We start from the raw sequence: 55,792 nt of genomic DNA, 5'->3' as shown, positions 1-55,792 counted from the left end.
AGACGCTGCTGCCCTTGGCGGAGAAGTTGATGACGTCGGCCGACAGGCGCTTGGCGGCCAGCTCGAAGGAGATCCGGGTGCGGGTGGAGTCCTCGTAGAAGAGGTTGACCACCGTCCGTCCGCGCAGCGTGGGCAGCTTCTTGACCTCGCGGCCGGCCAGCGCGGCGTCGATCTGCGCGGCGGTGTCGAGCACCAGCGTCGCGTCGCCGCGGTCCAGGTCGGCGGCCTCCAGCAGGTGGCGCTTCACGCTCTGCTCCCCTGCTCGGCTCCGCGGTCGCTCCGCTCCGCGCTCGCAGGGCTCGCTGCGATGCCCGCTCCCCGTCGCCTCACTGCTCCCCCTCCGTCACGACGACCTCGTCCACGCCGTCGACCTCGGCCAGCCGGACCCGCACCGACTGGCTGCGCGAGGTCGGCAGGTTCTTGCCCACGTAGTCGGCGCGGATGGGCAACTCGCGGTGGCCGCGGTCGACCAGCACCGCGAGCTGCACCGCGCGCGGGCGGCCGAGGTCGCGCAGCGCGTCCAGCGCCGCCCGCACGGACCGGCCGGAGTACAGGACGTCGTCCACCAGGACGACGAGGCGGCCGTCGATGCCGCCCTCGGGGAGCACGGTCTCCTCCAGCGCGCGGACGCCGCGCATCCGCAGGTCGTCGCGGTAGAGCGTGATGTCGACGGTGCCGACGTCGACCGGGAACCCGGAGAACGCCTCCACACGGGCGGCCAGCCGGCGGGCCAGCGGGGCGCCGCGGGTGGGGATGCCGACGAGGACGACGTCGGCGCGGCCGTCGTCCCCCGCGCACTTCTCGATGAGCTGGTGGGCCATCCGGTCGACCACGCGGGTCACGTCGGCGGCGGAGAGCACTGCGGACGGCGACGGTGCACCGCCGTGGGCATGCTCGGTCGTGCGGGCCATCAGGCCTCCTTCCCCGCCTCACGGGACGGGTCGTTAAAGGAGTGGTCGGACCGGCATCGACCGTACTGCACGCGGCGATGTGACCCGCGACGCGCCGGGCGCGGGCATGATCGGGCCCCTTCTGACCCGGAGGAGTGTCCCGGTGTCGGTGGACCCGCTCGACCAGTACGCTCCGTGACGACAACCCGCCCCCGACGACGGACAGTGAGCAGGAAGCGATGAGCACCGACTACTCACGGGCCCTCGGTGCCCGGCTCCGCGCCATCCGCAACCAGCAAGGCCTCTCGCTCCAGGGAGTCGAGGACAAGTCGCACGGCCGCTGGAAGGCGGTGGTCGTGGGCTCCTACGAGCGCGGCGACCGTGCGGTGACCGTGCAGCGGCTCTCGGAGCTGGCGGTCTTCTACGGGGTCCCGGTCTCCGAGCTGTTGCCCGACCCGCGGCCCAGCTCGGCGGTCACCTCGACGACGAAGATCGTGCTGAACCTCGAGTCGCTGGGCTCGTTGCCCGCGGACGAGGCCGGCCCGCTGGCCCGGTACGCCTCGACCATCCAGGCGCAGCGCCACGACTACAACGGCAAGGTCCTCTCGATCCGCGCCGAGGACCTCAAGTCGCTGGCGATCATCTACGACATGAGCCCCGACGAGCTGACCAGCCGGCTCATCGAGTGGGGCGTCCTCTCCCCCGGCATGGAGAGCGTCGTCGGCTTCGGCGGCGACGAGGACGAGGACGAGGTCAACCCGAACTGGGAGCGCCGCCGCACCCCGCGCTGACGGAGGACCCGTCTCCTCACCGCTCGCCCCTCGCGGCGAGCCTCGGGACGGGGCAGGACGCCGAGGGCCCACTCCGACGTCGGGGTGGGCCCTCGGCGTCCGGGGCTGCTGCCCATCCCACACCCCGGGGACGCCGCACCACCCGCTGCGGGCCCTCGTCCGGCGGGCGTCACCCCCACCGGAGGACGACGGGCGCCGCCGGGTCGGTGTCGTCGACGACGACGTCCGCCGTGGGGGCCGGGTCGACCTCCCTGCGGCAGAGCGCCTGGCCGGGCAGGTGGCGGTGCCGGCGCTCGATCTCCGCACCCATCAGTGCGCGGTCGCGGACCGCCGCCCGATGCAGCGTCTCCGCCGCGGGCACGTGCAGGTGGACCGAGAGGTGCCAGCGACTCTGCAGCTCGGGGCGGTGCAGGAAGACGCCGTCGGCAACCAGGACGGCCTGCTCCGGCACCGGCAGGCCCCGAGGGACGCCGCACCGGGAACGAAGGGCCGCAGCCGGTCGGCCACGAACGCCACCAGGTCGGAGGAGTCCTGGTAGCAGCCCTCCGGCGAGAGCTCTCCCCGCGCGTACCGGACGTCGCGCGCAGCCGGGAAGTCGTCGATCGACACCCGGAGGACCGGACCGGACCGGGCAGGCGTGCGGCGAGACGATCGGCCGGCGTGGTCCTCCCCGCGGCGTCCGGGCCGTCGATGCCGACGAGCACGCGGGCCGCGCCCCGTCCCGAGGCTCGCCGCGAGCATGCGAGCGGTGAGGAGGACGGGGTCCTCTCAGCTGGTCGGGACCTCGGCGTCGAGGATCGCGCCCAGGACGCCGTTGACGTAGGGCGGCGAGTCGTCGGTCGACAGCGTCCGGGCCAGCTCGACGGCCTCGTCGATGACGACGGGGTCGGGCACGTCGTCGACCCACAGCAGCTCGAAGACCGCCATGCGCAGGATCGCGCGGTCGACGTCGGGCAGCCGGTCGATCGACCAGCCGTGCGCGTGCCGGTCGATCAGCTCGTCGATGCGGTCGGCGTGCTCGGCCACCCCCTCGACCAGCCGGACGGCGTGGTCGGGGATGGGCGGCGAGGCGAGCGCCACCCGCTCGCGGAGCAGCTCCAGCGGGTCGCTGCCTCGGACGTCGGCCTCGTAGAGGACGTCGACGGCACGCTTGCGCGCCTTGCTGCGGGCAGCCATGTGAGCGGCGTCAGTTGGCCCGGCCGAGGTACCGGCCGTCGCGGGTGTCGACCTTGAGCCTGTCGCCGGTGTTGACGAACAGCGGGACCTGGATCTGCGCGCCGGTCTCCAGGGTGGCCGGCTTGGTGCCGCCGGTGGAGCGATCGCCCTGCAGGCCCGGGTCGGTGTGCTGCACGACCAGCTCCAGGGTCACCGGGAGCTCGACGTAGAGCGGGGTGCCCTCGTGGACGGCGACGACGACCTCGGTGTTCTCCAGCAGGTAGTCCGCGCCGCCGCCGACGGTCTCGGCCGGGACGTGGATCTGGTCGTACGTCTCGCCGTCCATGAAGACGAAGTCGGTGCCGTCCTTGTACAGGTACGTCATGCTCCGCTTGTCGACGGTGGCGGTGTCGACCTTGGTGCCGGCGTTGAAGGTCCTGTCGACGACCTTGCCCGAGAGCACGTTCTTCAGCGTGGTGCGGACGAACGCGCCGCCCTTGCCCGGCTTGACGTGCTGGAACTCGGTGACGGTCCAGAGCTGGCCGTCGAGGTTGAGGACCATGCCGTTCTTGAGGTCGTTGGTGGTAGCCATCTAGAGGACCAGCAGTTCCTTGCTCGTGAGGGTCAACAACTCGGGCTCGTCGTCCGTGACGATCAGCGTGTCCTCGATCCGGACACCGCCGTGGCCGGGCAGGTAGACCCCCGGCTCCACGGTGACGGCCATGCCGGCGGCCAGCCTACCCGCGCCCAGCTGGCCGATGCCCGGTGCCTCGTGGATCTCCAGCCCCACCCCGTGGCCCAGGCCGTGGGTGAAGTGCTCGGCGTGGCCGGCGGCGGCGATGACGTCGCGGGCGGCGGAGTCGACGGCCACCACGTCGGCGCCCACGGCCAGCGCGGCCCGGCCCGCCGCCTGCGCGGCCGCGACGAGCTCGTAGACCTCGCGCTGCCAGTCGGCTACCTCCCCGAGCACCACCGTGCGGGTCATGTCGGAGTGGTACCCGTCGACGGTCGCGCCGAAGTCCAGCTTGAGGAAGTCGCCCGGCCGCAGCTCGGTGCTGTCGGGCCGGTGGTGCGGGATGGCGGAGTTCGCGCCGGTGGCCACGATCGTCTCGAAGGACGGCGCCTCGGCGCCCATCGACAGCATGCGGGCGTCGAGCTCGCGGCCGACCTGCCGCTCGGTGCGCCCGGGCCGCAGCGCGCCTTCGGCGGCCAGCTCGGCCAGCGCCGCGTCGGCGACCGCGCAGGCCCGGCGCAGCGCGTCGACCTCGTCGTCGTCCTTGACGGCGCGCAACGCCTCCACGGCGCGCCGCACGCTGGCCAGCTCCGGCACCGTGCCGCCGGCGGCGGCGTCGGCGAGCACCGACTCCAGCGCGCGCAGCCCGTCGACGGTCAGGTGGTGGCTCTCGTAGCCGATGCGCCGGGCGGGCGGGCCACCTGATCGAGGCAGCACGGCCTCACGGGCGAGGGCGGAGACGGTGGCGCGGTCGACCAGCAGCTCGACGTCGGGCACCTGGGTGCCGGCCTGGGTCGTGTAGCGACCGTCGGTGCCGAAGACGTCGGCGCCGTCGGTGCGCAGCAGCAGCGCGCCGTTCGAGCCGGTGAAGCCGGTCAGGTACCGCACGTTGAGCAGCTCGGTCACCAGGACGGCGTCCAGCCCGCGCTCGGCCGCCGTCGCCCGCAGCCGCTCCCTCCGCTCGGCGTACCTCACGACGTCCCCCGTTCGCCTCCGCGGTCGCTCCGCTCCTCGCTCAACAGCACCGGTCGCCTCCGCGGTCGCTCCGCTCCTCGCTCGCAGAGCTCGCTGCGATGCTCACTCCCTGTCGGCTCCGTGACCTCGCTGCGATGCTCACTCCCTGTCGGCTCCGTGACCTCGCTGCGGTGCTCACTCCCTGTCGTCTCACGCGACCCCCTGCGCGGCCAGCCAGCGCAGCGCCAGGACGTAGCCCTGCACGCCCAGCCCGGCGATCACCCCGTCGGCGACCGCCGAGACGTAGGAGTGGTGCCGGAACTCCTCGCGCTTGTGGATGTTGCTGATGTGCACCTCGACCAGCGGGGCGGTCAGCATCGCCAGCGCGTCGCGCAGCACCACCGAGGTGTGCGACCACCCGCCCGGGTTGAGCACCACCGGGTCCCCGGCGTCGGCCGCGGCGTGCACCCAGCGCAGCAGCTCGCCCTCGTCGTCGGTCTGCCGGACCCGCACCTCCAGGCCCAGCTCGTCGCCCGTGGCCGCGATCAGCTCGACCAGCTCCGCGTGGGTCGTCGTCCCGTACTTCTCCGGCTCGCGCGTGCCGAGACGGCCGATGTTGGCGCCGTTGAACACCTGGATCGTCACGTCGTCTCCTCGCTGGCGCTCATCGCCGCCGTGCCGAAACGTGCTCCGTCCCTGCGTGACCTCGCGAGCTCGGTCACGTGGGCACTCCTCCACCGACGGCCGCCCACGCGGCGTCGAGCCAGGCCTGGTCGGGGTCGGCGAGGATGCGCGGGTTGCCGATGCCGTCCAGGACGACGAACCGCAGCGAGGTGCCGCGGGCCTTCTTGTCCACGCGCATGACCGACTGGATGCGCTCCCAGTCCCCGGCGTAACGGGTGGGCAGCCCCATCGCGGCGACCAGCCGGGCGTGCCGGTCGACCTCGGCGCGGGTCAGCAGCCCCGCCTGGCCGGCCAGCTCGGCGGCGAAGACCAGCCCGACGGCGACCGCCTCGCCGTGCCGCCAGCCGAAGTCCTCCACCCGCTCGATGGCGTGGGCCAGCGTGTGCCCGTAGTTGAGGAACTCGCGCACGCCGGTGTCGTAGAGGTCCTCCCCCACCGCGTCGGCCTTGACCCGCACCGCGCGCTCGATGAGCTCCGCGGTGTCGCGGCGGCCGGTCGGGTCGGCCTCGAGCAGGTCGAGGAGGGCGGGATCGGCGATGAAGCCGCACTTGACCACCTCTGCCATCCCGGCGCGGAACTCCGCCTCGGGCAGTCCCGCGAGGACGTCGGTGTCAGCGAGCACGGCCACCGGCGGGTGGAACGCGCCGACGAGGTTCTTGCCCGCGCCGGTGTTGATGCCGGTCTTGCCGCCGAGCGCGGCGTCCACCATGCCGAGCACGCTGGTGGGCACCTGGACGACGCGCACGCCGCGGGTCCAGGTCGCGGCCACGAACCCGGCGAGGTCGGTGACCGCACCCCCGCCCACGCCGACGACGGCGTCGGACCGGGTCAGGCCCAGCCGGCCGAGCTCCTCCCACACGCCCGCGGCGACCGTGGCGGTCTTTGCCGCCTCCCCGTCGGGGACGACGACGGCCTCCGCGGCCACCCCGGCGGTCTGCAGCGTCTCGATCAGCCCGCCGGCCAGCCCGGCCAGCGGCGGCGCGTGGACGACGGCGGCGCGGGCGGTGCCGTCGAGCACCAGCCCCAGCTCGTGCTGGGCGCCGGGCCCGATGACCACGTCGTAGGGCCGCTCGCCCGGGACCGTCACCCGCCTGCGCGTCGCCGGTCCGCTCCCGCTCACGGTGTGGCCCGCACGGGGACCGCGGCCGCCACCTCGTCGACGACCTCACCGGGCGCGCGCCCGCCGGTGGCCACGGTGACGGTGGCGACCTCGGCGTACAGCGGCGCCCGCGCGGCGAGCAGGGTGCGCAGCGTGGCCCGCGGGTTGAGGCCGAGCACCGGGCGGGTGCGGCCCAGCCCCACCCGCTGGGCGGCCGAGGCCAGGTCGACGTCGAGCCAGACGACGGTGCCGCCGGCGCGGGTGTAGCCGGTCAGCCGCTCGCGCGTGACCGCGCTGAGCACCGCACCGCCACCGAGCGCCAGGATCCCGTCGTGCTCCTCGAGCGCGACCGCGACGGCCTGCTCCTCCAGCGCTCGGAAGTGCGCCTCGCCGAGGTCGACGAACAGGTCGGCGACCCGCTGGCCGGTGCCGGCCTCGACGTCGGCATCGGTGTCGCGGAAGGCGATCCCGAGCCGGTCGGCCAGCGCGGTGCCGACGGTGGTCTTGCCCGACGACGGCGGCCCGACCAGGACCAGCAGCGGACGGCGCACCCCGCCCGGTGGACCCCCGGTGCTCATCGGGTGGGCGGGGGTCCCGGGCCCGGCGGGGGTCATCGGATCGTCAGCGCGTCGAGGTAGGCGCGCGCGTTCCGGCGGGTCTCGGTCAGCGAGTCGCCGCCGAACTTCTCCAGCGCGGCGTCGGCCAGCACCAGCGCCACCATGGCCTCCATCACGACGGCGCCGCGGGGCACCGCACAGGCGTCGCTGCGCTGGTTGATGGCCACGGCCGGCTCACCGGTGGCGACGTCGACGGTGGCCAGTGCCCGCGGCACCGTCGAGATCGGCTTCATCGCGGCGCGCACCCGCAGCACCTCGCCGTTGGTCATGCCGCCCTCGATGCCGCCGGCGCGGTCCGACAGCCGCCGGATGCGGGCCGCGCCGTCGCCACCAGGGGCCAGCACGATCTCGTCGTGGGCCACCGAGCCGCGGCGGCGCGCGGTCTCCAGCCCGTCACCGACCTCGACGGCCTTGACCGACTGCACGCCCATGAGCGCGGCGGCCAGCCGGGAGTCCAGCCGGCGGTCCCAGTGCACGTGGCTGCCCAGACCCGGCGGCAGGCCGTGCACGACCACCTCGACGACCCCGCCGAGGGTGTCGCCGTTCTTCCGGGCGTCGTCGACCTCGGCGACCATGAGCGCGCTGGTCCCCGGGTCGGCGCAGCGCACCGGGTCCTCGTCGACGCGGGGGTTGTCGTGGGGACCGGGCACCACGCCGTCGGGGACGACGACCGGACCGATGCCGACCACGTGGCTGACCACCTCGACGTCGAGGGCCTGGCGCAGGAAGGCCCGCGCGATCGCGCCGAGGGCGACCCGGGCCGCGGTCTCCCGCGCGCTGGCCCGCTCGAGCACCGGCCGGGCGTCGTCGAAGCCGTACTTCTGCATGCCGGCCAGGTCGGCGTGACCCGGGCGCGGACGGGTGAGCGGTGCGTTGCGGGCCTGGCCGGCGAGCTCCTCGGGGTCGACCGGGTCGGCGGACATGACCGTCTGCCACTTCGGCCACTCGGTGTTGCCCACCTGGACGGCGATCGGCCCGCCCAGCGTCAGCCCGTGCCGGATCCCGCCGGTCAGCGAGACGACGTCCTGCTCGAAGGACATCCGGGCGCCGCGGCCGTGGCCGAGGCGGCGGCGGGCGAGGTCGAGGTCCAGGTCCGGCGTCGTGACCCGGACGCCGGCGGGCAGGCCCTCGAGGATGGCGGTGAGCTGCTGGCCGTGCGACTCACCGGCGGTCAGCCAGCGCAACATGACCGTGATTGTGCCAGTCGGCCGGCCCCGTCCCGGGTCCCACCCTGGGCCTGCGAAGGGTGGGGAGGACGGGGTCCTCTCTCAAGTCGGCAGCGCCTGACCCTGCAGCGCCAGGGCGAGTGCTGCGCCCACCAGCAGCGGCGGGCCGAACGGCAGCGCGGTGCGCCAGCCGGCCCGCCCGGCGGCGACCAGGGTCACCGACGCCGCGGCGCCGGCGACCAGGCCGAGGAGGACCCCGGCCAGCAGCGCACCCCAGCCCACCCAGCCCAGCACCAGGCCGAGCAGGCCCAGCAGCTTGACGTCGCCGAAGCCGAGCCCCCGCGGGGAGAGGACGGCGGCGCAGGCGGCCAGCCCGAACGCGGCCGCGCCGGCCAGCACGGCGCGCAGCAGCGCCGTCCAGGTGCCGAGCGCGAGGGCGTCGACCAGCAGCGCCGTGGCCACCGCCGCGTACGCCGGGACGGTCACCCGGTCCGGCAGCCGGTGGACGGCGAGGTCGACCTGCGCGAGCACCACCCCGGCTCCCCCGGCCCAGGCCAGCGCGACGGTGCCCGGCCGCACACCGGCGGCCAGCAGCGCGCCGGCCAGCGTCAGCGCGACCAGGACGACGGTCAGCGCGGTGCGCAGCGGCCCGGTCGGCGCCGCGTCGTCCTGCCCGGCCAGCCGGACCGACACCCGGGCCAGCCACGGTCCCAGGGTCAGCCCGCCGGCGAGGGCCAGGGCGGCGATCGTGCCGAGCGGGAGGTCCGCGGCGGGCACGCCGGTCAGCGGGAGCCGACGGCGGCGTCGAGCGCGCCGCGCATCGCCACGAGCGGCGCCGGCTGCCCGGTCATCAGCTCCACCTGGGCGGTGGCCTGCCAGAACAGCACCTCGAGGCCGCCCACGACGGTGCCGCCGGCCTCGCTGACCGCGGTCGCCAGCGGCGTCGGCCAGGGGTCGTAGAGGACGTCGAGGACGATCTGCTCCGCCGTCCAGGGCAGCCCCGCGACCGCCGGCTGGCCGCCGACCGGCACGGTGCTGACCACGACCTCGGCGTCGACGACGGCGGAGGCCAGCGAGACCACCGTCGTCGGGACGCCGAGGGTGGCGAGCACCCGCAGCAGGTCCCCGGCGCGACCCGGCTCGCGGACGACGACGTCGACGTGCGTGGCGCCCAGCGAGGCCAGCGCCACCGCCGCGGCCGCCGCCGTCCCCCCGGCGCCGACGATCGCGGCACGGTCCACCGAGGTGACCCCGGCCTGCTGCAGGGTGGTGCCGACGCCGAGGACGTCGGTGTTCTCCGCCCGCCAGCCCGCCTCGGTGCGCACCAGCGTGTTGGCCGCGTGCAGCAGGCGCGGCAGCGGCTCGACCACGTCGGCGACATCGGCCGCGGCCTGCTTGCACGGCATCGTCACCGAGAAGCCGCGCCACTCCTCGCCGAGCCCGGCCAGCAGCACCGGCAGGTCCTCCGCGCCGACGTCCAGGGCGTCGTAGCTCCAGTCGTCGAGGCCCAGCGCCGCGTAGGCGGCCCGGTGCAGCAGCGGGGACAGCGAGTGCCCCACCGGGCGGCCGAGGACGGCCGCCCGCCTGGATCCCGCAGCGGCCGCGTCAGCCACCGCAGCCGAGGCCCGCGGCGGCGCACCGTGCCCGCGCCGCCTGGAACTCCGCGTAGTCGGCGGTGAAGAAGTGACCGCCGTCGGCGTTGTCCAGCACGTAGTACAGGAGGTTCCCGGCGCTCGGCGCGAGCGCCGCCTCGAGGCTGGCCTCACCAGGGGAGCTGATCGGCGTCGGCGGCAGCCCGGCCCGGGTGCGGGTGTTGTACGGGCTGTCGGTCTGCAGGTCGGTGACGGTGAGGTCGTTGCCGTTCTTGCCCAGCCCGTAGGCCAGGGCGGCGTCGATGCCGAGCGGGATGCCCTGCCCGAGCCGGTTGTAGACGACCTGGGCGACGTCGGCCCGCTCCTCGTCCAGCCGAGTCTCCGACTGCACCATGGAGGCCACGGTGACGATCTCGGCCGGCGTCCGCCCGGCCGCGGCGGCGCGCTGCTCGAGCTGCAGCCGCTGGGCGGTCGAGGTGAACTGGCCGACCATCTGGCGCAGCATGTCGACCGGGGTGTCGTCGGGCTCGAACTCGTAGGTGGCCGGGAAGAGATAGCCCTCCAGCCGGCCGCCGGCGTACGCCGGGAGGCCCAGTGCGGCCGGGTCGGCGACCGCGGCCTCGAGCTCGGCGACCGGCCTGCCGGTCGCCTCGGCCAGCCGGTCGAGGACCGCCCGCACGGTGAAGCCCTCGGGGATCGTCACCCGCGAGACCATCCGGGAGGCCGGGTCCAGGAGCAGGTCCAGTGCGGCCGCGCCGCTCATCTGGGAGCGCAGCGCGTAGACGCCGGGCTGGATGCCGGTGGCGGCGGGCTCGGTCTCGGCGGCGTCGACGAAGGGGCCGGCCGAGGCGATGACGCCCTCGGCCACCAGGGTGCGGGCGATGTCGCTGAGGGTGTCGCCGGAGGAGACGCGCACCTCGACGGTGCCGCTGCCCTGCCCGGTGTAGTCCTCACCGCCCGGGTTGACCAGGCCGATCAGCGCCTTGCCGCCGTAGAAGATGCCGCCCACGAGGCCGGCGAGGACCAGCAGTGACAGGACGACGGCCAGCGGGTTGCGCCGGCGACGCGGGCGGCCCGAGCCACGCCCGCCGCCGGGCGGCTCGTCGGCGTGGTACTCGCCGGAGTCGTACTCGTCGGCGTGGTGCTCCCGCTCGGCGCGCCGGCCGCGGCGCCGGCGGCCGACGTCGTGGGTGCCGGAGGCGCCGAGCACCTCCAGCCCGCCGGTGGAGTCCGCGTCGTCCCACTCGGAGGGCTCGGCGGGGTGCACCGCGGTGTCGTCGGCGTCCGCGCCGGGGACGGCGGGAAAGGCACCCAGCCCGACCGTGGCGTCGTCGGTGGCGCCGTCGGGACGGCGGGAGAGCCGGGACCAGGCGCCCGCGGGCATCGGCGGCAGGTCGGGCAGCGGCTCGGAGGGGTGCGGGGGCCGCGGGTACTGCTGGTCGCCGGCGTGTGCGACCGGGCCGGGCAGCGGGCCGGTGCTGCGGTCCTCGACCCGGCGGCGGCGCGGAGCGGGGCCGGCGTGGTGGCCCTCGTCCCCGACCGGCGGCCGGCTGGGCATCGACGCCAGCCAGGCCGACGCGGCCACGCCGCTCGGGGACTCGGGAGAGGCGTGCCGACCCCGCCGCCCCAGCGGGGTCGGGTCGCTCACGAGCGCTCCCGCTGCGCGTCCAGATAGGCCTGGAGGATGACCACAGCCGCGGCCTGGTCGATCACCGGACGCTGGCGACGGCTGTCGAGACCGTTCGCCCGGAGGGAACTGGCTGCGGTCACGGTGGAGAGCCTTTCGTCGACGAGGTGCACGGGCACGGAGCCGATGCGCCCGGCGAGTGCCCGAGAGTAGGCACGCGCCTCCTTCGCCGACGCGCCCGACGCACCCGAGAGGTGCCTCGGCTCCCCCACGATCACCTCTGTCACCTCGTGTTCCGCGACGAGCGCGGCGATGCGGTCGAGGTCGGACTCGTCCCGCGCCCGCTGCACCGTCTCCAGCGGGCTGGCCAGCGTGCCGGTGGGGTCGGAGATCGCCACGCCGACGCGCACGCTGCCGACGTCGATGCCCAGCCGACGGCCCTGCCGCCGCTGCCGCGGCGGGATGGGCAGGCCGCCGGGCAGCCCGCCGGAGAGGTCGATCTGCGCCGTCTCGTGCCGCACCGGCGGGAAACCGGCGCGCAGGTCGATCTGCTCGGTCGCGTGGTGCACCGGCTCCTGCGGCCGGGCGGGTGGGGTGGCGCGCGGCCGCGACGGAGGGACGGCGGGCCGCCCCTGCATCGGGCGCTCGCCCGCCGGACCGGTCTGGTCGGGGTGCTGACTGGGCACTCCGCTCACCTCCCTGCGGCGGTCGCGACCGCCTGTTCGCCGGCCTGCAGGGCCGCTGGGATGCCCGCGGGGTCCGTACCGCCCCCCTGGGCCACGTCTGGCTTGCCCCCGCCACGTCCGCCGACCGGGGCCGCTGCCGCCCGCAGCACGTCGCTGGCGCTGAGCCCGCGCTCCTGAGCGGCCGGGTTGAGGGCCGCCACGAGAGCCACCTTGCCCCCCGACTCGGACGCGAGCAAGACCACCGCGGGACGGTCGGCGGGCAGCCGACCCCGGACGTCGAGGGCCAGTGTGCGCAGGTCGCCGCCGCCCAGTCCGCCCGGCGCGCCGGTGACCACCGAGACACCGCCGACGTCGCGCGCACCGGCGGCCAGCTCCCCGGCCGCGGCCAGGGTCCGCTGGGCCCGCAGCTCGGCGAGCTCCTTGTCGACGTCGCGCAGCCGGGCCAGCATGCCGCTGACCCGCTCGAGCACGTCGTCGGTCGGGGTCTTCAACAGCTCGCCGAGCTGCCGGACCAGGTCGCGCTCGCGGGCCAGGTAGCGGAAGCCCTCGAGGCCGACGACGGCCTCCACCCGGCGGGAGCCGGAGCCGACCGACGACTCGCCGGTCAGCGCCAGCGTGCCGATCTGGGCGCTGCCCTGCACGTGGGTGCCACCGCACAGCTCCCGGGACCACGGGCCGCCGATCTCCACGACGCGCACCTGCTCGCCGTAGGTCTCGCCGAACAGCGCCAGCGCACCGATGGCCTGGGCCTCGGGCAGCGTCATGTAGCTGGCCCTCACCCGGTGGTCGGCCCGGACGGCGGCGTTGGCGACGTCCTCGATGTCGTGCCGCTGCTGCGCCGACAGCGCGCCCTGCCAGGCGAAGTCCAGCCGCAGGTAGCCCGGGCGGTTGTAGGAGCCCGACTGCAGCGCCTGCGGACCGAGCACCTGGCGCAGCGCGGCGTGCACCACGTGGGTGCCCGAGTGCGCCTGGCAGGCCGACAGCCGCCACTCGCGGTCGACCTCGGCGGTCAGCTCGGCGCCCTCCCGGAGCTCGCCCTCGAGCACCCGCACCTGGTGGGCGACCAGGCCCTTGACCGGGCGCTGCACGTCGAGCACCTCGGCGCGGCCGCCGTCCCAGGTCAGGACGCCGGCGTCGGCGACCTGGCCGCCGGACTCGGCGTAGAACGGCGTGCGGTCGAGCACCACGCGGGTGATCCCGCCCGGACCGGCAGGGGTGCTCGGCGCGTCCTCCTCGGCGGCGAGCTCGGCGACCAGGCCCAGCACGCGGGAGTCGGTGCGCAGCGTCTCGTAGGCCCGCCAGTCCGTGGGGCCGTGCTCGGCCAGCAGCCGGCGGTAGGCCAGGACGTCGACCGAGCCGGTCTTCTTGGCGCGGGCGTCGGCGCGGGCCCGGTCGCGCTGCTGCTGCATGAGCGCGCGGAAGCCGGCCTCGTCGACGGTCACGCCCTGCTCGGCGGCCATCTCGAGGGTGACGTCGATCGGGAAGCCGTACGTGTCGTGCAGGGAGAACGCCTGCTCGCCGGAGAGAGCCGGCGTCCCCGCGGCCTTGGCCTCGCGGACGGCGGTGTCGAACAGCGCCGTCCCGGAGGCCAGCGTGCGGCGGAACGCCTCCTCCTCGGCGTAGGCGACGGCGGCGATGCGGGCGAAGTCGGCCTCGAGCTCCGGGTAGCTGGCCTTCATGGCGTCCCTCGACACCGGCAGCAGCTCGGGCAGGGTGGCCTCGTCGACGCCGAGCAGCTTCATCGAGCGGACCGCGCGGCGCAGCAGCCGGCGCAGGATGTAGCCGCGGCCCTCGTTGCCGGGGGTGACGCCGTCGCCGATGAGCATCAGGCTGCTGCGCACGTGGTCGGCCACGACCCGCAGCCGGACGTCGTCGTCGTGGCCTTCCCGCCCACCCGCGCCGTAGCGCACCCCGGCGATCTCGGCGGCCCGGTGCAGCACCGGGGCGACCTCGTCGATCTCGTAGAGGTTGTCGACGCCCTGCAGCAGGTAGGCCACCCGCTCCAGGCCCATGCCGGTGTCGATGTTCTTCTTCGGCAGCTCGCCGACGATCCGGAAGTCCTCCTTGCTCCGGACGTCGGTGAGCTCGTACTGCATGAAGACGAGGTTCCAGATCTCCAGGAACCGGTCACCGGCCGTGTCGACCAGCGGGCCGCCGTCGGGGCCGAACTGCGGGCCCCGGTCGAAGTAGATCTCGCTGCACGGGCCGCCCGGGCCGGGCTGGCCGGTGTGCCAGTAGTTGTCCTTCTTGCCCAGCCGCTGGATCCGCTCGACCGGCAGACCCGCGATCCGGTGCCACGCCTCGGCGGCCTCGTCGTCGTCCAGGTAGACGGTGACCCAGATCCGCTCCGGGTCGAAACCGAGCCCGCCGTCGTCGACCGAGCCGGTGACGAGGTCCCAGGCGTGCTGGATCGCCCCCTCCTTGAAGTAGTCACCGAAGGAGAAGTTGCCGTTCATCTGGAAGAACGTGCCGTGACGGGTGGTCTTGCCCACCTCCTCGATGTCGAGGGTGCGCACGCACTTCTGCACGCTGGTCGCCCGCGGGTAGGGCGCCGGCTCCCGGCCGGTCAGGTACGGGATGAACGGCACCATGCCGGCCACGGTGAACAGCAGGGACGGGTCCGGGGAGACCAGCGAGGCACTGGGGACGACGGTGTGCCCGCGGCTGGCGAAGTGCTCCAGGAAACGGCGGCGGATCTCGGCGGTCTGCATGTCCTACTCGGTCTGGGAGGCGCGGTCGGCCGGGGTGCGGCGGCCCGCGGGGAGGAGGTGGCTCAGCGGTCGGTGGCGTGCCGGCCGGGCAGCTGGGCCTGACCGGCCTCGGGCAGCGGCGCGTCCAGGCCGGTGCCGGCCCGCAGCTCGTGCTCCCGCTCGGCCATCGCCGCGCGCACGTCGGCACCGAAGTCGCCGATGGCGTCGGCCAGGTCGCGCAGGCCCTCGGCCACCGAGGCGCCGATGCCGGCCGGCGTCATCCGCTCGGCCGCGCGGGAGACCTTGCGGACGACGAGGGCGCCGATGGTGATGCCCATGGCGAGCCAGAACAGCCGGCGCATCAGGCGGCCCGCCGGGCGGCACGGCGCGCGCGGCGCTCGGCCTTGTCACGGGCGGCCGCGTCGGCGATCGCCTGGCCCTCGCGCTTCTTGCGGGCGGCGCTGCGCACCCCGTAGCTGAACGCGGCCACCTTGATCAGCGGGCTGCCCAGGGTGGCGGCGACGACGCTGCTGAGGGCGGCGACGTTGCTCGAGACGTTGGCGGCGTTGCCGGTGATGTCGTCGACCCGCTCGAGGTTGCTGTTGACGTGGGCGACCGTCGTCGACGCCTGGCTCAGGATCGGGCCGCTCTGCTCCCGCGTCTGCCGGATGGTCAGCGTCGCCTCGTCCAGCGTGCGACCCAGCTTGAGGATCGGGACGGCGAGCAGCACCACCAGCAGCACCAGCGCGAGCGCTGCGATCAGTCCGGCCCACTCTCCTGCGGACACCCGGTCCTCCTGGTTGTCGACGTCGTGCTCGGCGATGTGGTTGCTCGGCGTCCGGGCTCGCTCCGCCGGCGCCGCCGGCGGGCGTCGGCCCGGCGTGGTCACAGTAGTCGGGGGTCCCGACGCCCGTCCGTGCACCGCCGGTCGGTCAGCGGCCGCGCCGCACGATGGCCTCGGTCAGGCTCCGCGCCCCGGTCCGCTCCTCGCTCGTTCCTCGCTGCGATGCTCCCGGGGCTGTCGCCTGACGATCGCGCGCAGCTTGGCCAGCCGCGCCCCGATCGTCGCCTCGGCACCGCGGTTCGTGGGCCGGTAGTAGTCCTTGCCCACCAGGGCGTCCGGCGGGTACTGCTGCGGCACCACGCCGTCGGGGTGGGCGTGCGGGTAGACGTAGGTCCCCCCGTGGCCGAGCTTCTTCGCGCCCGCGTAGTGGGCGTCGCGCAGTCCCGGCGGCACCGGTCCGGCCAGCCCCGCGCGCACGTCGGCGACCGACTCGCCCATCGCCACGGTGACCGCGTTCGACTTGGGCGCCGTGGCCAGGTGGACGACGGCCTGCGCCAGCGGGAAGTGGCCCTCCGGCATGCCGATGAAGGCCACCGCGTCGGCGGCGGCGACGGCGGTCTGCAGCGCCGTCGGGTCGGCCATGCCGATGTCCTCGCTGGCGGAGATGACCAGCCGGCGCGCGATGAAGCGCGGGTCCTCCCCCGCCTCCACCATGCGCGCCAGGTAGTGCAGCGCCGCGTCGACGTCGCTGCCGCGGATGGACTTGATGAGCGCGCTGGCGACGTCGTAGTGCTGGTCGCCCTGCCGGTCGTAGCGCACCGCGGCCTGCGCCACCGCCGTCTCCAGGGTGGCGAGGTCGATCTCGGCGAGCCCGGCCGCCTGGGCCGCGCCGGCGCCGGACTCCAGGGCGGTGAGCGCCTTGCGCCCGTCACCGCCGGCGATGCGGACCAGGTGCTCCTCGGCCTCCGCGTGCAGCGTCACCGCGCCGTCGAGCCCGCGGTCGCTGGTGAGGGCGCGGCGCAGCAGCCTGCGGACGTCGTCGTCCGACAGCGGCTGCAGGGCCAGCACCAGGCTGCGCGACAGCAGCGGGCTGACCACGGAGAAGAACGGGTTCTCGGTGGTGGCCGCGATGAGGCTGACGATCCGGTCCTCGACCGCCGACAGCAGGCTGTCCTGCTGGGTCTTGGAGAAGCGGTGCACCTCGTCGATGAACAGCACGGTGCGCCGGCCGGCGTAGGTCAGCTCGCGCTTGGCGCCCGCGATGACCGCGCGGACCTCCTTGACGCCCGCGTCGAGGGCCGACAGCTGCACGAACTGCCGCTTGGTGGCCAGCGAGATGACGTGCGCGAGCGTCGTCTTGCCGGTGCCCGGCGGGCCGTAGAGGACCAGCGACATCGGCTCGTCGGCCTCGACCAGCCGGCGCAGCGGCGCGCGCGGGCCGAGCAGGTGGGACTGGCCGACGACCTCGTCCAGCGACCGCGGCCGCATGCGGACGGCGAGCGGGGCGCCCGGGTCGACGCCGGAGACCTCCGGCGCCGGGTCGTCGAACAGCGAACTCACGGGTGAGAACGCTACCCGCGGGGCACGACAGCCCCGTGCAGCAGCGACGCATCGGGAACCAGACCGTCAGTGCCATCGGGCTCGGCGCGATGCCCCTGTCCACCAGGACCGACCGGCCCTCCCGCGAGGACGCCGTCGCCACGGTCCACGCCGCGCTGGACGCCGGCGTGACCCTGATCGACACCGCCGACGCCTACGCCGCCGACGAGTCGGAGTTCGGCCACAACGAGTCCCTCGTGGCCGAGGCGCTGGCCTCCTACGGCGGCGACACCTCGTCGGTGCTCGTCGCCACCAAGGGCGGGCACACCCGGCGCGGCGCCGACTGGGAGCTCGACGGGTCGCCGGCGTACCTGCGCCGCGCCTGCGAGGACTCGCTGCGCCGGCTGGGCGTCGACGCCATCGGGCTCTACCAGTTCCACCGGCCCGACCCGGACACGCCGTGGGAGGAGTCGATGGCCGGGCTGCGGCAGCTGGTCGACGACGGGCTGGTGCGCCTGGCCGGCATCTCCAACGCCGACATCGCGCAGATCGACGTCGCCCGCTCGATCGTGGGCCCGGCGCTGGCCAGCGTGCAGAACCAGTTCTCGCCCGGCTGGCGGTTCTCCGCCGACGAGCTGGCCCACTGCGAGGCGCACGAGCTGGCCTTCATCCCGTGGAGCCCCTTCGGCGGGGTGTCCGCGGCCGGCTCGCTGCAGTCCACCGCGCCGGCGTTCGCGGAGGTCGCCGGGGAGCTGGGCGTGTCGGTGTACCGCGTGACGCTGGCCTGGCACCTGGCCCAGTCCGAGGTCGTCGTCCCGATCCCCGGGGCCTCGCGGCCGGCGTCCATCCAGGACTCCGCGGCGGCCGCCGACCTGCAGCTGACCCCCGAGCAGCTCGCCCGCCTCGACGCGGTCTGAGCCCCCCGCGCTCGTCGCGCGCGCCGAGTGAGCCTGCCGTGATCATCGACAGGTGGCTGTCCTTGCCGGCGAGTCGGGCAGCCACTCGTCGATGATCACGGCGGCGGACCTGCTGTCCACAGGGCCGACAGGTCTCCACAGTCCTCCGGTCAGGTCTCACTGGACGGGTGCTGTCACAGCAGTGTCGGCCGTGTGCCCCTGCCTCGGACCTACACCGCCGCCTCCGCCCGTGCTGCCGGACTGACCCGGGCGCAGCTGCGCAGCTCGCGGTTCGTCCGGCTGGCCCACGACTTCGTCATGTGCCCGGACGACGCCATCGACCAACCGGAACGCCTCGCACTCCTGGCCGGTCTGCTCCCCGCGGACGCCGCTTACAGCCACCGCACCGCGGCAGCGCTCCTCGGGACGCACGTCGACATGCCGGTCCGCGCCCACGTCGCGATGACCCCGCGCCGGGTGCTCCCCCAACGTGCCGAGTTCGTCGTCCACACGCGCCGCCTCGCCGAGGAGGACGTCGTCGTGCACCACAGCCTGCGGACGACGTCCGGACCGCAGACCTGGCTCGATCTCGCCGAGCGACTGCCGCCGCACGAGCTGGTCGCGGTCGGCGACGCGCTGATGCGCGGCGGCCACCTGCCGGCCGAGGCGCTCGCCCGACGTCTGGAGCGCGCGACGCGGGTCCGCGGTGTGGTGCGCGCCCGGCGGTCTGCACCTCTCCTCACGCCGCTGTCGATGTCACGTCCGGAGAGCCTGGTGCGGTACTGGCTGGTGACCAGCGACCTGCCGGCCCCGCAGCCGCAGGTCGAGGTCCGGGACCGCTGGGGTCGGGCCGTGGCCCACGGCGACCTCGGCTACGAGGACTGGAAGGTGCTCCTCGAGTACGAGGGCCGGCAACACGCGGAACCGGAGCAGTTCGGCAAGGACGTCGACCGCTACTCGTTGATGGCCGCGGACGGCTGGTCGGTGCTCCGCTTCGCCGCACGGCACGCGGAGTTCCCGACGGTGGTCGTCGACCGCACGCGTCGAGCCCTGATGAGCCGCGGCTGGCGTCCGTGATCATCGTCAGGTGGCTGCCCGACACGCCGGGCGGGACGGCCACCCGCCGATGATCAACGGGGTCGAGGGAAGTCGCGAGACGTCACTTCGTCGGGTCCGAGGGCCCCGGGGCGCCCGGCTCGCCGGGGAGGGCGGGCTCCTCGGGCTGGGCGTCGATGCCGGCCTCCTTGCGCTGCGCCTCGGTGATCGGCGTCGGCGCACCGGTCAGCGGGTCGTACCCGGCGCCGGTCTTCGGGAAGGCGATGACCTCGCGGATGGAGTCCACCCCGGCCAGCAGCGCGCAGGTGCGGTCCCAGCCGATGGCCGCACCGGCGTGCGGCGGCGGACCGTAGGCGAAGGCCTCCAGGAAGAACCCGAACCGCTCGCGCGCCTCCTCCTGCGACATCCCGAGGGTCTCGAACACCCGCTCCTGCAGCTCGGCGTCGTGGATCCGGACCGAGCCGCTGGCCAGCTCGTTGCCGTTGCACACCAGGTCGTAGGCGTCCGACAGCGCAGCACCCTTGTCCTCCGCGAACCGGTCCCGCCAGTCGGGCGTCGGCGAGGTGAAGGGGTGGTGCGTGAACGTCCAGGAGCCGTCCTCGGTCTCCTCGAACATCGGGAAGTCGACGACGAACAGGAACGACCACGTGCCCGGCTCGATCAGCTCGAGCCGGCGGGCGATCTCGTTGCGCGCGGCACCGAGCAGCTCCTGGGCCTGTCGGCGTGGGCCGGCGGCGAAGAAGACGCAGTCACCGGGCTGCGCGCCGACGGCGGCGACGAGGCCCTCGCGCTCGGTGTCGGAGATGTTCTTGGCGACCGGCCCGCCGAGGGTGCCGTCCTCGCCGACCGTCACGTACGCCAGGCCGCGGTGCCCGCGCGACTTCGCCCAGTCCTGCCAGGCGTCGAACGCCCGCCGCGGCTGCGAGCCACCGCCGGGCATCACGATCGCGCCGACGTACGGTGCCTGGAACACCCGGAACGGCGTGTTCCCGAAGTAGTCGGTCAGCTCGGTGAGCTCGATGCCGAAGCGCAGGTCGGGCTTGTCCGAACCGAAGCGGTCCATCGCCTCGCGGTAGGTCATCCGCGGGATCTCGGGCACGTCGTACGACGCCAGCTCCCGCCACAGCGCCCGGACGACGTCCTCGACGACGGCCAGGACGTCGTCCCGCTCGACGAAGCTCATCTCGAAGTCCAGCTGGGTGAACTCCGGCTGCCGGTCGGCGCGGAAGTCCTCGTCCCGGAAGCAGCGGGCGATCTGGTAGTAGCGCTCCAGCCCGCTGATCATCAGCAGCTGCTTGAACAGCTGCGGCGACTGCGGCAGCGCGTACCACTTGCCCGGCTGCAGCCGCACCGGCACGAGGAAGTCGCGCGCGCCCTCGGGCGTGGACCGGGTGAGCGTCGGCGTCTCCACCTCGACGAACCCGTGCCCGGCCATCACCTCGCGGGCGATGCGGCTGACCTCCGACCGCAGCCGGATCGCCTGCGCCGGGCCCTGCCGCCTCAGGTCGAGGTAGCGGTACCTGTAGCGGACGTCGTCCGACGCGGCCTGGTCGGTCTCGATCGGGAACGGCAGCGGCGCCGACGGCGAGAGCACCCGCAGCTCGGCCGCGGCCACCTCGATCTCGCCGGTCGGCAGCTCCGGGTTCTCGTTGCCCTCCGGGCGGCGGCGCACCTCACCGGTGACCAGCACGCAGAACTCGTTGCGGAGGGTGTGCGCCTCCTCCTCCCGGACGACGACCTGGACGTAGCCCGAGGCGTCGCGCAGGTCGACGAAGACGACACCGCCGTGGTCGCGGCGGCGGGCGACCCAGCCGGCGAGGGTGACGGGAGAACCGGCGTCGGACGCGCGCAGCGTTCCGGCGTCGTGGGTGCGGAGCACGGGGGTTGCCTCTCGGGGTGGTGGGCGGGAGGTGACGCAACGAGGGAGGGCTGGTCACCAGCGGTCGTGGACGTGGGCGCGGATGCGCTCGTCGTAGACGCGCTCGAGGTCGGAGAGCTGGGCGTCGGTGAGCGGCGGCAGCGTGGCCGCCGCGACGTTGCCGCGGACCTGCTCGACGGTCCGCGCGCCGGGGATGACCGTGGTGACGCCGGGCTGGTCGATGACCCAGCGCAGCGCGAACGCCGCCGTCGGGGCGTCACCGGCGATCTCGGCCACCTCGCGGGCGGCCGCGACGCCCACCTCGAACGGCACGCCGGCGAAGGTCTCGCCGACGTCGAAGGCCTCGCCGTGCCGGTTGAAGTTCCGGTGGTCGTCGGCCGGGAAGGTCGTCGACTCGTCGTACTTGCCGGTGAGCAGCCCGCTGGCCAGCGGCACCCGGGCCAGGATCCCGACGCCGGCCTGGGCAGCGGCCGGCAGCAGCTCCTCGAGCGGCTTGCGCCGGAAGACGTTGAGGATGACCTGGATGGTGGCCACGCCGGGGTGCTGCAGGGCGGTCAGCCCCTCGGCGACGGTCTCGACCGAGACGCCGTAGGCGGCGATCGCGCCGTCCTCGACGAAGGAGTCGAGCGCGTCGTAGACCCGCTGGTCGGAGTAGACCCCCGTCGGCGGGCAGTGCAGCTGCACCAGGTCCAGGGTGTCGACGCCGAGGTTGCGCCGGGACCGGTCGATCCAGGCCCGCAGGTTCTCCGGCGTGTACTGCGCGGCCTCGAACGGGTCGGCGCGGCGGCCGGCCTTGGTCGCCACGAACGGCCGCTCCGAGCGGGCCACCAGCGCGCGGCGGATGCGCTCCTCGGAGCGGCCGTCGCCGTAGACGTCGGCGGTGTCGAGCAGGGTGACCCCGGCGTCGAGCGCGGCGTCGAGGACGTCGGCCGCGCTGTCGTCGTCGACGTCCCCCCAGTCACCGCCGAGCTGCCACGTGCCCAGGCCGACGACGCTGACGTCGGCTCCCGTCCGGCCCAGCGGCCGCTGCTCCATGCTCATAGGTCGACTCCGCCCTCGTTCCGCTCCTCGGTCGCTGGCGCTCCCTGCGATGCTCGCTCGGGCGTCCTCTCCAGCTCGCTCATGCCTCCACGCTCGCACGCACCCGCTCGAACAGCTCGCCCACCGGGACGGGGTGCTGCTCGCCGGTGCGCATGTCCTTCAGCTGGCCGACGCCCTCGGCCAGGTCGCGCTCGCCGATGACGACGACGTGCGAGGCGCCCGACCGGTCCGCGGCCTTCATCGCTCCCTTGAGGCCGCGCCCGCCGTACACGGTGTCGGCCGAGACGCCGGCCTGGCGCAGCTGACCGACCAGGCGCACGGCCAGTCGCTTGGCCTCCTCGCCCAGCGGGACGACGAAGGCCTGCACGCCGGTCGCCACGCCGACGTCGAGGCCCTCGGCCTGCACCGCCAGCAGCGTCCGGTCGACGCCGACGGCGTAGCCGATACCCGACACGTCGGGGCCGCCGAGGGCCGCCGAGAGCCCGTCGTAGCGCCCGCCCCCGCCGATGGCCGACTGCGCCCCCAGGCCGTGGTGCACGAACTCGAACGTCGTCTTCGTGTAGTAGTCCAGCCCGCGCACCAGCCGCGGCGCCTCGGTCCAGGTCACGCCGAGGTCGGTCAGGTGCTGGCGGACGGCGTCGTAGTGCGCCCTGGTCGGGTCCGAGAGGTGGTCGACCATCAGCGGCGCCTCGTCCAGCTGCGCCTGCACCTCGGGCCGCTTGTCGTCGAGCACCCGCAGCGGGTTGATCGCCGCGCGCCGCCGGGTCTCCTCGTCCAGGTCGAGCTTCTCCAGGTAGGCGACGAGCTGCTCGCGGTACTGCGGCCGGCAGGTCGAGTCGCCCAACGAGGTCAGCAGCAGCTCGAAGTCGGTCAGCCCGAGGTCGCGGAAGCCCTGCACGCCCAGCGCCACCACCTCGGCGTCCAGCGCCGGGTCGTCGACGCCGAGCGCCTCCATGTCGACCTGGGTGAAGTGCCGGTAGCGGCCGGCCTGCGGGCGCTCGTAGCGGAACGCCGAACCGACCGTCCACAGCTTCACCGGCAGGGCGCCGGTGTGCAGGCGGTGCTCGATGAAGGCCCGCATCAGCCCGGCGGTGAGCTCCGGGCGCAGGGTCAGCGAGCGGCCGCCGCGGTCGTCGAAGGTGTACATCTCCTTCGTCACGACGTCGGTGGACTCGCCCACCCCGCGGGAGAAGACGGCGGTCTCCTCGAACACCGGCGTCTCGACGTAGCCGTACCCGGCCCGCCGCAGCGGCGCGGTCAACGTCTCGCGGACGGCGAGGAACCGCTCGGACTCCGGCGGCAGGACGTCGAAGGTGCCCTTCGGGGCGGTCAGCCCGCTCACAGACCCCGCCCCTTCGGCGCCGGGCCGCTCCCCGCCGCCGCCTCGGCGAGGTAGGGGTTCGTCGCCCGCTCGCGGCCGATCGTGGTGGCCGGGCCGTGCCCGGGCAGCACCACCGTCTCGTCGTCCAGCGGCAGGACGACGTCCTGCAGCGAGCGCAGCATGTCCTCCCACGACCCGCCGGGCAGGTCGACCCGGCCCACGGAGCCGGCGAAGAGCACGTCACCGGCCAGCAGCCCGGGGGCACCGTCGAACTCGCTGCCGAGGTCGAGGGAGAAGACCACCGACCCCCGGGTGTGCCCGGGCGCGTGCCGCACCGTCAGCTCGACGCCGGCCAGCGACAGCACCGCGCCGTCGTCCAGGGGCTTGACGTCGGCGGGGTCCGGCAGGCGGACGCCGGTGATCAGGGGGGCCAGCTGCGGGCCGTGCCAGCGGGCGGGGTCGGCGAGCATGTCGTTGTCGGCCGGGTGCAGGTAGGCGGGGATGTCGTAGCCGTCGCAGACCGGGAGCACCGAGAAGGTGTGGTCGAGGTGGCCGTGGGTCAGCACGACGGCGACCGGCTTGAGGCCGTCGTCGGCGAGCATCCGGGCGAGGGGCTCGACGGCGTCCATGCCGGGGTCGACCACCACGCACTCCTGCCGGGGCCCGGAGGCGACCGCGTAGCAGTTGGTGCCGAACGCGCCGGCCGGGAACGAGCGGATGAGCACCCGTGCAGGTTACGCGGGGCCCGCGCGGCGCTCCGGACCTTCCCGCTGCCAGGGAACGGCGGGGCTCGACACCTAGACTCGGGGCTTCGACCAGCGGGGCGCGGGCGCACCAGGACGTCCCCCCGCAGCCGTCCGTCTCGAGGAGTACCACCCGTGCCGAGCAACAAGCAGCGGCGGGAGGCCGCCCAGCGGCGCCTGCAGCGCCAGCTGGAACGCCGCGCCGAGCTGGCCAGGAAGCGTCGCCGCAACGTGCTGATCGGGGTCACCGCCGCCGCGGTGGTGCTCGTCGTCGGGGTCGTCCTGCTGCTCACCGGCACCGGCGGGGACGACACCGATCCCGCGGCCGCGGAGGCCACCCCCACCTCGGCCGCGCCCAGCAGCGCCGCGGCGGCCACGACGAACCCTGACGGCACCGTCTCGTGCACCTACGCCCCCGACGAGTCGGGCAACCCGAACCTGCAGGACGTCGGGACGCCCCCGAACCCCGAGGCGACGCCGACCCAGGGCACCAGCACACTGCTGATGAGCACCGACCAGGGCGACCTCACGCTCACCCTGGACCGTGCTCAGGCGCCCTGCGCCACGGCGAGCTTCACCTATCTGGCACAGCGGTCCTTCTTCGACGGCAGCCCCTGCCACCGACTGGTCAACCAGCCCGGCTTCGGGGTGCTGCAGTGCGGTGACCCGACCGGCTCGGGCTCCGGCGGCCCCAGCTACAAGTACGCCGAGGAGGTCACGCCGGAGACGACCTACCCGCGGGGCACGATCGCCATGGCCAAGACCGCTGCGCCGAACACCACGGGCAGCCAGTTCTTCCTCTGCTTCGTCGACACCCAGCTGCCGCCGGAGTACACCGTCGTGGGAACGGTCGACGAGGCGGGACTGGCCGTGCTCGACGAGATCGCCGCCGGCGGCATCGCAGGCGTCGGCCCCGAGGGCGACGGAGCGCCGAGCACTCCGGTGACGATCCGGTCGATGACCGTCGTCTCGTGACGTCCCGGCTCCGGGTCGTGGCGGGCCTGCCCGCGATCCTCATCGCGGTGGCCGGGTGCTCCGGCACGGTCCCGGGAGCGACCGGGAGCACTGGCCCGGCCGGTGACCCGAGCGTCGGCGCCACCACGCCGACGGGAGCCACGACGACCTGCGAGTTCGCGGACGCTGACTCGACGAACCCCTACCTCATCGAGGTGGACCCGCCGGACGAGGTGGTCCCGGCGGACGGGACCACGGACCTGCGCGTCACGACGAACCTGGGCGACCTCGTGCTCACCGTCGACCACGGGGCCACGCCCTGCGCGGCCGCCAGCCTCGTGCACCTGGCCGGCACCGGGTTCTTCACCGGCACCGCGTGCCACCGCGAGGTCGACAACGACGTCGTCAGGATGCTGCAGTGCGGCGACCCCACCGGCACCGGCGCCGGCGGGCCCACCTACACCTCCCCCACCGAGGTCACCGGCGAGGAGACCTACCCGCGCGGCACCATCGCCATGGTGAACAGCGGCCAGGGCTTCGACGGCAGCCAGTTCTTCCTGGTGCGGGGCGACAGCCAGCTGCCGCCGGTCTACACCGTCGTGGGCACCGTCGACGAGGCCGGCCTGGCCGTGCTCGACGAGGTGGCGGCCAACGGCAACGACGGCTCGCTGGACCCCAGCCCCGGCGGCGGCGCGCCGACCGTGCCGGTGACCATCGAGTCGGTCACCGTCGCGTGACGGGCCCGGCCGCGCCCGACCCCTACGCGGGCTTCCCGCCGGGCTTCTTCGAGCGCGCCGACGAGCGGGACGACGCCGTCTTCTACGCCCCGCCGCGGCTGGTCACGCACATCGACGACGCCGCGATCGCCGCGGTGGGCGAGCTCTACGCCGAGCTCGGCATCGACGGCTCCGCGCCCGCCCCCCGGCGGGTGCTGGACCTCATGTCCTCGTGGGTGTCGCACTTCCGCACCCCGCCGGCGGAGCTGGTGGTGCTCGGCATGAACGCCGCGGAGCTGGCGGCCAACCCGGCGGCCACGCAGCGGCTGGTGCACGACCTCAACGCCGACCCGCGGGTGCCGCTGCCCGACGCCGACGTCGACGCCGTCGTCTGTTGCGTGTCGATCGACTACCTCACCCGGCCGATCGAGGTGCTCTCCGACGCCGGGCGCGTGCTGCGGCCCGGAGGGCCGCTCGCGGTCACCTTCTCCGACCGCTGCTTCCCCACCAAGGCGGTCCGCGGCTGGCTGGCCACGGACGACCACCAGCACGGCCGGGTGGTCGCCGAGCTGGTCCGCCGGACCGGTCTGTTCGACGAGCCGCGGGTCGAGCTCCGCACGCCCCCGGGCGTCGGCGACCCGCTGTACGCGGTGACCGCCACCCGGCTGGCGGCGGGCTGAGGGCGTCAGTCCCTCGCCGCGCCCAGCCGGGCCAGCAGCTGCGCCCTGATCGCCGGGCGCGAGCCGAACACGAGCAGGAACGCCGCCTCCCGGGCCGTCCGCTCGGCGACCGAGCCGGTGCGGACGGCGGAGCTGCCGGTGGCGGCCATCAGCGCCCCGGACGCACGGTGCGCGAACGCCGCCGCGGCGGCCCGCGCGCCCGGCAGCCCGGCCGGCCCGGCGGTGTCCAGCGCGGTGCGGACGGCGGCCAGCTCGTCGTCCAGCGGGGACGGTCCGACCAGCCGGGTGCAGCGCAGCGCCAGGCCGAGGGCCAGCGAGCCGTTGAGGCGCAGCCCCGCAGCGTCCCCGGCGAGCAGGTCGGCCAGCGGCGCGGTGTGCACGAGCCGCCCGGCGGGGACGCGGTGCCCGGTGAGCCGCAGCTCGACGGTGCGGCTGGCGGCCACGGCCACCATCGGCTGCGGGGTGGCGGTCAGCGTCGGGCCGTCCTGCGCGTCGGCCAGCACGAACAGGACGTCGTCGCCGTCCCGCGCGGCCACGAGCACCAGGTCGACCAGCCCCCAGCCGGTCACCCACGGGACGGCGCCGTCGAACACCAGCTCCGCGCCGTCCCGCCGGGCGCGGATCGCCGGCGGGCCCGGCCGCAGCGCCGCCTGCAGCGCGATGCCGGCGCGCCGCCGGCCGGCGCAGAGGTCGGCGAGGAAGGCCGCGCGCAGCTCCGGCGGCCCGGCGCTCCCCAGCCGCCCGACCACGCCCAGGTGCTGCAGCCACACGAACGTCGTCGCCAGGTCGCCGGCGGCCAGCTCCTCCACGACCGCCGCCACCGTGGCCGGGTCGGCGTCCGCTCCCCCGGCGTCCACCGGCCCGGTCAGTCCGTGGAACCCGGCGTCGGCGAGCCGGTCGAGGTGCGTGCGGGGCACGGAGCCGGCGGCCTCGACCGCGGCGGCCTCCGGCGCGAGCAGGTCGGCGGCGAGGCCGCGGGCCGCGGCCACGGGGTCGGTCACCCGGGCATCCTCGCCCGGCCCCGTCCCGGGCCCCGCCCTGAGCCTGCGACGGGTGGGAGGACGGGGTCCTCCGTCACGCCGTGATGCGCTCCACGTCGAAGACGCCCTCCACGTTGCGCACGGTCTGCAGCACCGCGCCCAGGTGCGCCGGGTCGGCCAGCTCGAAGGTGAACCGGCTGATGGCGACGCGGTCGCGGCTGGTCTGCACCGACGCCGACAGGATGTTCACCCGCTCGTCGGCCAGCGCCTTGGTGACGTCGGAGAGCAGCCGGTGCCGGTCGAGCGCCTCGACCTGGATGGCCACCAGGAACACCGACCCGGGCTGCGAGGCCCACTCGACCTCGACCAGACGCTCGGGCTTGCGCTGCAGGTCGGCGGCGTTGGTGCAGTCGGTGCGGTGCACGCTCACCCCGCCGCCGCGGGTCACGAAGCCGAGGACGTCGTCACCGGGCACCGGGGTGCAGCACTTGGCGAGCTTGGCCCACACGTCGGTCATGCCGTGGACGACGATGCCCGGGTCGCCGCCGGAGGCGCGGCGGTGCACCGGGCGGCGCATCGGGATGGTGGTCTCGGCGATGTCCTCGATCGCGCCCTCGGTGCCCCCGAGCGCGGCGATGAGCTTCTCGACGATCGACGACGCGGAGATCTGGTGCTCACCCACCGCGGCGTAGAGCGCGGTGACGTCGGCGTAGCGGAGGTCCTTGGCCAGGGTGCCCAGCGCGTCGCCGCCGAGCAGCCGCTGCAGCGGCAGGCCCGCCTTGCGCATCGCCCGGGTCAGCGCCTCCTTGCCCGCCTCGACCGCGTCCTCGCGGCGCTCCTTGGTGAACCACTGTCTGATCTTGGTGCGGGCGCGGGAGGAGCCGACGAAGGCCAGCCAGTCCTGCGAGGGACCGGCGGTGGGCGACTTGGAGGTGAAGATCTCGACGACGTCGCCGTTGGTGAGCTTGCTGTCGAGGGACACCAGCGTGCCGTTGACCCGGGCGCCGATGCAGCGGTGGCCGACCTCGGTGTGCACCGCGTAGGCGAAGTCCACCGGGGTGGCGTTGCCCGGCAGGCTGACCACGTCGCCCTTGGGCGTGAAGACGAAGACCTCCTGCGGGCCGAGGTCGTAGCGCAGCGTCTCCAGGAACTCGCCGGGCTCCTGCGCCTCCCGCTGCCAGTCCAGCAGCTGGCGCAGCCACAGCATGTCGTCGGGCGACCCGGTCTTGGCGCCCCGGCCCTCACCCGGCCCCGGTCGGCCGCCGGACTTCGCCTTCTCCTTGTACTTCCAGTGCGCGGCGATGCCGTACTCGGCGGTTCGGTGCATGTCGTGCGTGCGGATCTGCAGCTCGACCGGCTTGCCCTGCGGCCCGATGACCGTCGTGTGCAGCGACTGGTACATGTTGAACTTCGGCATCGCGACGAAGTCCTTGAACCGACCGGGCACCGGCTGCCAGTGCGCGTGCATGATGCCCAGCGCCGCGTAGCAGTCGCGCACCGAGTCGACCAGGATCCGGATGCCCACCAGGTCCCAGATGTCGGTGAAGTCGCGGCCGCGGACGATCATCTTCTGGTAGATCGAGTAGTAGTGCTTGGGCCGGCCGGTGACGACGGCCTCGATGCCCGCGGCCTTGAGCTGGTCGGTGACGGCGGCGGTGACCTCGGCCAGGTAGGTGTCGCGGGACGGCGCCCGCTCGGCGACCAGCCGCACGATCTCGTCGTAGCGCTTCGGGTAGAGGGTCGCGAAGGCGAGGTCCTCGAGCTCCCACTTGATGGTGTTCATGCCCAGCCGGTGGGCCAGCGGGGCGAGGATCTCCAGCGTCTCGCGCGCCTTCTTCTCCTGCTTCTCCGGCGGGAGGAAGCGCAGCGTGCGCATGTTGTGCAGCCGGTCGGCGAGCTTGATGACCAGCACCCGGGGGTCGCGGGCCATCGCCACGATCATCTTGCGGATCGTCTCGGCCTGGGCGGCGTCGCCGAGCTTGACCCGGTCGATCTTGGTGACGCCGTCGACGAGGTGGGCCACCTCGGGGCCGAACGCCTCGGTGATCGACTCCAGCGTCTGCCCGGTGTCCTCGACCGTGTCGTGCAGCAGCGCGGCGACCAGCGTCGTGGTGTCCATGCCGAGCCCGGCCAGGATCGTGGCCACGGCCAGCGGGTGGGTGATGTAGGGGTCGCCGCTCTTGCGCTTCTGCGTGGCGTGCGCGGCCTCGGCGACGTCGTAGGCCCGCTGCAGCAGCGCCAGGTCGGCCTTGGGGTGGCTCTGCCGGTGCAGCGCGGCGAGCGGCTCGAGCACCGGCCGGACCAGCCCGCTGCGCTGGCCGGCGACGATGCGGCGGGCCAGCCGGTCGCGGACCCGGCGCCGCGGTGCGCCAGCGTGCGTGTCCTGCTCGCCGGGGGGCTCGGTGCCCACGTCGTCCGGACGGCGGACCACCGGGCGGCTCGGCAGGGGGGGCCGGTCACCGTTGTCGGTCGTCCCGCTCCCGGCCGGGAGCGCCGGCGCCGCGTCACCGGTCGGCAGGGCCGGCGCGTCGGGCCGCGTGGCAGCCACGTTGGTGGCGGCGTCGGGGCCCATGGCGACTCCTGCTCAGAGGTCAGTCGGGTGACCTTCCCCATGCTAGACGTGGAGGACCCGCTCGCGACCCCACCTGGGGAGTCGTCTGGCTCTCAGGTGGTCCAGAGGGCGTGGACGGCGTGCGGGGCCAGCCGCTGCCGGCCCCCCAGTTCGGCCAGCTCGATGACCACCGAGACCGCCACGACGACCCCGCCCAGTGCCTCGACCAGCTGGATGCTGGCGCCCAGGGTGCCGCCGGTGGCCAGGACGTCGTCGACCAGGAGCACCCGCTGCCCCGGCCTGATCGAGTCCGTGTGCACCTCGAGGGTCGCGGTGCCGTACTCGAGGGTGTAGTCGGCCGAGAGCCGCTCCCGCGGCAGCTTGCCGGCCTTGCGGACCGGCACCACGCCGACGCCGGCCTCCAGCGCCACCGCGGCGGCGAGCAGGAAGCCGCGCGCCTCGACGCCGACGACGACCTCGTAACCGGGGTCCCCGCGGCCGGGAGTGGCCAGGGCGGCGGCACGCGGGTCGACGAGGGACGGCGTGGCCAGCCCCTCGACCATCCGGCGGAAGGCCGGCCCGTCGGCGAAGACCGGGGTCAGGTCGCGGAAGACGACCCCCGGTTGGGGGAAGTCCGGGATCTCGACGGCGTGCGAGGCGATCAGCTCGTCCAGCGGGGCGCTGTCCGACGCAGCGCCGGCGCTCACCGGCGCTTCCGCCCGCCGGATCGACGGTTGCCGGGCGGCTGGGGCCGGGCACCGGGCCGCGGCGCGGCGGTCGCCCCGCTGCGGGCGGGCTGCGCCGTCCGCCCCGTGTCCGGGCGCACCGACTCCGGCGACTCGACCACCACGTCGGCCTGCACCGGTCCCAGGCCCTCCTCGCGCTCGGCGAGGGCGACCCCGGACGCCCGGCGGGCGGTGCCGCCCGCGCGGCGGGCGCTGGCCACGGGGCCGGCCGCGGTCGCGCGGGCGCCGCCCTGGCGGGCCTGGGAGGCGCGACGGGCCAGCACCCGGCGGCGCAGCGCCTGCACCTCCGGCTCGCGCTCCTTGAGGTCGGCGACGATCGGCGTGGCCAGGAAGATCGACGAGTAGGCGCCCGCGGCCAGGCCGACGAACAGCACCAGCGCGAGGTCCTTGAGCGTCCCGACGCCGAGCAGCCCGGCGCCCACGAACAGCAGGCCGGCCACCGGCAGCAGCGCGATGACCGAGGTGTTGATCGAACGCATCAGCGTCTGGTTGACCGCCAGGTTGGCCGCCTCGCCCCAGGTCATCCGCGCCGACCTGTCCAGGTCGCGCACGTTCTCGTCGACCTTGTCGAAGACCACGACGGTGTCGTAGAGCGAGAAGCCCAGGATGGTGAGGAACCCGATCACCGTCGAGGGGGTGACCTCGAAGCCGACCAGCGCGTAGACGCCGGCGGTGACCACGATGTCGTGCAGCAGGGCCGCGATCGCGCCGACCGCCATCTTCGGCTGGAACCGCAGCGCCAGGAAGGCGATGACGGCGACCAGGAACACGGCCAGCGCGATGAGCGCCTGGTTGGTGATGTCCTGCCCCCACTCGGCGCTCACCGCCTCGGGGCTGACCTGGCTGGGCTGCACGCCGGCCGCCCCGGCGACGGCGTCCACGACCGCGCGCTCGGTGTCGTTGTCCAGCGCGCCGGTGCGCAGCAGCAGCGTGTTGCCCCCGACCACCTGCGCCGAGGCCACCTCGGCACCGGCGTCCTCGGCGGCCTGCTCCACCCCGGCGAGCTGCTCGGTGGAGCCCGGCAGCCGGAAGCTGTTGCCGCCGGCGAAGTCGATGCCGAAGTTGAAGCCCCGGAAGACGACCGCGGCGATGCACAGCAGCACCACCACCGCGGTGACCCGGTAGATCAGCCGGCTGCGGCCGACGACGTCCAGCCCGGCCTCGCCGTTGTAGAGCCGGTGCGCCAGCGAGCCACGGCGCGGCGGGCGCCGCCCGGTCCCGCCCTCGCGGGGCAGGCCGGCCTCGTCCAGCGCGGTCTCGTCGGCGGCCGCTGCGGCGTCGGCGGTCGCGGTGTCGGCGGCCGCTGCCTCGTCGGCGTCGGTGCCCACCGGCAGCTCGTCGGCGGCCGGTCGGGGGTCGCGGCCGGTCATGCGTGGCTCCTGTCCTGCGCGGTGCGGCCGGTGCCGGCGGCGACGAGCTCCCGCTCGGCGGCGGGACGACGTCCCGTGGCCGCGCGCGGGCGGTCGAGGCTGCGGCCCAGGCCGGAGAAGCGGCTGCTGCCGAACGCGCGGTAGCGGGCCAGCACCGCCATCAGCGGGTGGGTGAAGAGGAAGACGACGACCAGGTCGAGCACCGTCGACATGCCCAGGGTGAACGCGAAGCCCTTCACGTCGCCGATCGCCAGCACGTAGAGGATCGCCGCGGCGAGGAAGCTGACCGCGTCGGCCGAGAGGATCGTGCGCCGGGCGCGGACCCAGGCCCGCGGGACCGCCGAGCGCAGCGTGCGGCCCTCGCGGACCTCGTCCTTGAGGCGTTCGAAGTAGACGACGAACGAGTCCGCGGTGATGCCCAGCGACACGATGAACCCGGCGATGCCGGCCAGGCTGAGCGTGAAGCCGATCTGCCGGCCCAGGACCACCAGGACGGCGTAGACGACCACCGCCGACAGCACCAGGCTGGCGATCATGACCAGGCCGAGCAGCCGGTAGTAGAGCAGCGCGTAGACGAAGACCAGCGCGATGCCGATGGCGCCGGCGATCAGGCCGGCCTGCAGCTGCTCGGCGCCCAGCTCGGTGGAGATCGACTGCGCGGTCGCCTGGGTGAAGGTCAGCGGCAGCGCGCCGTAGCGCAGCTGGTTGGCCAGCTCCTCGGCGCTCTCCTGGTCGAAGGAGCCGGTGATCGTGGTCGGGTTGCTGGTGATCGCACCCTGGATGGTCGGGGCGGAGATGACCCGCCCGTCGAGGGTGAAGGCGACGTTGGAGCCGACGTTGGCCGCGGTGTACTGGGCCCAGGTCTGCTCGGCGTCGGTCTCGAAGTCCAGCAGCACGACCCACTCGCCGGTGGCCTGCTGTGTGCCGGCGCTGGCGTCGGAGACCTGCGTGCCCTCGATGATCGCCGGGCCGAGCAGGTACTTGGCCGACCCGTCCTCGGTGCACGCGGCGACGAAGCTCTCGGGCAGGTCCACCTCGGGGGTGGTGTCCTCCGGGTCGCAGGTCAGCGTGGCGTACTCGGCCGCGGCCTGCTCCTGCGGGACCGGCGGGGCGCCGGGCTGGGGCAGCGAGGGGTCGGCGACGGCGTCGCCGGAGGGCGCCGCGGGATCGGTCGGGGTCGCCGGCTCGCTCGGCGCGGCGGAGTCCGTGGGCGCGGCGGAGTCGGTGGGCGCGGCGGGGTCGCTGGGTGTGGCGGAGTCGGTGGGCGCGGCCGGATCCGTCGGCGCGGCGGATTCCCCGGCGGCCGGGGTCTCCTCGGCGGCCGGGGCGGCCGGCTCGGGGCCCTGGACCACCGGGCGGAAGCGCAACTGCGCGGTCTGGCCCAGCTCGCGCGCCTGCTCGCCGTCGTCCCCCGGGACGGAGATGACGATGTTCGAGTCGCCCTCGGTCACCACCTCGGCCTCCGCGACGCCGAGGCCGTTCACCCGCTGCTCGATGATCTGGCGGGCCAGCTCGAGCTCTGTGGGGTCGGGGGCCTGGCCGTCGGGTGTGGCCGCGGCGAGGGTCACCGTCGTCCCGCCGCGCAGGTCGAGGCCGAGCTGCGGCGTGCGGGTGTCGCCGGTGAGGAAGACGAGGCCGTACAGGACGGCGACGACGAGCAGGAAGGCGCCGAAGTACCGGCGCGCGGGCAGCGTGCGTTGGGCCACGGGGAGGCTCCGGGTCAGCGGGTGCGGTCGGCCGGGCCGCCGTCCGCGTCGTCCCCGGGGAGGACCGTGCCGTCGGCGGCCGGGTCGGCCACCGCGGGCTTGCGGACCTCGAGGACGGCCTGCCGGGCGAAGGTCACGACCACGCCGGGGGCGATCTCCAGGTCGACGGTGCCCTCACCGAGGGCGACGACGGTGCCGTGCAGGCCGGCCGTCGTCATGACCGGCGTGCCCGGGACCAGCGACTCCTGCAGCGCCCGCTGCTGCTCCTGGATCTTCTTGCGCTGCCGCGCCGGGACGACGATGAGCAGCACGAAGGCCAGCACGAGGATGACGAGCGGGAACAACTCCACGACAGATGTGCCTCTCTACCGCGGCGTACCGGCCGCGGTGGGTGCGGCCCGGGACGGGACCGCTCGGGTGCGTCGGCTGCGGCGCGGGGCATCCGGGCGACCGTGCAGGACGCGCGCGGCGACGCCGGACGAGTTGCGCGCCAGCGCCCCGCAGTCTAGGCGTCGAACAAGGTCTCTGACGACGACCCCGGGGCCTGTGGGTCGGCTGTGACCCGGCCGAGGGGGATGCCGCCGCGCGGCAGCGGCTGGCCGAGGTGCTGCCAGGCCGCCTCGGTGGCCACCCGGCCGCGGGGCGTGCGGGCCAGCAGGCCGGCGCGGACGAGGAACGGCTCACACACCTCCTCCACGGTGTGCGGCTCCTCGCCCACGGCCACCGCGAGCGTGGCGACGCCCACCGGGCCGCCGCTGAAGCGCATGACCAGCGCCTCCAGGACCGCACGGTCGAGCCGGTCCAGACCCAGGTGGTCGACGTCGTAGAGGGCCAGCGCCGCCTCGGCGACCGCGCGGGTGACCCGGCCGTCGGCGCGCACCTCGGCGTAGTCGCGGACCCGGCGCAGCAGCCGGTTGGCGATGCGGGGAGTGCCCCGGGACCGGCCGGCGATCTCGGCCGAGCCGTCGGCGGTCAGCTCGACGCCCAGCAGCGCGGCGCTGCGGGCCAGAACCCGCTCGAGCTCGGCCGGCTCGTAGAACTCCATCTGGCCGACGAAGCCGAAGCGGTCGCGCAGCGGCCCGGTGAGCAGCCCGGCGCGCGTGGTCGCGCCGACCAGCGTGAACGGGTTGATCTCCAGCGGGATGGCGGTCGCCCCCGGCCCCTTGCCGACGACGACGTCGACCCGGAAGTCCTCCATCGCCATGTACAGGAGCTCCTCGGCCGGACGGGCGATCCGGTGGATCTCGTCGATGAAGAGCACGTCGCCGGGCGCGAGGTTGGACAGCATCGCGGCCAGGTCGCCGGAACGCTCGATCGCCGGGCCGCTGGTGATCTTCACCGACGTCCCCAGCTCGGAGCCGATGATGAGCGCGAGGCTGGTCTTGCCCAGACCGGGCGGGCCGGAGAGCAGCACGTGGTCCGGCGGGCGGCCGCGCCGCTTGGCGCCCTCGAGGACCAGCTCCAGCTGGCGGGCCACCTTGGGCTGGCCGATGAAGTCGGCCAGCGAGTGCGGGCGCAGCGCCGACTCGACGACCCGCTCCTCGTCGCCGGCTCCCGGCGACACCGAGAAGTCGCGGGCCAGGCCCTCCGCCGGCTCCGCGGACAGCCCGCGGTCGAAGGGGCCGCTCATGCCCGGCCCAGCAGCCGCAGCGCCTGGCGCAGCAGGACGGCGACCTCCACCGAGCCGGTCGCGGTGACCTGCTCGTCGGCCAGCGGGGCGAGCTGGACGATCGCCGCCTCGGCCTCCTTGCCGCTCCAGCCCAGCCCGACCAGGGCCGAGGCCAGCTGGTCACGCCACGGGGCGACCGGGGTGACGGCGGACGGGCCCGCGGGCGCGGCCGCGTCGTCCAGCTGGGTGTCGACCGAGGTCGTGCCCAGCCGGTCCCGCAGCTCGAGGATGAGCCGCTCGGCACCCTTCTTGCCGATGCCCGGCACCTGGGTGAGCGCCTTGACGTCGGCCATCGACACCGCCCGGCGCACCTCGCGCGGCGGGTGGATGGCCAGGACGGCCTGGGCCAGCCGCGGGCCCACGCCGTTGGCCGTCTGCAGCAGCTCGAACAGCTGGCGCTCGTCGTCGTCGGCGAAGCCGTAGAGGGTGAGCGAGTCCTCCCGGACCACCAGGCTGGTCGCCAGCCGGGCGCTCTCCCCCACCTGCAGCCGCGCGATGGTGCCCGGCGTGCACTGCACGGCCAGGCCGATGCCGCCGACCTCGACGACCGCGCCGTCCGGCGACACCGCGGCGACCCGGCCGCTCACACTCGCGATCACCGTCGCGCTCCCGTCAGGATCGGCACGCAGCTCCGGAGGGGCACGCCGGTCAGCGGTGTGCTCACCGCGACACCCCCTGCCAACGCGGCAGCGTCCGCTGCACGACCGGCGCGCCGATGCCGCCGGCCAGCGCGGCCACCTTCAGCCGCTGCTGCGCCGGGCCGCGCCACGCGTGGCACACGGCCAGGGCCAGCGCGTCGGCGGCGTCGGCCGGCTTGGGCGGGGACGCCAGCCCCAGCACCCGGGTGACCATCAGGGTGACCTGCTCCTTGTCCGCGCGGCCGCTGCCGGAGATGGCGGCCTTGACCTCGCTGGGCGTGTGCCAGGCGACCGGCCGGTCGGCCTGGGCCGCGGCCAGCGCGGCCACGCCCGCGGCCTGCGCCGTCCCCGTGGCGGTGCCCTTGTTGTTCTGGGTGAAGACCCGCTCGATCGCCACGACGTCGGGCCGGTGCTCCCGCAGCAGCGCGGTGACGGCGGTGTGCAGCTCCAGCAGCCGCAGCTCCAGGTCGAGCTCCGCGGCGGTGCGCACGACCCCCACGCCGACGGCCGTCGGCCGCGCGCCGGGACGCCCGTCGACCACCCCCCACCCGCACCGGGTGAGGCCCGGGTCGATGCCGAGCACCCGCATGGAGGCGCCTCCTGACGTCAGCCGAACTGGTGTTCGACCCACGCTAACCGCTGGAGCCGACGGTCCGGCGCCGCCACACCAGTGTCCGGCGATTTCCGCGGAGATGGCCGGAGGGCCGGAGTCAGCCCACCTTCTCGAGCACCTCGTCGGAGACGTCGTAGTTGGCGAAGACGTTCTGCACGTCGTCGCAGTCCTCGAGCGCGTCGATGAGCCGGAAGACCTTGCCCGCGGCCTCCTCGTCGAGCTCGACCGAGACGCTGGGCACGAAGCCGACGTCGGCGGAGTCGTAGTCGATGCCGGCGTCCTGAAGGGCGGTGCGCACCGCGACCAGGTCGGTCGGCTCGCAGACGACCTCGAAGCCGTCGCCCTGGTCGCGCACCTCCTCGGCCCCGGCGTCGAGCACGGCCATGAGCACGGTGTCCTCGTCGACGGTGTCGGACTTCGGCACCACGATGACCCCCTTGCGGGAGAACAGGTAGGAGACCGAGCCGGGGTCGGCCATCGACCCGCCGTTGCGGGTCATCGCCGTGCGGACCTCCATGGCCGACCGGTTCTTGTTGTCGGTCAGGCACTCGATGAGGACGGCGACCCCGCCGGCCGCGTAGCCCTCGTAGGTGATCGTCTGGTAGTCGACGCCACCGGCCTCGAAACCGGCACCGCGCTTCACCGCGCGGTCGATGTTGTCGTTGGGCACCGAGCTCTTCTTCGCCTTCTGGATGGCGTCGAACAGTGTCGGGTTGCCGGCCGGGTCACCGCCGCCGGTGCGGGCCGCGACCTCGATGTTCTTGATCAGCTTGGCGAACAGCTTGCCGCGCTTGGCGTCGATCCCGGCCTTCTTGTGCTTGGTCGTCGCCCACTTGGAGTGGCCGCTCACGAGTCCTCCTCGCTGACGCTCGTCAGCCGCGTCCGCGGCCGGCCGGCTGTGACCATTGGTGAACCCGCAGGCTCGTTCACGACGGCGGTCCCTTCTCCTCGCCGGCAACGCCGGCCCTCTCGGCCAGGTGGCGTCGGACGATGTCGACGAACAGCGCGTGCACCCGGCGGTCCCCGGTCAGTTCGGGGTGGAAGCTGGTGGCCACCAGGTTCCCCTGGCGGACGGCGACGATCCTACCGTTGGCGGCTCCCCCGACGACCCGGCCGAGGACCTGCACGCCCTCCCCCGCCTCCTCGACCCACGGCGCCCGGATGAAGACCGCGTGCACCGGACCGCCGGCCACGCCGTCGACCGCCACCTGCGACTCGAAGGAGTCGACCTGCCGGCCGAAGGCGTTGCGCCGCACCGTGACGTCCAGCCCGCCGACGGTGACCTGGTCGGGCGGGGCGTCCACCAGCCGGTCGGCCAGCATGATCATCCCGGCACAGGAGCCGTAGACCGGCAGCCCGTCGGCCACCGCCGCGCGCAGCGGTTCGAGCAGGCCGAACCGCGCGGCCAGCTTGGCCATCGTCGTCGACTCCCCGCCGGGGACGACGAGCGCGTCGACCGCGGCCAGCTCCTCGGGACGGCGGACGGCCACCGCCTCGGCGCCCAGCTCCGGCAGCGTCGCCAGGTGCTCCCGGACGTCTCCCTGCAGGGCGAGCACACCGACGACGGGCTTCCTCGACACGAGGCACCAGGCTACGTACCCCGGCTCAGGGCCCGGCCGCCCGCCGCGAGCTCCAGGTCAGCAGCCGCTCCAGCGGGCCGCGGCCCAGGCGCCACCGCCACCCCGACGCCAGCACCAGGGAGGTGAGGGTGAACCGCGCCCACAGGCCCCAGTCGTCGGAGGAGTCGGCCTCCAGCAGCCGGATGGCCACGATCTGCGCGGTGTAGACCGACAGCGCCAGCGCGCCCACCGAGGCCAGCGGGTACGTCAGCCGCGGCAGCAGGTCGGCGACCACCAGGCACACCCCGAGGACGGCGACCGCGACCCCGCCGGAGCCGACCACCTCGAACGTCGTCGACGTGTGCGGCTGGGCGCCGGCGAACCAGGCCGGGTCCCACGGGCCGGAGGCGCCGAAGCCGGCCTCGATCCCGTCCAGGTCCTGCCCCGGCGCGAGCTGGCGGGTGCTCGTCCAGCCGCCCAGGTAGCCCAGCACCGCCGCGCCGGTCCCGCCGGCGGCCAGGCCCGCGCGGACCCGCGGCGCCCCCAGGTCCAGCCGGCCGACCGCGAGCCCGACCAGCACGAAGGCCAGCCAGACCGCCGCCGGGTAGTAGCCGGTGAACAGCAGGAACGTGAAGGCGTCGCCCTCCTCGTCCAGCCCGGTGGCGTACTGCCCGACCGCGAGGGTGAGCGGCGGCGCGGCCAGGGCGACGACGCCGGCGGCGGACAGCAGGCGCGCGGGCGGCCAGCGCAGGAAGGGCAGCGCGAGGACGAAGAGCACCGCGTAGACGCCCAGGATGATCGCCACGAAGGTGTCGAGCAGCTCCAGGACGCCGCCGATCGCGAACACCCAGGCGGCGCGGACCAGGACGCGGGTGCGGGCCCGGGCGAGCTCCTGCCCGGTGGCCGGCGTGCGGCCGCCGGAGACCAGCGCGATGGAGACGCCGGCCAGCGTGGCGAACAGGATCGACGAGCGGCCGTCGACCACCGCCCGCCAGGTGGCCGGGTCCCAGCCCAGCTCCCCGGTGGCGCCCAGGTGGGCGCCGAACATGCCGAGGACGGCGAGCCCGCGGGCGACGTCGACGCCGCCGATCCGCCGTCCCGACGTGGTCTCCCGCGCCGGGACGGTGGTGGCGCGGGCGCCCTCGACGTCGTCCCGCTGCGCCGTCACGTCCCCTCCGCGCCGGCGCTCGTCGGCCACGCGCCGGGCCGTGCCGCGCCCCTGCGTGACCTCGCGAGCCCGGTCACCGGGTCACCAGCCGCGGGTGGCGTACCGCTCGCTCTCCGGCAGCGTGGCGACGTTGATGCCCACCATCGGCTCGCCGAGCCCGCGCGAGACCTTGGCGATCACGTCGGGGTCGTCGTGGAAGGTGGTCGCCTGCACGATGGCCGCGGCCCGCTGCGCCGGGTCCCCGGACTTGAAGATGCCCGAGCCGACGAAGACGCCCTCGGCGCCCAGCTGCATCATCATCGCGGCGTCCGCCGGGGTGGCGATGCCGCCCGCGGTGAAGAGCACGACCGGCAGCTTGCCCAGCCGGGCGACCTCGGCGACCAGGTCGTACGGAGCCCGCAGCTCCTTGGCGGCGACGAACAGCTCGGTCGCGTCGAGGGTGCCCAGCCGCCGGATGCCGGCGCGGATGGCCCGCATGTGCCGCACGGCCTCGACCACGTTGCCGGTGCCGGCCTCGCCCTTGGAGCGGATCATGGCCGCGCCCTCGGCGATCCGCCGCAGCGCCTCGCCCAGGTCGGTGGCGCCGCAGACGAACGGCACGGTGAACTCGCTCTTGGCGATGTGGTGCGCCTCGTCGGCCGGGGTGAGCACCTCGGACTCGTCGATGTAGTCGACCCCGAGGCTCTGCAGCACCTGCGCCTCGACGAAGTGGCCGATGCGGGCCTTGGCCATGACCGGGATGGAGACCGCCTCGACGATGCCCTGGACCATGTCCGGGTCGCTCATCCGCGCGATGCCGCCCTGGGCGCGGATGTCGGCGGGCACCCGCTCGAGGGCCATGACGGCGACCGCGCCGGCGTCCTCGGCGATCCGGGCCTGCTCGGGGGTGACGACGTCCATGATGACGCCGCCCTTCAGCTGCTCGGCCATGCCGCGCTTGACGGCCTCCGTCCCGGTGGTGCCGGTGGTGCCGGGAACGGTCGTGCTGTGCTCTGCCACGGGAACTGCCTCGGTCTCGGACGTCGGGAGGGGCCCTCGATGCTACGGGCGCGCGCGGCCGCCCCCGGCGGCGCTGCCGGTGACCTCGCGCAGGTCGTCCTCGATGTCGAAGAACCGCGGCAGCGGCCGGGAGGCGTGCAGCCGCAGCAGGCTGGGCAGCCGGCGGGTGCGCAGCGCGGCGGTGTCGCGGACGGCGTCGTTGTAGAAGCGCCGGGCCAGCCCGAGCCGGGTCGCCGTCGCGTCGAGGTCGGCCCGCAGCGCGGTCGGCACGCCGGGCAGGTCGGCGGGCAGCTCGCGCAGCTCGCGGCCCAGGGCGTTCTCCGCGAGCTCGCGGTCGCCGGTCCGGGGCGCGCGGACCTCGCGGACGCACGCCGCCAGCCGGGCGGCCCGCTCCTCGCCCAGCGCGCCCGCGTGGTCGCGGGCGAGCGCGGCGGCCAGGGCGGCGCGCCGCGTGAGCTGGCAGTCCAGGGCCGTCCAGGCCCGATCGACCCGCGCCTCCAGCCGGCGCAGCCGGGTGAGCGTCCACGCCACCCAGGCGGCCAGCAGCAGGACGACGACGACGGCGAGCAGCAGCCAGACGTCGGGGGTCACGACGGGTCAGGCTAGCGCTGCACCCACCGCCGCAGGGCCGATCGAGTCGGTGCGTCCCCCGAGGGCGTGGCGAGGTCTGCCAGCCGGTCGTCGTCGGACGCGGTGACCGCGCCGCTGCCGGGCAGCACGACGGTCTCGTAGACGGCGAGCACCCGGCGGGCCACCACCGACCAGTCGTACCCCGCGGCCACCCGGCGACCGGTCCCGGACAGGCGCGCCCGGCGCCCGGGGTCGGCCAGCAGGTCCGAGAGGGCGTGGGCGAGGTCGCGGGCGTCGCCGCGGCGTACCAGGACACCGGCGGCGCCGTCCTCGAGCACCGCGGCGAAGGCGTCCAGGTCGCTGGCGACGACCGGTGCCCCGGCCGCCAGCGCCTCGATGAGCACGATGCCGAAGGACTCCCCCAGCAGGTTCGGCGCGCAGTACACGTCGACCGACCGCAGGAACGCCCCCTTCTCCGCCTCGGTGAGTTCGCCGAGCAGCGAGACGTGCGGTGCGAGGTCCTCACCGAGCAGGTCCCGGACGGCGTCGGGGTCGCCGCGGCCGGCGATGAGCAGCTGGGCGCCGGGGTGCCGGCGGACGACGGTGCGCATGGCCTCCAGCAGCACCGGCAGGCCCTTGCGCGGCTCGTCGTAGCGGCCCAGGAAGCCGATGGTCGGCCCGTCGACGCCGCGGGTGTGGCCCGGCAGCGAGGGCCCCTCGGCGAACGCGCGGACGTGCACGCCGTTGGGGATGATCACCGCGTCGCCGCCGAGGTGCTCGACCTGCACGCGGCGGGCGAAGTCCGACACCGCGATCCGCCCGGAGATCTTCTCCAGCCACGGCCGGACGACCGGGCCCCAGGCGGCCAGCATCCTCGACCGGACCGTGGCGGCGTGGAAGGTGGCCACGATCGGGCCCTCGGCCATCATGCAGACCAGCAGGCCCACCGACGGCGGCGCGGGGTCGTGCACGTGGACGACGTCGAAGTGGCCGTCGCGCAGCCAGCGGCGCACCCGGGTGGCGCTGACCGGGCCGAACTGCACGCTGGCCATGGAGCCGTTGTACGGGATGGGCACGGCGCGCCCCGCCCACGTCGCGTACTCGTCGGGCAGCGACTCCTCCCGCTCGGCAGGAGCGAGCACCTCGACGTGGTGGCCCAGCCCGCGCAGCGTCTCGGCCAGGTCGCGCACGTGGTACTGCACCCCGCCGGGGACGTCCCACTGGTAGGGGCAGACCAGCCCGATGCGCATCAGGGGCTCCCCACCTCGGTCCGGCTCGACGAGCTCGCCGGAGCACGTCCCGCCGGCGGGTCGGGCGGGACGTCGTCCCAGACCCGGCCGAGGACGTGCCAGTCCTCGGGGTGCTCGGCGAGGCCGGCGGTGAACGCGTCGGCCACGCCCTGCATCGCGGCGGGGACCCGGTCGCGGAGCCGGCCGGGTCCGTCGACCGGCACCTCGGGCCGGACGTCGAAGGCCCAGCCGCGCTCGGTGAACCGGCAGATCGCCGGGTGCAGCGCGGCGCCGGTCTGGGCCGCCAGCAGCGCCGGCCCACCGGGCATGGTCGCGCGGCGGCCGAAGAACTCCACCGGCACGCCGCCGGCGCCCAGGTCGCGGTCGACCAGCAGACACACCCAGCCGCCGCCGTCCAGCCACTCGCGCAGCACCGCCGAGCTCGGTCGCGGCCCCCCGGTGAGCGGCACCACCCGCATGCCCAGGGTCTCGCGGAACGCCAGGAACCGCCGGTAGAGCGACTCCGGCCGCAGCCGCTCGGCCACCGTCATGAACGGCCCGTCCAGGAAGTCGACCAGCCACACGCCTGCGGCGTCCCAGTTGCCGCTGTGCGGCAGCGCGAAGACCACGCCGCGGCCGTCGGCCCGGGCCCGCTCCATGTGCTCGACGCCGGAGCTCGCGGTGTCGGCCACGATCCGCTCCCGGGACAGCCGCGGCAGCCGGAACGCCTCCTGCCAGTAGCGGGCGTAGGAGCGCATCCCCCGCGTGGTCAGCTCGTCCAGCGCGGCCTCGTCGAGCCGGCCGCCGGTCGCGACGCGGAGGTTGGCGCGCAGCTGGCGCACCCCGCGGCCGTCCCGCGCGGCGGCCCAGCGGCCGGCGGCGTCGAAGGCGCCGCGGGCCACCGGCTCGGGCAGCGCCCGGACCGCGCGCCAGCCGGCGGCGTAGCCGAGGTCGGTCAGCTGCGCCGTGGCCCGGGCGCGCAGCCCCACCCGGCCGGGGACCAGCCGGAGCCCGCCCGTCGTCTGCGGCCCCGTCCCCGTCGACGCCGCCGTCGCGGCGTCCGCCCCGGGCGCGTCGGTCACGGCAGGGAGGGTGGGGTCGACGGCAGGGAGGGCGGCGCGGACGGCGGCGGGGTCGGCAGGGCCCGGCCGCGGGCCTGGCGGTGGACCTCGGCGAACCGCTGCCCCACGGTGACCGCGCTGCCCACGGTCAGCACCCACAGGGCCACGTGCAGCGCGTACGGGATGCCCAGGCCCAGGAAGCCGGTGCCGACCAGCACGAGGATCAGCCGCTCGGTGCGCTCCACGACGCCGACGTCGCAGGTCAGCCCCATGCCCTCGGCGCGGGCCTTGACGTAGGAGGTGAGCACGCCGAGCACCAGGCACAGCAGCGCCAGCAGCACGATGAGCCGGTTGTCGCCGGCCCCGGAGAACCACCAGACCAGCGCGCCGAAGATCGCGGCGTCGGCCGCGCGGTCGCCGGTGGAGTCCAGCACCGCGCCGAACACCGAGCCGCCGCCCCGGGCCCGCGCGAGCGCGCCGTCGAGCATGTCGAGCAGCACGAAGACGGTGACGGTGAACGCGCCCCAGAACAGGTGTCCGGTCGCGATCAGCCCGACCGCGCCCGCGATCGCCCCGAGCGTGCCGACGAGCGTGACCGTGTCCGGGGTGACCCCGGCCCGGGCCAGCCGGGCCACGACCGGTGCCCAGAAGCGGCCCACCGCCGCGCGGGCGTTGACGCCGAGCACCTCAGGCCCCCGGGGTGGGCCGGCCGTCCGGCCAGTGCTGGGCGAGCAGCGCCCGGGTCTCGCGCAGCACCTGCGGCAGCACGCGGGTCAGGCCGATGACCGGCATGAAGTTGGTGTCCCCGCCCCAGCGGGGCACGGCGTGCTGGTGCAGGTGGTCGGCGATGCCGGCGCCGGCGACCGAGCCCTGGTTCATCCCGATGTTGAAGCCGTGCGCCCCGGCCACCGCGCGCACCACCCGCATGGCCGTCTGGGTGAACTCGCCCAGCTCGGCGACCTCGGCGGGTGTGAGGTCGGTGTAGTCGGGCACGTGCCGGTACGGCACCAGCATCAGGTGGCCGGCGTTGTACGGGTACAGGTTGAGGACGGCGAAGACGGTCTCGCCGCGCGCGACGACCAACCCCTCCTCGTCGTCCATCTGCGGGATGAGGCAGAACGGGCAGTCGTGGGCGCCCGTGGGCTTGCCCTCCCCGCGGATGTAGGCCATCCGGTACGGCGTCCACAGGTGCTCGAAGACCGCCGTCGGACCGTCGTCGTCGCTGGGGACGGCGACCTGGAAGGTCTCCTCCGAGTCGGTGCTCATCCGGCCACCAGCGCCTCGGCGGTCGGGTCGGTGTTGGCCCGGCCGGCGACCCACTCGGCGATCGCGTCGACCGCCTTCTCGACGGGGACGCCGTTGTGCTGGCTGCCGTCGCGGAAGCGGAAGGAGACCGCGCCGGCCTCGGCGTCGGTCGCCCCGGCGATGAGCACGAAGGGCACCTTCTGCTTGCTGGCGGTGCGGATCTTCTTCTGCATCCGGTCGTCGGAGTCGTCGATCTCCACCCGGATGCCGCGTGCGCGCAGCTGCAGCGCCACGTCCCGCAGGTAGGGCACCTGCTCGTCGGTGACCGGGATGCCGGTCACCTGCACCGGCGCCAGCCACGCGGGGAAGGCGCCGGCGTAGTGCTCGGTGAGGACACCGAAGAACCGCTCGATCGAACCGAACTTCGCCGAGTGGATCATCACCGGCTGCTGCCGGGAGCCGTCGGCGGTCGTGTACTCCAGGCCGAAGCGGGCCGGCTGGTTGAAGTCGTACTGGATGGTCGACATCTGCCAGGTCCGGCCGATGGCGTCGCGAGCCTGCACGGAGATCTTCGGGCCGTAGAACGCCGCGCCGCCCGGGTCGGGCACCAGCTCGAGACCCGTCTCCCGCGCCGCCTCCTCGAGCACCGCGGTGGCCACCGCCCACTCCTCGTCGGAGCCGATGAACTTCTCGGAGTCCCCGCGGGTGGACAGCTCCAGGTAGTAGTCGGTCAGCCCGAAGTCGTCGAGCAGGCCCAGCACGAAGGCCAGCAGGTGCCGGATCTCCCCGGGTGCCTGCTCCGGGGTCACGTAGCTGTGCGAGTCGTCCTGGGTCAGCCCGCGCACCCGGGTCAGGCCGTGCACGACGCCGGACTTCTCGTAGCGGTAGACCGAGCCGAACTCGAAGAAGCGCAGCGGCAGCTCGCGGTAGGACCGCCCGCGCGACCTGAAGACCAGGTTGTGCATCGGGCAGTTCATGGCCTTGAGGTAGTACTCGCTGTTCTCCAGCTCCATCGGCGGGAACATGGTGTCGGCGTAGTACGGCAGGTGCCCGGAGGTCTCGAACAGCCCGCGCTTGCTGATGTGCGGGGTGCCGACGTAGTCGAAGCCCTCCTCGATGTGCCGCCGGCGGACGTAGTCCTCCATCTCCCGCTTGACCACGCCGCCCTTGGGGTGGAAGACCGCCAGGCCGGAGCCGATCTCGTCGGGGAAGCTGAACAGGTCCAGCTCCACGCCCAGGCGCCGGTGGTCGCGGCGCTCGGCCTCGGCGAGCTGCTCGAGGTAGGCCTTGTGCGCCTCCTTGCTCTCCCACGCGGTGCCGTAGATGCGCTGCAGCTGCGGGTTCTTCTCGCTGCCGCGCCAGTAGGCGGCCGCCGACCGGGTGAGGGAGAAGGCGGGGATGGTGGAGGTGCGCGGCAGGTGCGGACCGCGGCACAGGTCGGTCCACACCAGGTCGCCGGTGCGGGCGTCCCGGTTGTCGTACATGGTCAGCTGCGCGCCGCCGACCTCGACGGAGGCACCATCATCCGAGGACGCAGCCTCGCCGCCCTTGAGGCCGATCAGCTCGAGCTTGAACGGCTCGTGCGCGAGCTCGGCCTGCGCGTCGGCGTCGCTGATCTCGCGGCGGGAGAAGTACTGGCCGGCCTTGACGATCTCCTGCATCCGCTTCTCGAGGGCCTTGAGGTCCTCGGGCGTGAAGGGCCGCTCGGGGGCGAAGTCGTAGTAGAAGCCGTTCTCCACCGGCGGGCCGATGCCCAGCCGGGTGCCCGGGAAGAGGTCCTGCACGGCCTGGGCCAGCACGTGCGCGGTCGAGTGCCGGATCACCGCGCGACCCTCGGGGCTGGCGGCGGGCACCGGCTCGACCTCGGCGTCGGCCTCGGGGGCCCAGGCGAGGTCCCTGAGGTCACCGGTCGCCAGGTCCCGGACGACGACCGCGCCGTCGGGGCCCTTGAGCGGGATCCCGGCCGCCTTGAGCGCGTCCTGGGCCGTCGTCCCGGCCGGCACCCGGATCGGGGCGGGAGCGGCGAGGGTGGGCGCGGCTGACACGGGAGCTCCTGCGGGGTCGGTGAACGGGCACCTCCGAGCCTAGTGCGCGGCGCACGTCACCCCGGGACGACGCCCGGCCGGCTCAGCCGGGCAGCACCTCGACGCGGTCGCCGACCCGCACCGTCCCCGGCCGCCGGACCTCGGCGTACACGCCCAGGCAGTGTTTGGGGGTGCGGGTGACCGCGATCTCGACGTCGCCGACGCGCAGGGTGCGCCCGACCCACGACCGCTCGTCCTCGCCCTCGGGCAGGTCGAGCAGCAGGTTGGCGCGCGGGTCGTCGGCCGAGCAGCCTTCCGGGACGTCGCCGGCGGCGGCGCGCGCGATCGCCCCGCGGCTGACCAGGTGCACCGCGGCGGCGTCCACCTGCGGCTGCCCGGACCGCTGCAGGCGCACCGGCCGACCCAGCACCTCGGTCAGCGTGATCGTGTCGGCCTCGTCGTCCCCGGTGGCGACGACCTCGGTCATCTCGGGGGTGCTCTTGACCGTGACCCGCTCCCCCGTCGTGGCGTCGACGACGGACCACCCGCGGTCGCCGACCAGGCCCGCCGGCCCCACCTCGGCCTCCCGGACGGTGCGCCCGGCGAGGCTCTTCACCGGGTAGACGCTCACCTGCACGACGCTGCCAGCACCGGTCACGAGGCGACCGTACGTCCTCCTCCCAGGGAGGGCGGTCGCCGGCGCAGCCGGCGCCGCTGCGCGTCGAGGTAGGGCCGCGCCCGGCGCTGGCCGCCCTCGCGGTCGATGGCCGCCTGCAGCGCGTCCAGCGCCCGGGCCAGCCGGTCGGCGTCGGGTTGCCAGCCGCGGCGCTCGCACTCCTCCAGCCAGTCGACCGGCGCCCGGTGGCCGCGCTCGGCGTTGCAGCGGCGGCACGCGGCGACCTCGTTGGCCAGCCACGACGGGCCGCCCTTGAGCCGGGGGACGACGTGCTCGGTGGTCGGCGGGACGAGGCCGCCGAGGACCCGGCCGCACCAGATGCAGGTGTCGCCGTCCCGCTCGAGGACCTCGGTCATCCGTTCGGCGCGCCCCGGCTGGCGCGGTCGGACCGGCACGGGCGGGGCGGGCGGCCGGCGGCGGGACACCAGACCGATGGTCCTCCTCGGTGCGCCCGCGTGCCGGGACGGCGTCAGCCGCGGGGCCGCTGGATCGTGCCAGGACGGCGCGCTGCCCACCGATGAGGAACCGGGTGGGCCAGGGTCTCCTCGACGACACCGACCACCGGCCCCCGCGGCGACCATCGCAGCCGGGCCGCAGCACACACGGAGGAGCAGGGATGGGCGCGATCAGGGTGCACGAGTTCACCACCGTCGACGGGGTCGTCGACGCACCGATGTGGACCGTGGACTACGGGTTCCCCGACGACCTGGCCGCCTCGATCGGGGCGCTCACCGCCCCGGCGAAGGGCATCCTGCTGGGCCGCACCACCTTCGAGATGTTCGCGCCGGCCTGGTCCACGCGGACCGCCGAGGACGACGAGGGTGCGCCGTTCTTCAACGACACCCCCAAGTACGTCGTCTCCTCGACCCTCACCGACGCGGCGTCGGTGTGGCGCAACTCCACCGCGATCGGCGGCTACGACGCCGGGCGGATCCGTGAGCTCAAGGAGCAGGGCGACCTCTACGCCAGCGGCAGCGCGACCCTCGTGCGGGCCCTGCTGGCCGACGGCCTGGTCGACGAGCTGCACCTGTACGTCTACCCGCTCGCCGTCGGCAGCGGCACCCGGCTCTTCCCCGAGGGCAGCGCGCAGAAGATGTCGCTGCTCGACGTGGAACGCCTGAGCAACGGGGTGGCCCACCTGACCTACGGCCCGGCCGCCACCTGACCCCTGGGACGGCGAGAGGCCCGGGTCCGCCGGACCCGGGCCTCTCGTGTTGTGGGCGATACTGGGTTCGAACCAGTGACCTCTTCGGTGTGAACGAAGCGCTCTACCACTGAGCCAATCGCCCCTGCGGCAGCCATTCTGCCAGACGCTCAGCGCCAGAGTGGCACCCACCCCGGCACCCACTCCGGAACGCCCATGACGTGCAGCACGACGACCAGGACGCCGTAGACGAAGGCCGCGGTCGCCAGCGCGACGGCGACCCGCACCCACACCCGTTGCCGCCCCAGCCACTCGGTCCACGCCCGGACGTGCCGGCGGGTGAAGTGCAGCAGCCGCTCGGCCCACCTGAACTCGGTGGCGAGCAGGAAGAGCCCGGCGATGACGGTGAGCCAGCCCGGCCCGGGCAACGGGATGGTGACCAGCCCGAACGCCACGACGACGCTGCCGACCGCGCCCACGACCAGGCGGTAGCCGTGGTCGAGGGGACGGCGGGCGGCCAGGCGCCGCCGCCAGTGCGTGGCCGCGACGCGCTCCCGCAGGCTGCGGTGGGCGTCTCCGGCCGCGTGGGCTCGCCGCGCACCGGACGCCGGGGTCCCCGGCTGCCCGGTGCCGGAGGGGGTCACCGTCTCCGGACCGCTCAGCTGGGCACCTCCCCCGACGCCACGATGTCGCTGGGCTCCGGCGGAGCCGAGCGCCCGGGCTCGAGGCTCACCGCGTAACCGGTGTAGGCGTCCAGCCCGGACGGCCCTGAGCCTACGGTGCGCAGCGCCGGTTGCGGGGACGTGACGTCGAAGGTGCCCAGCGGCGCCGGCCCGCCGGAACCGGTCCCCCACACCACGTACGTCTGGTCCTGGTCGTTGGGCCTCAGGCCCTGGGTGACCACCTGCACCTGCCCCGCGCGTGCCACGACGGTGGCGACCGTCGCGCCGTCGGCGGTCAGCGGCGCGATCGTGGCCTGGCCCGGGGTCAGCAACGCGTCGACCAGCTCGGCCTGCTCGGCGGCGGCGGCCCGGGCCTCCTCGCGGGCCGAGCTGAGCACCACGTTCCAGGTGCCCAGCGCGAGGATCGCCGCGACCGCGGCCGCCGCGAGGGCGTTGGGCAGCACCCGACGCCAGCTGGACGGCGGGTCCACCGCGTCGACCGGGAACGGCGCCCGGTGCGCGCCGCTCGCCGGGGGCTCGAACCGGTGCAGGGGAGCCGGGCGGACGGGAACCGCGGGCGGGACCGGCGGCGTCCGCTCGGCCTCCCACGCCGGACGGGGCAGCGGCTCGGCCCCCTCCACCGCGGCGCGCAGCCGCTCGCGCAGCCGCTCCGGGGGGTCGACCGGGGGCAGGTCACCGGCCAGGGCGCCCATGACGTCGGCGGTCTCGCTCACCGTCTGCCGGCACCGCGGGCAGGCCGGCAGGTGGGCCGCGAAGAGTTCCTCGTCCTCCGGCTCGAGGGCGTGCAGCGCCCAGCCGACGGCGAGCTCGTCGAAGGTCTCGTGCTCCCCGCGGCGAGGGTCCCGGGGGGCGGTCACCGGCTCGTCCCGTCGGCCGGCGCGGACTCGCCGAGGGCGCCGCCCGGGGCGACGCCCGCGCCGCCGAGCTCCTCGCGCAGCCGGCGCATCCCGGCGAGCATCCGGGTCTTGACCGTGCCCAGCGGCGTGCTCGTCAACGCCGCGACCTCCCGCTGCGTGTAACCGCCGTAGTAGGCCAGGGTCAGCGCCTCCCGCTGGGGGGCCGGCAGAGCGCCCAGCGCGTCCCGCACCTGCTCGGACACCACCCGGCTCCACGCCTCGTCCTCGACGTCGCGGGACGTCGGCGTCGCCAGCGCCAGGTCGTCCTCGGCCCGGGTCTGCCGGCGGCGGTGCGACTCCTCGCGGCGGACGGCGTCGACGGCCTTGTGGTGGACCGTCGCCAGCAGCCAGGAGGTGAAGGAGCCCCGCGCGACGTCGAAGGCCGCCGGGTCGCGCCAGACGGTGAGGAACACGTCCTGCACCACGTCCTCGGCCAGGACGTCGTCGGCGAGGATGCGCCGCGCGAGGGCGAAGGCCGGCCGGCTGTACCTGTCGTAGAGCTCGTCCACGGCGCTCCGGTCGCCCGTGCGCATGCGCAGGAGGAGGTCGGCGCCTGCCGGGCCGTCCCCGACACGCCGTCCCGAACTGCTCACGAGCTCCATCGTCACACGCGGTCTTCGCGACAGGCCGACGACGCGGTTCAGGCGTGCTCGGAAGGGGCACACAGAGGAACGACACGCGCGGAGAACGTCCGGGCGTCACCTCGGTCAGGGAAGGTCGTTGTTCCAGAGATGATCAACCGCGCCACGCCTGGGTACACGTGCCCGACGACGCTCCACCTTGTCGGTCCGCAGTCGTGGACCGAGGTCCCGGCCTTGCTCAGCTACGAGGTGAGCGACCCGTTCGCCGTGCGGATCACCTTCGGCGACGGCGCGGAGGAGGACGGCATCTCCTGGCTCGTGGGCCGCGACCTGCTGCAGGTCGGCCTGGACCGGCCGGCGGGCGAGGGGGACGTGCGGCTGTGGCCGTCCCGGACGTCGGGCGACGTCCTCTTCCTGCACCTGCGCGCCCCCTCGGGCGAGGCGCTGTTCGAGGTGTCCCGCGGCACGGTCGCCGGCTTCCTCCAGCTGACCGCGGGCGTCGTCCCGTTCGGCGAGGAGTCCTCGGTGCTCGAGGTGGACAGCGAGCTGGCCGCCCTGCTGTCCAACGGCGGCGCCGACCCGACGGGTCGGTGACCCCGGGGGGACCCCCCGCGAACCCACCTCCGAGGGTCGGGTATGGTTCTCCCTGCAAGACAGCGACACAGCTGGACAGCAACGCGGACGTGGCTCAGTTGGTAGAGCATCACCTTGCCAAGGTGAGGGTCGCGGGTTCGAATCCCGTCGTCCGCTCGGAACCTCGGGCGCTGGTCGTCAGATCGGCGCCCGCGTGCGGTGGAGTGGCCGAGAGGCGAGGCAACGGCCTGCAAAGCCGTCTACACGGGTTCAAATCCCGTCTCCACCTCGGCCTCCGCCGAGATCGGTGGAGCGGACCGGCCGCAGGCCGGATCGGGCGATTGGCTCAGTGGTAGAGCGCTACCTTGACACGGTAGAGGTCACTGGTTCGAACCCAGTATCGCCCACAGCACGAGAGGCCCGGGTCCGGCGGACCCGGGCCTCTCGCCGTCTCGGGACGCCGGCACCGACCGGCCGTGACGTCGGCCACCGACGGACCCGGGACGGCCCCGAGCGGTGATCAGCCCTCAGGCCCCGGTGTCCGCGCCCCCGGCGCGCCCGCTCGGCCTCCCGGCCCCTGGACGGGCGGGTCGGCGGGCACGCGGTGAGGGCGCCGTCAGCGGAGGACGGGGACCACCCGCTCGGCCCAGAAGCGCTCGACCTGCGCCTCCAGGTCCTCGACGGTGCGGCTGTTGTCCAGCACGACGTCGGCCACCGCACGCCGCTGCTCGTCGGTGGCCTGGGCCGCGATCCGGGCGCGGGCGTCCTCCTCGGACAGCCCCCGGGCGACCAGCCGCCGCACCCGGGTGTCCAGGTCGGCCTCGACGACGAGCACCAGGTCGTAGGAGTCGGACTGGCCGGTCTCCACCAGCAGTGGCACGTCCTGCACCACCACGGCGTCCGGGGGCGCCGCGGCGACCAGCTCGGCGGCGCGGGCCCGCACCAGTGGGTGCACGATGCCGTCGAGCCGACGGCGGGCCTCGGGGTCGGCGAACACCACGGCCGCGAGGGCCGGGCGGTCGAGACCGCCCTCGGGGGTCAGCACCCCGCGCCCGAACGCCGCGACGACGGCCTCCAGGCCCGGCGTCCCCGGCTCGACGACCTCGCGCGCGATGCGGTCGGCGTCCACGATGCGCGCCCCGCGCGCGGCGAGCAGGCCGGCCACCGTGCTCTTGCCCGATCCGATCCCGCCGGTCAGCCCGATCCGCAGCACGCACGGACAGTAGCCACCGACGGGGCGCCGGTCACGGACGGGTAACACCCGGGAGCCCTGCCCGGCGCGTCGCCCCAGTCACACGTGTCCCATGGGCAACTCTCTCCCCGGCGATCTCCCCACGCCCCAGAGAGGCAGAACCGACCATGTCCCGTCCCGCGCACGCCGCCCCCTCGTCGACCCCCGCCGCCGTCCGGCGCGGCCCCGGTCGGCACCGGCTCGAACGCTCCACGGGCGTGCGCTGCACGGACCTGCCGATGGTGCGCGAGCGGCTGGAGCGCAACGCCGCCGTCCGCCCGCGCAACGCCTTCCTGCGCTGGTTGTCGGCGACCGCGCCGGCGGGCCGGCACACCTGGCAGTTCCTCGCGAACTCCGGCGGTCGCCCGCGCACCGCGTTCGCGATCATCCTCAGCCTCTGAGCAAGGACCGCCGTCCGCCCCACGCCGCCCGGCCCCCTGCGGGGTCCCGCTGCGAGCTCGCGAGTGGGCGGGGGCAGGGGGTCCTTCGGTCGTCCCTCCACGGGGATGGGAGGGACGACCGAGGCCCGGGCCCCCGCGGGGTCCCGGGCCTCGGCCTCAGGTGGTGCTGCTCAGCCGCGCTGAGCGGGGGTCACTCGCCGCCGGCGAGCTTGGCCCGCAGCGCCGCGAGCGCCTCGTCGCTGGCGAGGGTGCCGCCGGAGGTGTCGCTCACCTCGGTGTCGCCGCTGGAGTAGTTGCCGCCGGCCGCAGCCTCGGCGTCGGCCGCGCGGGCCTCGGCGATCTGCTTGCGGTGCGCCTCGTAGCGGGCCTGGGCCTCGGCGTACTGCCGCTCCCAGGTCTCGCGGGCCTCCTCGTAGCCCTCGAGCCACTCGCCCGTCTCCGGGTCGAAGCCCTCGGGGTAGATGTAGTTGCCCTGCTCGTCGTACGAGGCGGCCATGCCGTAGGCGGCCGGGTCGAACTGCTCCTCGTCGCCGATGACGCCCTCGTTGGCCTGCTTGAGCGACAGCGAGATGCGGCGCCGGTCGAGGTCGATGTCGATGACCTTGACCAGGATCTCGTCGCCGACCTGCACGACCTGCTCGGGGATCTCGACGTGCCGCTCGGCCAGCTCGGAGATGTGCACCAGACCCTCGATGCCCTCGTCGACGCGGACGAATGCACCGAAGGGCACCAGCTTGGTGACCTTGCCGGGCACGACCTGGCCGATCTGGTGGGTCCGGGCGAACTGACGCCACGGGTCCTCCTGCGTCGCCTTCAGCGACAGCGAGACCCGCTCGCGGTCCAGGTCGACGTCGAGGACCTCGACGGTGACCTCCTGGCCGACCTCGACGACCTCGGACGGGTGGTCGATGTGCTTCCAGGACAGCTCGGAGACGTGCACCAGACCGTCGACGCCACCCAGGTCCACGAACGCGCCGAAGTTGACGATCGAGGAGACGACGCCGGTGCGGACCTGGCCCTTGGCGAGCTTGTTGAGGAACTCGCTGCGGACCTCGGACTGGGTCTGCTCCAGCCACTGCCGGCGGGAGAGGACGACGTTGTTGCGGTTCTTGTCGAGCTCGATGATCTTGGCCTCGAGCTCGCGGCCCACGTAGGGCTGCAGGTCGCGGACGCGGCGCATCTCGACCAGCGAGGCGGGGAGGAACCCGCGCAGGCCGATGTCGAGGATGAGACCACCCTTGACGACCTCGATGACGGTGCCGGTGACGACCTCGTCGGCTTCCTTCTTCGCCTCGATCGTGCCCCAGGCGCGCTCGTACTGGGCGCGCTTCTTGGAGAGGATCAGGCGGCCTTCCTTGTCCTCCTTCTGGAGGACGAGGGCTTCCACCTCGTCGCCGACGCTGACGACCTCGTTGGGGTCGACGTCGTGCTTGATGGACAGCTCACGCGAGGGGATGACGCCCTCGGTCTTGTAGCCGATGTCCAGCAGCACCTCGTCCCGGTCGACCTTGACGATGACGCCTTCGACGATGTCGCCGTCGTTGAAGTACTTGATCGTCTGGTCGATGGCCGCGAGGAAGTCCTCGGCGGTGCCGATGTCGTTGACGGCGACCTGGGGGGTGCTGTTAGGACGGACCTGGGTGGAGGTCATGTGGTCGAGTGCTCCGGACGGGGGATGCGTAGGGACAGGACGACCCGCGGCCGGGTGACCGCGGGGAGCGGGGAGAGCCGGCGCGCGCCGATCCCCTGGTGGGTTCAGCACTGACAGACCTCTGGCGCATTCCCATGGTACGGAGCCGGGGAGCACGCGGTCCACCTGGGTGCGGCGCCTCCCCGGGGCCCCGGCGTGTCACGATCGGCGTGTCATGGACAGCCCGGCCGCTCCCCCGCCCGACCTCCCCCTCGCCGACGACGGCTACCCGGCGCCGAGCGGCGTCGCCCGGCGCCCGGCGGGGACGGCGGAGTCGGTCCGGGCCAACCGGCGGTGGTGGGACGCCGCGGCGCCGGCCTACCTCGCCGAGCACGGCAGCGACCTCGGCGACGTCGACTTCCTGTGGTGCCCCGAGGGGCTGCGCGAGTCCGGGGCGCACCTGCTGGGGGACGTCGCCGGCCGCCGGGTGGTCGAGGTCGGCTGCGGGTCCGCGCCGTGCGCGCGCTGGCTGCGCCGCGAGGGGGCGGACGTCGTCGCGCTCGACCTCTCCGGCGGGATGCTGGCCCGGGCCGCCGAGCTGAACCGGGCCACCGGCATCGACGTCCCGCTGCTGCAGGCCGACGTGGGGGCGCTGCCGCTGGTGACCGGGAGCGTGGACCTGGTCTGCTCGGCGTTCGGCGGGCTGCCGTTCGTCGCCGACGTCGAGGGGGCGCTCGCCGAGGTGGCGCGGGTGCTGCGGCCCGGCGGGCGGTTCGTCGCGTCGGTGAACCACCCGTTCCGCTGGCCGTTGCCGGACTCCCCCGACCCCGAGGACCTGCGGGTCGTCTCCTCCTACTTCGACCGGACGCCGTACGTGGAGGCCGACGAGGACGGCCGCACCGTGTACGTGGAGCACCACCGCACGGTCGGCGACTGGGTGCGCGCCGTGGTGGGCGCGGGGCTCGTCCTCGAGGACCTGCTCGAGCCGGAGTGGACGCCGGGCCGCACGCAGGAGTGGGGCCAGTGGTCCCCGGCGCGCGGGGCGCTGGTCCCCGGGACGCTGATCCTGGTCTGCCGCCGGCCGGGCTGAGGCCGCAGTGGCCCCGTCCCGGGCTGAGGCCGCAGTGGCCCCCCCGTCCCGGGCTGAGGCCGCAGTGGCCCCGTCCCGGGCCCCGCTCCGGGCCTGCGAGGGGCGCGGGGACGGGGGTCCTCCCGGTTTCACCAGACGTCACCGTCGCGCCAGTCGCAGGTCAGGCTCCCGTCGAGGTCGAGCGGCACGGCGCCGGGGAGCACGAGGACGGCTCCGTCGTCGTCCGGGGTGCGGACCGTCCCGGCCGGGCTGAGCACGGACGTCGGGCCACGCCACCGCTGCCAACTGCGGGCGGTGTACAGAGCGGCGCCGTCGTCCGACGCGCCCAGGGCGCCGAGGTCGTAGGCGCCGCGGACGACGTCCTCGAGCCCGGCCATGACCGCCGACGCGACGCCGCTGCGCCGGTGGGGCGCCGCTACGGCGACCGCCTCGACGTAGCCGGTGCGCAGCGCCCGGCCGCCGTGCA

59 protein-coding genes and 4 tRNA genes (2 of these 63 cut by a window edge) are annotated in these 55,792 nt (G+C 74.7%); 13 read left to right on the top strand and 50 right to left on the bottom strand.

Translation table 11 applies throughout. From position 1 onward, the window contains the following. Positions 1–247, bottom strand: the 5' portion of a protein-coding gene (locus ACI79G_RS03610; protein WP_456879780.1) for an aspartate carbamoyltransferase catalytic subunit. The gene continues 677 nt to the left of window position 1, outside the view; only the first 247 of its 924 coding nucleotides appear in the window; its start codon is at positions 245–247; its stop codon lies off the left edge, out of view. Between the two features lie 79 nt (positions 248–326). Then, positions 327–911, bottom strand: coding sequence for a bifunctional pyr operon transcriptional regulator/uracil phosphoribosyltransferase PyrR (pyrR, locus tag ACI79G_RS03605; RefSeq protein WP_456879779.1), 585 nt, complete (start codon positions 909–911; stop codon positions 327–329). A 218-nt stretch (positions 912–1,129) separates the two neighbouring features. Here pyrR and bldD point away from each other — a divergent pair, with 218 nt between their 5' ends. After that, entirely contained in the window at positions 1,130–1,681 is a 552-nt protein-coding gene (gene bldD, locus ACI79G_RS03600) for a transcriptional regulator BldD (RefSeq protein WP_091217936.1), read from the top strand. A 169-nt stretch (positions 1,682–1,850) separates the two neighbouring features. Here bldD and ACI79G_RS03595 read toward each other — a convergent pair whose 3' ends face one another. The 16 genes from ACI79G_RS03595 to ACI79G_RS03520 all read right to left on the bottom strand — a co-directional run bounded on the left by ACI79G_RS03595 (position 1,851) and on the right by ACI79G_RS03520 (position 17,028). Continuing rightward, positions 1,851–2,132 carry a hypothetical protein gene (locus ACI79G_RS03595; protein ID WP_456879778.1) on the bottom strand — a complete coding sequence of 94 codons (282 nt, stop codon included), beginning with the start codon at positions 2,130–2,132 and terminating at the stop codon, positions 1,851–1,853. Between the two features lie 317 nt (positions 2,133–2,449). After that, on the bottom strand, positions 2,450–2,857 hold the full coding sequence (nusB, locus tag ACI79G_RS03590; protein WP_456879777.1) for a transcription antitermination factor NusB: 408 nt from the start codon (positions 2,855–2,857) through the stop codon (positions 2,450–2,452). Between the two features lie 10 nt (positions 2,858–2,867). Beyond that, positions 2,868–3,428 (bottom strand): elongation factor P, encoded by a 561-nt coding sequence (gene efp, locus ACI79G_RS03585; protein ID WP_091217941.1) that lies wholly within the window; start codon positions 3,426–3,428, stop codon positions 2,868–2,870. Next, positions 3,429–4,544, bottom strand: a complete 1,116-nt coding sequence (locus tag ACI79G_RS03580; protein ID WP_456879776.1) for a M24 family metallopeptidase — start codon at positions 4,542–4,544, stop codon at positions 3,429–3,431. It abuts the gene before it with no gap. Positions 4,545–4,733: 189 nt separating this feature from the next. Then, positions 4,734–5,168 (bottom strand): type II 3-dehydroquinate dehydratase, encoded by a 435-nt coding sequence (gene aroQ / locus ACI79G_RS03575; protein WP_456879775.1) that lies wholly within the window; start codon positions 5,166–5,168, stop codon positions 4,734–4,736. A gap of 73 nt (positions 5,169–5,241) precedes the next feature. Further along, entirely contained in the window at positions 5,242–6,294 is a 1,053-nt protein-coding gene (gene aroB / locus ACI79G_RS03570) for a 3-dehydroquinate synthase (protein ID WP_456879774.1), read from the bottom strand. A 29-nt stretch (positions 6,295–6,323) separates the two neighbouring features. Next, positions 6,324–6,884, bottom strand: a complete 561-nt coding sequence (locus tag ACI79G_RS03565; RefSeq protein WP_456879773.1) for a shikimate kinase — start codon at positions 6,882–6,884, stop codon at positions 6,324–6,326. A 32-nt stretch (positions 6,885–6,916) separates the two neighbouring features. Next, entirely contained in the window at positions 6,917–8,110 is a 1,194-nt protein-coding gene (gene aroC / locus ACI79G_RS03560) for a chorismate synthase (protein WP_456879772.1), read from the bottom strand. A gap of 81 nt (positions 8,111–8,191) precedes the next feature. Beyond that, positions 8,192–8,866: a prepilin peptidase gene (locus ACI79G_RS03555; protein ID WP_456879771.1), complete on the bottom strand. Its 675-nt coding sequence runs from the start codon at positions 8,864–8,866 to the stop codon at positions 8,192–8,194. Between the two features lie 5 nt (positions 8,867–8,871). Beyond that, the gene (locus tag ACI79G_RS03550; RefSeq protein WP_456879770.1) at positions 8,872–9,702 is read right to left on the bottom strand and encodes a shikimate dehydrogenase; all 831 of its coding nucleotides are present in this window, start codon (positions 9,700–9,702) and stop codon (positions 8,872–8,874) included. Further along, positions 9,695–11,329, bottom strand: coding sequence for an endolytic transglycosylase MltG (gene mltG / locus ACI79G_RS03545; protein ID WP_456879769.1), 1,635 nt, complete (start codon positions 11,327–11,329; stop codon positions 9,695–9,697). The genes ACI79G_RS03550 and mltG overlap by 8 nt, the downstream gene beginning before the upstream one ends. After that, positions 11,326–11,877: a Holliday junction resolvase RuvX gene (ruvX, locus tag ACI79G_RS03540; RefSeq protein WP_456879768.1), complete on the bottom strand. Its 552-nt coding sequence runs from the start codon at positions 11,875–11,877 to the stop codon at positions 11,326–11,328. The genes mltG and ruvX overlap by 4 nt, the downstream gene beginning before the upstream one ends. 122 nt (positions 11,878–11,999) lie before the next feature. Beyond that, positions 12,000–14,705, bottom strand: a complete 2,706-nt coding sequence (alaS, locus tag ACI79G_RS03535) for an alanine--tRNA ligase (RefSeq protein WP_456879767.1) — start codon at positions 14,703–14,705, stop codon at positions 12,000–12,002. Between the two features lie 62 nt (positions 14,706–14,767). Continuing rightward, positions 14,768–15,046: a hypothetical protein gene (locus ACI79G_RS03530; RefSeq protein WP_456879765.1), complete on the bottom strand. Its 279-nt coding sequence runs from the start codon at positions 15,044–15,046 to the stop codon at positions 14,768–14,770. Beyond that, complete coding sequence (locus ACI79G_RS03525) at positions 15,046–15,573, bottom strand: DUF948 domain-containing protein (protein WP_456879763.1); 528 nt, start codon at positions 15,571–15,573, stop codon at positions 15,046–15,048. The genes ACI79G_RS03530 and ACI79G_RS03525 overlap by 1 nt, the downstream gene beginning before the upstream one ends. A gap of 72 nt (positions 15,574–15,645) precedes the next feature. Then, positions 15,646–17,028, bottom strand: coding sequence for a replication-associated recombination protein A (locus ACI79G_RS03520; protein ID WP_456879761.1), 1,383 nt, complete (start codon positions 17,026–17,028; stop codon positions 15,646–15,648). Positions 17,029–17,063: 35 nt separating this feature from the next. Here ACI79G_RS03520 and ACI79G_RS03515 point away from each other — a divergent pair, with 35 nt between their 5' ends. Together ACI79G_RS03515 and ACI79G_RS03510 are read left to right on the top strand one after the other, a co-directional pair. Then, the gene (locus ACI79G_RS03515) at positions 17,064–17,924 is read left to right on the top strand and encodes an aldo/keto reductase (protein ID WP_456879759.1); all 861 of its coding nucleotides are present in this window, start codon (positions 17,064–17,066) and stop codon (positions 17,922–17,924) included. Between the two features lie 192 nt (positions 17,925–18,116). After that, positions 18,117–18,980: a hypothetical protein gene (locus tag ACI79G_RS03510; protein WP_456879757.1), complete on the top strand. Its 864-nt coding sequence runs from the start codon at positions 18,117–18,119 to the stop codon at positions 18,978–18,980. An 82-nt stretch (positions 18,981–19,062) separates the two neighbouring features. Here the strand turns inward: ACI79G_RS03510 and aspS are convergent, their stop codons facing one another. The 4 genes from aspS to ACI79G_RS03490 form a co-directional block, all read right to left on the bottom strand. Next, entirely contained in the window at positions 19,063–20,838 is a 1,776-nt protein-coding gene (gene aspS, locus ACI79G_RS03505; RefSeq protein WP_456879755.1) for an aspartate--tRNA ligase, read from the bottom strand. Between the two features lie 54 nt (positions 20,839–20,892). Next, a complete protein-coding gene (locus tag ACI79G_RS03500; protein ID WP_456879753.1) occupies positions 20,893–21,879 on the bottom strand; it encodes an aldo/keto reductase in 987 nt (328 codons plus the stop codon). A gap of 79 nt (positions 21,880–21,958) precedes the next feature. Then, positions 21,959–23,221, bottom strand: coding sequence for a histidine--tRNA ligase (gene hisS / locus ACI79G_RS03495; RefSeq protein ID WP_456879752.1), 1,263 nt, complete (start codon positions 23,219–23,221; stop codon positions 21,959–21,961). After that, positions 23,218–23,925, bottom strand: a complete 708-nt coding sequence (locus ACI79G_RS03490; protein ID WP_456879751.1) for an MBL fold metallo-hydrolase — start codon at positions 23,923–23,925, stop codon at positions 23,218–23,220. The genes hisS and ACI79G_RS03490 overlap by 4 nt, the downstream gene beginning before the upstream one ends. Before the next feature lie 153 nt (positions 23,926–24,078). Here ACI79G_RS03490 and ACI79G_RS03485 point away from each other — a divergent pair, with 153 nt between their 5' ends. Genes ACI79G_RS03485 through ACI79G_RS03475 form a run of 3 tightly spaced genes read left to right on the top strand, consistent with a single transcriptional unit; the run spans position 24,079 to position 26,293 of the window. Continuing rightward, positions 24,079–24,918 (top strand): peptidylprolyl isomerase, encoded by an 840-nt coding sequence (locus ACI79G_RS03485; RefSeq protein WP_456879749.1) that lies wholly within the window; start codon positions 24,079–24,081, stop codon positions 24,916–24,918. Then, positions 24,915–25,634 carry a peptidylprolyl isomerase gene (locus tag ACI79G_RS03480; protein WP_456879746.1) on the top strand — a complete coding sequence of 240 codons (720 nt, stop codon included), beginning with the start codon at positions 24,915–24,917 and terminating at the stop codon, positions 25,632–25,634. Before ACI79G_RS03485 ends, ACI79G_RS03480 begins: the two co-directional genes overlap by 4 nt. After that, the gene (locus ACI79G_RS03475; protein ID WP_456879744.1) at positions 25,631–26,293 is read left to right on the top strand and encodes a class I SAM-dependent methyltransferase; all 663 of its coding nucleotides are present in this window, start codon (positions 25,631–25,633) and stop codon (positions 26,291–26,293) included. Before ACI79G_RS03480 ends, ACI79G_RS03475 begins: the two co-directional genes overlap by 4 nt. 5 nt (positions 26,294–26,298) lie before the next feature. Here ACI79G_RS03475 and ACI79G_RS03470 read toward each other — a convergent pair whose 3' ends face one another. The 21 genes from ACI79G_RS03470 to ACI79G_RS03370 all read right to left on the bottom strand — a co-directional run bounded on the left by ACI79G_RS03470 (position 26,299) and on the right by ACI79G_RS03370 (position 47,453). Next, entirely contained in the window at positions 26,299–27,294 is a 996-nt protein-coding gene (locus tag ACI79G_RS03470; RefSeq protein ID WP_456879742.1) for an acyl-CoA dehydrogenase family protein, read from the bottom strand. A gap of 73 nt (positions 27,295–27,367) precedes the next feature. Continuing rightward, complete coding sequence (locus ACI79G_RS03465) at positions 27,368–29,845, bottom strand: RelA/SpoT family protein (protein ID WP_456879740.1); 2,478 nt, start codon at positions 29,843–29,845, stop codon at positions 27,368–27,370. Between the two features lie 92 nt (positions 29,846–29,937). Continuing rightward, a complete protein-coding gene (locus ACI79G_RS03460; protein ID WP_456879738.1) occupies positions 29,938–30,531 on the bottom strand; it encodes an adenine phosphoribosyltransferase in 594 nt (197 codons plus the stop codon). After that, a complete protein-coding gene (gene secF, locus ACI79G_RS03455; RefSeq protein ID WP_456879736.1) occupies positions 30,528–31,940 on the bottom strand; it encodes a protein translocase subunit SecF in 1,413 nt (470 codons plus the stop codon). Before secF ends, ACI79G_RS03460 begins: the two co-directional genes overlap by 4 nt. Beyond that, entirely contained in the window at positions 31,937–33,646 is a 1,710-nt protein-coding gene (secD, locus tag ACI79G_RS03450) for a protein translocase subunit SecD (protein WP_456879735.1), read from the bottom strand. The genes secF and secD overlap by 4 nt, the downstream gene beginning before the upstream one ends. Positions 33,647–33,660: 14 nt before the next feature. Next, entirely contained in the window at positions 33,661–33,996 is a 336-nt protein-coding gene (gene yajC / locus ACI79G_RS03445; RefSeq protein WP_456879733.1) for a preprotein translocase subunit YajC, read from the bottom strand. A gap of 155 nt (positions 33,997–34,151) precedes the next feature. Beyond that, on the bottom strand, positions 34,152–35,276 hold the full coding sequence (ruvB, locus tag ACI79G_RS03440) for a Holliday junction branch migration DNA helicase RuvB (protein WP_456879731.1): 1,125 nt from the start codon (positions 35,274–35,276) through the stop codon (positions 34,152–34,154). Then, positions 35,273–35,914: a Holliday junction branch migration protein RuvA gene (gene ruvA / locus ACI79G_RS03435; RefSeq protein WP_456879729.1), complete on the bottom strand. Its 642-nt coding sequence runs from the start codon at positions 35,912–35,914 to the stop codon at positions 35,273–35,275. The genes ruvB and ruvA overlap by 4 nt, the downstream gene beginning before the upstream one ends. 61 nt (positions 35,915–35,975) lie before the next feature. Beyond that, positions 35,976–36,542 (bottom strand): crossover junction endodeoxyribonuclease RuvC, encoded by a 567-nt coding sequence (gene ruvC / locus ACI79G_RS03430; RefSeq protein WP_091218019.1) that lies wholly within the window; start codon positions 36,540–36,542, stop codon positions 35,976–35,978. 121 nt (positions 36,543–36,663) lie between these two features. Beyond that, positions 36,664–37,416 carry a YebC/PmpR family DNA-binding transcriptional regulator gene (locus ACI79G_RS03425; RefSeq protein WP_456879728.1) on the bottom strand — a complete coding sequence of 251 codons (753 nt, stop codon included), beginning with the start codon at positions 37,414–37,416 and terminating at the stop codon, positions 36,664–36,666. 76 nt (positions 37,417–37,492) lie between these two features. Continuing rightward, on the bottom strand, positions 37,493–38,146 hold the full coding sequence (pdxT, locus tag ACI79G_RS03420; RefSeq protein WP_456879726.1) for a pyridoxal 5'-phosphate synthase glutaminase subunit PdxT: 654 nt from the start codon (positions 38,144–38,146) through the stop codon (positions 37,493–37,495). A 25-nt stretch (positions 38,147–38,171) separates the two neighbouring features. Then, positions 38,172–39,293, bottom strand: coding sequence for a heparan-alpha-glucosaminide N-acetyltransferase domain-containing protein (locus ACI79G_RS03415; protein WP_456879725.1), 1,122 nt, complete (start codon positions 39,291–39,293; stop codon positions 38,172–38,174). Positions 39,294–39,374: 81 nt separating this feature from the next. Continuing rightward, positions 39,375–40,292: a pyridoxal 5'-phosphate synthase lyase subunit PdxS gene (pdxS, locus tag ACI79G_RS03410; protein WP_456879723.1), complete on the bottom strand. Its 918-nt coding sequence runs from the start codon at positions 40,290–40,292 to the stop codon at positions 39,375–39,377. 42 nt (positions 40,293–40,334) lie between these two features. Continuing rightward, positions 40,335–40,883 carry a hypothetical protein gene (locus ACI79G_RS03405; RefSeq protein ID WP_456879721.1) on the bottom strand — a complete coding sequence of 183 codons (549 nt, stop codon included), beginning with the start codon at positions 40,881–40,883 and terminating at the stop codon, positions 40,335–40,337. Between the two features lie 11 nt (positions 40,884–40,894). Then, the gene (locus ACI79G_RS03400; RefSeq protein WP_456879719.1) at positions 40,895–42,112 is read right to left on the bottom strand and encodes a glycosyltransferase family 4 protein; all 1,218 of its coding nucleotides are present in this window, start codon (positions 42,110–42,112) and stop codon (positions 40,895–40,897) included. Further along, positions 42,112–43,173 (bottom strand): phosphatidylinositol mannoside acyltransferase, encoded by a 1,062-nt coding sequence (locus ACI79G_RS03395; RefSeq protein WP_456879717.1) that lies wholly within the window; start codon positions 43,171–43,173, stop codon positions 42,112–42,114. The genes ACI79G_RS03400 and ACI79G_RS03395 overlap by 1 nt, the downstream gene beginning before the upstream one ends. Then, positions 43,170–43,838 carry a phosphatidylinositol phosphate synthase gene (gene pgsA, locus ACI79G_RS03390; protein ID WP_456879715.1) on the bottom strand — a complete coding sequence of 223 codons (669 nt, stop codon included), beginning with the start codon at positions 43,836–43,838 and terminating at the stop codon, positions 43,170–43,172. Before pgsA ends, ACI79G_RS03395 begins: the two co-directional genes overlap by 4 nt. Before the next feature lies 1 nt (position 43,839). Continuing rightward, positions 43,840–44,418, bottom strand: coding sequence for an HIT family protein (locus ACI79G_RS03385; protein ID WP_456879713.1), 579 nt, complete (start codon positions 44,416–44,418; stop codon positions 43,840–43,842). Further along, complete coding sequence (gene thrS, locus ACI79G_RS03380) at positions 44,415–46,442, bottom strand: threonine--tRNA ligase (RefSeq protein ID WP_456879712.1); 2,028 nt, start codon at positions 46,440–46,442, stop codon at positions 44,415–44,417. Before thrS ends, ACI79G_RS03385 begins: the two co-directional genes overlap by 4 nt. 82 nt (positions 46,443–46,524) lie before the next feature. Continuing rightward, positions 46,525–47,079, bottom strand: a complete 555-nt coding sequence (locus ACI79G_RS03375) for an MOSC N-terminal beta barrel domain-containing protein (protein WP_456879710.1) — start codon at positions 47,077–47,079, stop codon at positions 46,525–46,527. After that, the gene (locus ACI79G_RS03370) at positions 47,076–47,453 is read right to left on the bottom strand and encodes an HNH endonuclease (RefSeq protein WP_456879708.1); all 378 of its coding nucleotides are present in this window, start codon (positions 47,451–47,453) and stop codon (positions 47,076–47,078) included. The genes ACI79G_RS03375 and ACI79G_RS03370 overlap by 4 nt, the downstream gene beginning before the upstream one ends. Before the next feature lie 260 nt (positions 47,454–47,713). Between ACI79G_RS03370 and ACI79G_RS03365 the strand changes: the two genes are divergently transcribed. Next, a complete protein-coding gene (locus tag ACI79G_RS03365; protein WP_456879707.1) occupies positions 47,714–48,262 on the top strand; it encodes a dihydrofolate reductase family protein in 549 nt (182 codons plus the stop codon). 52 nt (positions 48,263–48,314) lie between these two features. Here the strand turns inward: ACI79G_RS03365 and ACI79G_RS03360 are convergent. The 4 genes from ACI79G_RS03360 to ACI79G_RS03345 all read right to left on the bottom strand — a co-directional run bounded on the left by ACI79G_RS03360 (position 48,315) and on the right by ACI79G_RS03345 (position 50,353). After that, positions 48,315–48,386 (bottom strand) — tRNA-Val (locus tag ACI79G_RS03360). A 25-nt stretch (positions 48,387–48,411) separates the two neighbouring features. After that, the gene (locus tag ACI79G_RS03355) at positions 48,412–48,885 is read right to left on the bottom strand and encodes a TIGR02611 family protein (RefSeq protein WP_456879705.1); all 474 of its coding nucleotides are present in this window, start codon (positions 48,883–48,885) and stop codon (positions 48,412–48,414) included. A 14-nt stretch (positions 48,886–48,899) separates the two neighbouring features. Beyond that, positions 48,900–49,781 carry an anti-sigma factor gene (locus ACI79G_RS03350; RefSeq protein ID WP_456879703.1) on the bottom strand — a complete coding sequence of 294 codons (882 nt, stop codon included), beginning with the start codon at positions 49,779–49,781 and terminating at the stop codon, positions 48,900–48,902. Next, on the bottom strand, positions 49,778–50,353 hold the full coding sequence (locus ACI79G_RS03345) for a sigma-70 family RNA polymerase sigma factor (protein ID WP_456879701.1): 576 nt from the start codon (positions 50,351–50,353) through the stop codon (positions 49,778–49,780). The genes ACI79G_RS03350 and ACI79G_RS03345 overlap by 4 nt, the downstream gene beginning before the upstream one ends. Positions 50,354–50,635: 282 nt before the next feature. Between ACI79G_RS03345 and ACI79G_RS03340 the strand changes: the two genes are divergently transcribed. From ACI79G_RS03340 to ACI79G_RS03325, 4 genes are all read left to right on the top strand, one after another. Beyond that, entirely contained in the window at positions 50,636–50,995 is a 360-nt protein-coding gene (locus tag ACI79G_RS03340) for an SsgA family sporulation/cell division regulator (RefSeq protein WP_456879700.1), read from the top strand. Positions 50,996–51,078: 83 nt separating this feature from the next. Next, positions 51,079–51,151: transfer RNA gene (locus ACI79G_RS03335), tRNA-Gly, on the top strand. Positions 51,152–51,192: 41 nt separating this feature from the next. Next, positions 51,193–51,263, top strand: a tRNA-Cys gene (locus ACI79G_RS03330). A gap of 46 nt (positions 51,264–51,309) precedes the next feature. Next, positions 51,310–51,381: transfer RNA gene (locus ACI79G_RS03325), tRNA-Val, on the top strand. A gap of 209 nt (positions 51,382–51,590) precedes the next feature. Here the strand turns inward: ACI79G_RS03325 and coaE are convergent. Beyond that, positions 51,591–52,187: a dephospho-CoA kinase gene (gene coaE, locus ACI79G_RS03320; RefSeq protein WP_456879699.1), complete on the bottom strand. Its 597-nt coding sequence runs from the start codon at positions 52,185–52,187 to the stop codon at positions 51,591–51,593. Positions 52,188–52,423: 236 nt separating this feature from the next. On the opposite strand from coaE, the gene ACI79G_RS03315 reads away from it, so the two are divergent. Beyond that, positions 52,424–52,606, top strand: a complete 183-nt coding sequence (locus ACI79G_RS03315; protein ID WP_456879697.1) for a hypothetical protein — start codon at positions 52,424–52,426, stop codon at positions 52,604–52,606. A 190-nt stretch (positions 52,607–52,796) separates the two neighbouring features. Here the strand turns inward: ACI79G_RS03315 and rpsA are convergent, their stop codons facing one another. Continuing rightward, positions 52,797–54,257: a 30S ribosomal protein S1 gene (gene rpsA, locus ACI79G_RS03310; RefSeq protein ID WP_456879696.1), complete on the bottom strand. Its 1,461-nt coding sequence runs from the start codon at positions 54,255–54,257 to the stop codon at positions 52,797–52,799. Positions 54,258–54,471: 214 nt separating this feature from the next. Here rpsA and ACI79G_RS03305 point away from each other — a divergent pair, with 214 nt between their 5' ends. Further along, complete coding sequence (locus ACI79G_RS03305) at positions 54,472–55,326, top strand: class I SAM-dependent methyltransferase (RefSeq protein WP_456879694.1); 855 nt, start codon at positions 54,472–54,474, stop codon at positions 55,324–55,326. Between the two features lie 128 nt (positions 55,327–55,454). Here the strand turns inward: ACI79G_RS03305 and ACI79G_RS03300 are convergent, their stop codons facing one another. Then, a protein-coding gene (locus ACI79G_RS03300; RefSeq protein ID WP_456879692.1) for a GNAT family N-acetyltransferase crosses the window boundary here: on the bottom strand, positions 55,455–55,792 show its 3' portion. 196 nt of this gene lie beyond the right edge of the window; the window shows 338 of its 534 coding nt (coding positions 197–534); its start codon lies beyond the right edge, outside the window; the stop codon is at positions 55,455–55,457.

It is taken from the genome of Geodermatophilus sp. SYSU D00779, assembly GCF_054050595.1.
The sequence above is the reverse complement of the archived record's forward strand: the minus strand, read 5'-3'. Positions and strand labels throughout refer to the sequence as shown.

What these genes read in the sequence shown, in the direction of transcription:
- pyrR (WP_456879779.1), bottom strand. Translation starts at nt 911, where the DNA reads ATGGCCCGCACGACCGAGCATGCCCACGGCGGTGCACCGTCGCCGTCC.
- bldD (WP_091217936.1), top strand. Translation starts at nt 1,130, where the DNA reads ATGAGCACCGACTACTCACGGGCCCTCGGTGCCCGGCTCCGCGCCATC.
- nusB (WP_456879777.1), bottom strand. Translation starts at nt 2,857, where the DNA reads ATGGCTGCCCGCAGCAAGGCGCGCAAGCGTGCCGTCGACGTCCTCTAC.
- efp (WP_091217941.1), bottom strand. Translation starts at nt 3,428, where the DNA reads ATGGCTACCACCAACGACCTCAAGAACGGCATGGTCCTCAACCTCGAC.
- ACI79G_RS03565 (WP_456879773.1), bottom strand. Translation starts at nt 6,884, where the DNA reads ATGAGCACCGGGGGTCCACCGGGCGGGGTGCGCCGTCCGCTGCTGGTC.
- aroC (WP_456879772.1), bottom strand. Translation starts at nt 8,110, where the DNA reads ATGTTGCGCTGGCTGACCGCCGGTGAGTCGCACGGCCAGCAGCTCACC.
- alaS (WP_456879767.1), bottom strand. Translation starts at nt 14,705, where the DNA reads ATGCAGACCGCCGAGATCCGCCGCCGTTTCCTGGAGCACTTCGCCAGC.
- ACI79G_RS03530 (WP_456879765.1), bottom strand. Translation starts at nt 15,046, where the DNA reads ATGCGCCGGCTGTTCTGGCTCGCCATGGGCATCACCATCGGCGCCCTC.
- ACI79G_RS03500 (WP_456879753.1), bottom strand. Translation starts at nt 21,879, where the DNA reads ATGAGCATGGAGCAGCGGCCGCTGGGCCGGACGGGAGCCGACGTCAGC.
- ACI79G_RS03465 (WP_456879740.1), bottom strand. Translation starts at nt 29,845, where the DNA reads ATGGGCCCCGACGCCGCCACCAACGTGGCTGCCACGCGGCCCGACGCG.
- secF (WP_456879736.1), bottom strand. Translation starts at nt 31,940, where the DNA reads ATGACCGGCCGCGACCCCCGACCGGCCGCCGACGAGCTGCCGGTGGGC.
- ruvB (WP_456879731.1), bottom strand. Translation starts at nt 35,276, where the DNA reads ATGAGCGGCCCCTTCGACCGCGGGCTGTCCGCGGAGCCGGCGGAGGGC.
- ruvC (WP_091218019.1), bottom strand. Translation starts at nt 36,542, where the DNA reads ATGCGGGTGCTCGGCATCGACCCGGGCCTCACCCGGTGCGGGTGGGGG.
- ACI79G_RS03400 (WP_456879719.1), bottom strand. Translation starts at nt 42,112, where the DNA reads ATGCGCATCGGGCTGGTCTGCCCCTACCAGTGGGACGTCCCCGGCGGG.
- ACI79G_RS03385 (WP_456879713.1), bottom strand. Translation starts at nt 44,418, where the DNA reads ATGAGCACCGACTCGGAGGAGACCTTCCAGGTCGCCGTCCCCAGCGAC.
- ACI79G_RS03370 (WP_456879708.1), bottom strand. Translation starts at nt 47,453, where the DNA reads ATGACCGAGGTCCTCGAGCGGGACGGCGACACCTGCATCTGGTGCGGC.
- ACI79G_RS03365 (WP_456879707.1), top strand. Translation starts at nt 47,714, where the DNA reads ATGGGCGCGATCAGGGTGCACGAGTTCACCACCGTCGACGGGGTCGTC.
- ACI79G_RS03345 (WP_456879701.1), bottom strand. Translation starts at nt 50,353, where the DNA reads ATGCGCACGGGCGACCGGAGCGCCGTGGACGAGCTCTACGACAGGTAC.
- rpsA (WP_456879696.1), bottom strand. Translation starts at nt 54,257, where the DNA reads ATGACCTCCACCCAGGTCCGTCCTAACAGCACCCCCCAGGTCGCCGTC.
- ACI79G_RS03305 (WP_456879694.1), top strand. Translation starts at nt 54,472, where the DNA reads ATGGACAGCCCGGCCGCTCCCCCGCCCGACCTCCCCCTCGCCGACGAC.